A 57,671-nucleotide genomic window follows, 5' to 3' on the forward strand; every position below is an offset into this window, starting at 1 on the left:
GCATTCCGCGACAATCACGCCTCTATTAATGAGCGCTACTAGTTTTTCTTCAAAGCCGGAAGTTTTGAGGTAAGCATCTGCCCCTTTGGAAAAGGCGATTAGCTCCACCTGTATTTTTCCTTTCAGCCTGGGATCATCCAGTAGGTTATTGATATTACGAATAGCTTTCTCGATTCTTTCTGGCGCGTTGGTGTCTAGCTGATAGATTGCCTTGTAGGTGTTTGCAGTAGCAACAGCGCCATGGAAAGATTTGTTGAGAGATAGTTTATCCTGGGCTTGGGAGATGCCAGCTAGTAAACAGCAGACTGTTATTATGCTGAGGAGCTTTTTCATGGTGTATTATTTTGATGAGAAGTTATATGGTCCGAATTGATGTTGTTCTTGAGAGATATCGTCTGCATAGGGCGGATATGGGCTATCCTTGGGTTTCTTCGTTAAATCTGGGTAGTCCTTTTCCTTATTGCTTTTTGCAGGTCTTGGTTGGCTGTTGATGTATGCTGCCACGTCCAAGGCTTCTTCATCAGAAAGTTGTGGATTATTGGCGGTGGCGCCGTAGGGCATATTACCTTTGATGAAGGCCGCAGCGGTGAGGAGTCGCGCCATACCAGCGCCATCGTTGTAACTATCAGGGCCCCAAAGTGGTGGATACAGATATCCGCCAGGTTTATTGTCGGGGGTACCTGGTAATCCTTGGCCATCTTTGCCGTGACAGCTCGCGCATTTAGCGGTGTATATTGTTTGTCCTTTTTGTGGACTAGCGGCTCTGTGAAGTGTATTTATCCGGGTGAAGCCGCGGCCGGTAAGAGTATCTCCGGGCTGGGTTCCCCGACTGATATGCTTGATGTAAGTCGCGATGGCACGTATCTCCCGGGAATTCGTATCTATCGCATTGCCATTCATACTACGTTCCAGACAACCGTTAATTCTTTCTTCGAGGGTTTCTATTTTATTTTCACGGCCTATATAAGCAGGGAATTTTCCCGTTAGGCCGATATATGGCGCGGCAAAGGGTTTGGTGCCAGCCTGTAGATGGCAGTTGGTGCAGGCGAGTTTGTTGCCTGTGATTTTCTTTTCCGTTTCAGGACCAATTAATGCATAGGTGTTGGTGACCAGTTGTTCTCCATAGGAGGCTAATCTCCCTTCTTGGGTGGTATCATAGGGGGGCGCCTGAAAATGGTCGATCTTGGGGCTTTCGGTATCGGCAACGGGTATACGTTGTTTGGTATTATACATCCAATATATCCCTCCGCAAAGTATTACCACCATCAAGGAAAGAATAATACAATAGGTTACCAGTTTGTTTATGCGTGAAATTTGGTCTGGATCAATATGCTTACTATCGCGTTCAGTGTTCATGGTCTCAAAAGTACTATGGGCCTACGTGGAATGAAAATTACAATCTATTATAGGTCATAACATAAAGTTATAACTGTTATAAAAATGCTGCATGTACGAAACGTTGCTGGTATGTATTATCGTCAAAAAAAAAGAAGGTACATGATATGAATGATGAGTGGTTTGTAATATTCCTTAAAGCGGGCATATTCTTTATGAATAAATGTTTGTCAAGTAGGCCATGGTAGAAGGATGTATGGTTTTTTTGTGGAGTTGTAAAAGTGCATACCACAATAGTGCTATTTAAAGTTTTTTCTTTAAAGAATGGAATTGAATGGTTATTTTTGCTTATGTAGATATCCTATATCTGTCGAAGATATTTAACGTTAGCCCGAAATAGGAGTGTTATTCTTTTATTCTGTGAGACCATATAAATTAATACTACTATGCCTATTATTCGCTCTGGAAGCGATTTTCGAGAAACGCAGCATTCCATTCATATCAATGAATTTGATATAGTGGGGATTTATATCAATCATCAGTCTTGGATGGGTATCCACTAAATCAAAGTTATCTAGTTCATTGTAATGTTCTCATGAAGAAAATTATCGCTCTATTTATCCCGCTATTGATAGCGAAGATCTCCTATGCCCAGAAAGTTTACCAGATACGAGCAGACAGTGTTCGGATTTATAATGTCTGTGATACGGCTGAATTGATTCTGGAAAACAGGACGCAAGGTGTGAATGGTTACTTGTATAACAAAGGGGCCGGCCGTACTGAGTTTAGGAAGATTCAATTAAAGAAGATTGGTACCTCTCAGATTGCGATTGTGGGGCAGGATACGTTGGATTTGAATACGCTTCCTGGTATTGGCGGAATAGATACCGCTTACAGGGAAGGAGATTATATTAAGTATCTGAAGAGAAGCAATCTGTATGCTATTTATGCGCCCTTGCCGGATTTTAAGGTAGTACCCAATGGTGCGGAAACTCCATTTTCAGATTTTAAGGGTGATGCTATAACTGGTTTCTTTGCGTATAACTCACCAGACATGCCGCCGATTTCAGATCAGGCTCAAATAAATCCAGGCACAGGAAAGCAATTCTATGTAGGGCATGCTGTAAAGTCGGCCGCCATAGGTTATCAGATGGCTGTTAACTGGGATGGAGAAACACTTGGTCCTAAAGGCGCGTTCTTAAGAATAAAGGATGATACTAACACTGCTGGATGGGGAGCTTGGAGGGAACTGTTGTTTAAGGATTATGCAGACAGTAAGTACGCATTGACAAATAGTAGTCAAGATGACTTGCATGCTGTATTGAGCAGGGGAAATCAGAGTACCAATAGAATGTTGATAAATGCTATTCGTGATCCGGGCCCTCCTACCATCTCATTGGCTGTTGGTGATTATGACAGCGGTATCAATTCAGAAAGGGATGGTATACTGACGCTGCGTGCAGATGGGTTTGAAGCAGCGAGATGGATGAAATCAGTATTTGCAGTGAGTGATACGCTGAAAGTGGCTGGTAATATAGCTTGGCATCAGGGTAATGATCAGCTCTTATTAAGAAATCGTGGTGAGTTTGACAATTCGGAACTTGATAATCTTGGCGGTTTGAATGGAACTGCACGAATTGCGTATCCTGATCACTTTTCGAGTTTGTTAAGCTTCTCTAATCAGGGGAGCACGGGTACTTTCCAATTATTAGCGGGTTATACTGGTTCACTTCAATTCCGTAGTAAAATAGATGAAAGAATTTGGTCGCAATGGAAAACTATTTGGCATGATCAAAATGATGGCGCTGGTTCAGGTCTGGATGCGGATCTGCTGGATGGTTATGAACAAAAAACAGAACCGGTAAATAATACCATTGTAAGAAGAGATAATGCTGGTAATATCAGCGCGCAATATTTTAACACCACTGCTGTTACCCAGCCAGGGTTTGATATTACCAAAGTATTTGCAAGTAATGATAACTATGTCCGTGCAGTAGATGCAACCAGTATTAGGAAGTTTATAGGCTTGCCGGATGCGGGGGAAACCTTGCAGAGTGTAACGACTCGTGGGAATACTACAGACAAAACTTTGGTGGCTCCTGGATTACAGTTATCTCCAAGTGTAACGCTTGTAGCACCTCCTATTAGTGAATCATATCTGAGTGTGAATACACCAAGTGGTTCTTTGTCTATAGGTTGTGCTAATCAGGGATGGGCACATTTCTTTACTAGTAACCCTCGTTTCTATTTTGATAAGGAAATAGCTGTCAATGGTGGATTCCGTATTTATTCTTCCAATACGGTTTTAGATGACAAATATCTGAACTTCAATGAGGGACACGGTAATGGTATTCGTTTCTGGAATGGTTCTAATGACTATAAAATATTTATGTCTGCCACCAATGCATCTGGATTTCCGATTCCGAGCATTAGCGCACAAGAGAGCGATTATAATATGTACTTCCGCATGAATGGTCTTAACCGTGGATTTGTTTTTGTGACGGGAGATAATCAACCTAAAGTGCAGATTGATGCTTCTGGGCTGACTTCAGGTGCGTGGCTACGTGTTAGAGGGGATAATGGGCTCTTTTTTGAAGATCATCATGGAGGGTTTCATATGATAGATGATTCCTGGATACGTACATATAATCATGTTTCATTTTTTGTTCCGAATGGATCTATTCTTAGAACTGACGGGGAATTACAAGTGGGTACGGATGGTTCAAAATTGAGAGTTCCAATGGGAGGAATTCCAACCATTGATGGCAACACTATTTTTCACGCTGGAAACTTACTGTATTCTGTAGCTGCAAATCCTGATAGGTTAGCCCAACGCGATGCCAGCGGAAACCTCTTCGCCAGCGGATTTTACCAATCTTCCAAAGCAAGCCTGAAGAAAAATATTGCTGATTTCAATGAAGCCGCGTTGCCGTTACTGAACAAAGTGCAGATCAAGCAATTTGTCTATAAAGACGATACAGCGGAAAACCTGCATTTTGGTATCATCGCAGATAGTACTGATTGGCATTTCTCTACCCGTAATCAGGATAAATTCGATACGAACAGTTCCCTTGCTATCACGATGAAAGCCGTGCAAGAATTGAGTGTTCAGAATAAAACGCTGGCGGAAGAAAATGAACAGTTGAAGAATCAGGTGGCTGAATTGCTGAAACGAATGGAAAACCTGGAAAAAAAGATTAGCAAAGATTAATTATAAAACCTGTATTCTTCTCATGAAGATAATTATCGCCCTATTTATTCCATTACTATTAGGAATAGCTACCTACGCTCAGAAAGTATATCAAATACGTGCCGACAGTGTTCGTATTTATAATGTCTGTGATACTGCTGAATTGATCCTAGAAAACAAGACACAAGGTGTGAATGGTTACCTGTATAACAAAGGTTCCGGCCGTACTGAATTTAGCAAAATACAATTAAGGAAGATTGGTACCTCGCAGATTGCGATTGTGGGTCAGGATACCTTGGATTTGAATACCCTGCCTGGTATTGGTGGTATTGATACTGCTTACAGGGAGGGAGATTATATTAAGTATCAGAAGAAAAGTAACCTCTACACTATTTATGCACCATTACCCGATTTTAGAGTAGTGCCCGATGGCCAGAATAATCCTTTTACAGATTACAAGGATAACGCTATGACAGGCTTTAGTGCTTACAATTCTCCGGATATGCCGACTGTTTCAGATCAGGCTCAGGTGAATCCAGGCACTGGAAAACTATTTTATACCGGTCATGCAGTGAGGTATGGCGCTACCGGATATCAAATGGCGGTGAATTGGGATGGTGAAACCTTTGGACCTAAAGGCGCTTTTTTAAGAATCAAGGATGATACGAACCTTGCTGGATGGGGAGCCTGGAGAGAATTGTTATTTAAAGATTATGGGGATAAAAAATACGCAAAGACAGACAGTACCTACACAAAACTGAATCTTTCTACTCCTGGTCAGGCGCAGGTTTCCTGGAATAACCTGATCAATGTACCCACGCTAAGTGTCGTAGAACAGGATAATTTGACTACCGTACTAACGCGAGGAAATGTCAGCAAACTGAAAATGTATGTGCATGCCGGGACTGACATGGCAGCTCCCACTATTTCACTGGGTATAGGAGGTAATAATAGCGGTATCAATGCAGAAAGTGGATTAGGTATACTAACACTGCGTTCTTATGGTAAGGAAATCGCCAGATGGAGGTACGATTCATTCACTGTGAGTACGGTCTTAAAAGTAAATGGGGATGTATATGCACCGAAATTCAATACCGCTGTTTCTTTGGAGACAAGTATGGTCCCTTCCAGGGTGTATGCCGGTACAGAGGATGGCTTTATCCGCCCAATGGATCAATATAGTATTAAAAAATTTCTCGGTATACCTCGTGATGGAGAAACCTTGGCAAGTGTTTGCAATCGTAACAACCTTACTAACAGAATACTGATTGCACAGGGACTTCAGCTTGACTCAACAAATGAAAATATAAGTATCACTAAATCCAATGATCTAATTCTAGCGATAAATAGTCCGTATGGTACTGTGAACATTGGCTGTAATACGCAAGCCAATGCTAGTTTTACTACCACTGCTAACGGATATTATTTCGATAAGGATTTATATGTACCAACTGCAATACGTGTTGGCGATTATGGTTATAATACAGTCCTGGATGGAAAAAATTTAAGCCTCGCTTCTGGAGATGGTAATGGTATTCGATTCTTGAATGGTAGTGACGAATCGAAAATTTTCGTGTCGTCATCAGCTACTTCTGGATATCCGATGTTGGGACCCTTCTCCAGTGATGTTAATATGTACTTCCGTATGAACAGGGATAACCGCGGATTTGTGTTCGTAACTGGAGATAATAACCCAGCAGTTCAGATTGATGCCCAGGGGATGTATGTTGCACAAGCGCTCCGTTTGATGGGGACTGGTGGTTTAATCTTCCAGAAATATGGAGGTGGATTCGAAATGCCCGATAATTCATGGGTACGTGTATATGGCGGGAAAAATTTCACTACAGCTACAGGCATACTCCGCACTGAAAGTGAGTTGCAAGTAGGCGTGAATGGAACAAAATTGAAAGTACCGGCAACAGGTATTCCTACGATAGATGGTAAGACTATTTTCCATGCTGGAAACTTGCAGTATTCTTCAGATGTATACCCTAATTACCTCGCACAGCGCGATGCCAGCGGTAGCCTCTTTGCCAGCGGCTTTTACCAATCCTCCAAAGCAAGCCTGAAGAAAAATATCGCTGATTTCAATGAAGCCGCATTACCATTACTGAACAAAGTGCAGATCAAACAATTTGTCTATAAAGATGATAAAGATGAAAACCTGCATTTCGGTATCATCGCGGATAATACGGACTGGCACTTCTCTACACGTAATCAGGATAAATTCGATACCAACAGTTCCTTGGCTATTACTATGAAAGCCGTGCAGGAATTGAGTGAGGAAAATACAGTGCTTAAAAAACAGGTAGCTGCATTACAGCAAAACGAGGAAGTAGAACAGTTGAAAAATGAAGTGTCTGAACTGCTGAAACGGGTGGAGAGTGTAGAGAAAATGATAAAGAAGGATTAATTAATAAAACTGAATTCTTCCCATGAAGAAAATTATTGCGCTATTTATCCCACTGTTGATAGGAACTATCTCCTATGCCCAAAAGGTATATCCGATTCGTGCAGATAGTGTTCGTATTTATAATGTCTGTGATACGGCTGAATTGATCCTGGAAAACAGGACACAAGGTGTGAATGGTTACCTGTATAACAAAGGGGCCGGCCATACTGAATTTAGGAAAATACAATTAAAGAAAGTGGGTGCCTCACAGATTGCGATTGTGGGGCAGGATACCTTGGATTTGAATACGCTTCCTGGTATTGGCGGAATAGATACCGCTTACAGGGAAGGAGATTATATCAAGTATCTGAAGAGGAATAATCTGTATGCTATTTATGCACCGTTGCCGGATTTTAAGGTGGTGCCTAATGGCTCGGAAACGCCTTTTGCAGACTATAAAAGTAGTGCTGTGACTGGTTTTAGCGCCTATGATTCACCAGATATGCCAGTAGTTTCAGATCAAGCACCAGTTAATGTTGGTCCAGACAAGAAATATTATGTGGGGCATGTGGTAAAATATGGGGATGTAGGTTATCAAATGGCAGTGAACTGGGATGGCGAAACATTTGGTCCTAAAGGAGCATTCCTAAGAATAAAGGATGATACAAACCTTGCTGGATGGGGGGCTTGGAGAGAACTGTTGTTTAAAGATTATGGGGATAAAAAATATGCAAATACAGACAGTACTTACACGAAACGGAACCTTTCTACCCCCGGTCAGGCGCAGGTTTCCTGGAATAACTTGATCAATGTATCCCCGTTGCCTGCCCTAGAGACGGATAATTTGACTACCGTACTAACGAGAGGGAATGTCAGCAAACAAATAATGTATGTGGATGCCGGGGATGACCAGGCAGCCCCCACTGTTTCACTGGCCATAGGAGGTCATGATAGCGGTATCAATGCAGAAGATAATGGCATCCTGTCGATGCGCTCTCTGGGTAAGGAAATAGCCAGATGGAGCAACGATTCATTCACCGTGAATTCGATCTTCAAAGTAAATGGTTATGTATTAGCACCGAAATTCAATACCAGTGCTCCTTTAGAGACAAATATAAAACCTACCAGGGTGTATGCTGATTATGGGGAGGGCACTCTCCGCGCAATGGATACAATGAGTATTAGAAATTTTCTTGGCATCTCTATCAGAGGTGAAAACTTGTCTGATGTTATCTGGCGTGGAAGCGTCACTGACAAAATGCTGATTGCTCCTGGACTCCAGTTTTATGGCACAATGAATGGAATAACAAGTATCGATAAATCCAAGGAAGGTCCAGTACTGGCTATAAATAGTCAATATGGTACTATGAACATTGGTTGTAATACGCAAGACTCTGCTAAATTTACAACCACTGTCAACGGATATTATTTCGATAAGGGTTTAAATGTACCAGGTGCACTACATATTGGTGATAAGGCAGGCCTGGATGGGAAAAATTTAAACCTCACTGTTGGAGATAATAATGGTATTCATTTCTGGAATGGTAGTGACGAATGGAAACTTATCATGTCGTCATCAGCAGCTTCCGGATATCCCATGCTGAGTCCTTTCTCCAGTGATTATAATATGTACTTCCGTATGAACAGGAATAACCGAGGATTTGTGTTCGTAACTGGTGATAATAACCCAGCAGTTCAGATGGATGTCGTGGGGATGTATGTTGGGCAAACGCTCCGTTTGATGGGGACTGGTGGCTTAATCTTCCAGAAATATGGAGGTGGATTCGAAATGCTCGATAGTGCCTGGATACGTGTGTCTGGCGGGAAAAATTTCAATACAGTTGCGGGCATACTCCGAACTGAAAATGAGTTGCAAGTTGGCGTGAATGGGACGAAATTGAAAGTACCAGCAACAGGTATACCAACGATAGATGGTAAAGCTATTTTCCACGCTGGAAACTTCCTGTATTCATCAGATGTATCCCCTAATTATATCGCACGGCGCGATGCCAGCGGTAGCCTCTTCGCCAGCGGCTTTTACCAATCCTCCAAAGCAAGCCTGAAGAAAAATATCACTGATTTCAATGAAACAGCATTACCGTTGCTGAACAAAGTGCAGATCAAGCAATTTGTCTATAAAAATGATACAACAGAGAACTTGCATTTCGGTATCATCGCGGATAATACGGACTGGCACTTCTCTACACGTAATCAGGATAAATTCGATACGAACAGTTCCCTTGCTATTACTATGAAAGCCGTGCAGGAATTGAGTGAGGAAAATGCAGCGCTTAGAAAACAGATAGCTGAATTACAAAAAAAGCAGGAAGTAGAACAGTTGAGAAATAAAGTGTCTGAACTGCTGAAACGCTTGGAGAGTCTGAAGAAAATGATAAAAGAGGATTAATTAATAAAACTGAATTCTTCCCATGAAGAAACTTATTTCGCTATTTATCCCACTATTGATAGGAACAATTTCCTACGCCCAAAAAGTATATCAGATTCGTGCGGACAGTGTTCGGATTTACAATGTATGTGATACCGCTGAATTGATCCTGGAAAACAGGACGCAAGGTGTAAATGGTTACCTATATAATAAAGGTGCCGGACGTACTGAGTTTAGGAAAATACAATTAAAGAAGATTGGTACCTCGCAGATTGCAATTGTGGGGCAGGATACCTTGGATTTGAGTACCCTGCCAGGTATTGGTGGTATTGATTCACTTAGATATGAATCATCAACTGGTATATTTTACGCACATAAAAGCGCCGGCGGCGAAATTGCAATTCCCACAGGTTTGGTTGATGACATGGCAGCCCGTTATACCAAGAAACAGACAGATATGGGTTTTATTCAGGCCTCACCAAGTTCACCTCAATCTGCTGGGTTCTCCCTATCAGGTGTAGGAACGTTTTATAATTCTTCCTCCACATTTGATCCAGTAAATAATTCGAGCATAATGGTTCAGAATAATTCAAGTATATATACTGGTGGTGCATCCATTGCATTTCGGGCAGCTAATTATCGGGCCACATCTTGGATCGCAGCCCAGACAGGTGGAGTAGGTCCTGGGAGGATAAGTTCGCTTAACTTTGGTAATGATGGTTATACATTGATGTCACTATGGGGATTTACTAACGCTAATACTATGCTGACAGTTAATGGACAAATATTAGCAAATGGCCCATTAACGGTACGTGGCTCCATATCAGGCAATAGTCTTGACGTAGCGGACATTAGATCCAATGGATTACAAAGTGGTCTTACACTGGCTGATCGGTATTTTGCAGGAGTTGATCCTACGGGATCTAATACTAATAGGTGGAGTATTGTGGCAGACACTGAACGGTTATCATTTTTGAATAATAACATTCGCCGCAATGCAACTAATAAGGCGGCCCTCTCAATAGCACCCAGTAACTCAATAGCTTCAATATACAATGTTGGGATCAATGTTCTCGATCCACAATCCACATTGGATGTAAGAGGAGAAGATATGCGATTACGCGGAGCTGGTAGTAATTCTTCCCTATTAGTAAAAATGGATGCATTTAGTAATGGTGCTAGTATTCAGTCATTAGATAGTAATGGTGTTGAATCACGGAGTTTATACCTCAATCCTGCCGGAGGGGATGTAGTGGCTGGAGACCAAATTATTGCAAAAGGATTGTCTTTTAAAACTGCTACAGGATCTACCTCAAAGCTGAGCCTTACTGCAGCAACTAATGGAGATGCTGTGAGTGTAAATTCCGAATTTGGTTCCGTTACGATGGGCTGCCATAACAATGGATGGGCACATTTTGAAACAACCAATCCCAGATTCTATTTTGATAAAGAAGTAGCTATAAAAGGGATATTACGCATTTATGATAGTAATACTACCATCGAAAGGAATTATGTGAATATACATGCAGGTGAAGGCAATGGCCTCCGTTTCTGGGATGGAAGTGATGACTCTAAAATAGTTTTATCCTCGCCCGCAGCATCTGGTTATACTAGCCCTAGTCAGTATACCAGTGACCTCAATATGTATTTTATTATGAAAGGGCTGAACCGTGGTTTTATTTTTGTGACTGGTGATAACCAACCTAAAGTTCAGATTGATAAATTTGGACTGACTTCTAGCGACTGGTTGCGGGTAAGAGGTGACCATGGGCTCTATTTTGAAGACTTCGGAGGTGGTTTCTACATGACAGATAACGAATGGATTCGTACCTATAACGGAAAATCGTTCTTGGTGCAAGGTGGTACTCTCAGAGCTGATGGTGAATTTCATGTGGGCCAGAATGGTTATACAATGAGAGTTCCTAACAACGGCGATCCGACTATTAAAAACAATGTAATTTATCACGCTGGGAATTTACTATTTTCTACCTCTGCCACTCCCAATTATTTAGCCCAGCGCGATGCCAGCGGCAGCCTCTTCGCCAGCGGCTTTTACCAATCCTCCAAAGCAAGCATGAAGAAAAATATCGCTGATTTCAACGAAGCGGCGCTACCGTTGCTGAATAAAGTGCAGATCAAACAATTTGTCTATAAGGATGATAAAGCAGAAAACTTGCATTTCGGTATCATCGCGGATAGTACTGACTGGCATTTCGCTACGCGTAATCAAGATAAATTCGATACCAACAGTTCCTTGGCCATCACGATGAAAGCAGTACAAGAATTGAGTGAGCAGAATAAAACAATTGTAGCAGAAAATGCTGCGCTGAAAGATCAAAATGAAGTGCTGAAAAGCCAGATGGTGGAGTTGCTGAAACGCTTGGAGAATCTGGAGAAAAAAGTGAACAAGGATTAATGATTAGAACTGAATTTATTTATATGAAGAAGATATCCATACTTATAATTTGTCTTTTTACTAGTTGCCTATCATTTGCACAACTGCCAGGTGGTGCTGTCAGTCTTTTGAAGGATGTTTATATCTATTCAACTACCAATTCTCTACTGTATCGTTTAACAACGAACAACTATCTGGTGACGCATAACGAAATTCGACAGAAAATATCACAAGGGTATTTTACAGCATTGAATCTGAATGCTATCCCCGCTGATAACAACTGCATCACAGCAACAAATGCCAAGTTGTGGATAAGTATTGATGCGACGAAATTACCTACAAATGGAAGACTACCTGTATGGCAGGAATTAGTTCCTAAGGCTTCCTGTACAGGAGATTTACAAAAAATGATTAACGGCGTTTGTGAAACCGCAGTGTGGAGATGTTATGATCAGGAATTGGACCATGTTGACCCTCCATCACCTCCTAACAGACCTTTTTCGCTCTATTGGTATCGTGTTTACTCGGACTATGTATGGAGTGATGGAACACGCGCTTATCGATCAACAATGGAGGTTACTATGGATGCATGCTTTTAATGCATGTTAGTGTTCTCTTTCTGAATTATAAGTAGGAGACTTTAGCCAGAAAATGGCGGGAAAAATTGAATCAGCTATAATTCTGAAATTTCTTATTTTCAGATTAAAAATGAAATTTATCCCGCCATTGCTGTCTTTACTTCTGTTGGCCTGTAACAGTACAGAACATACGCCCATCCTTACAGATTCAGTTTCTGTTAGTCGTTCGAGGGATGCTATGATAGATGAGCAGGAAAATGAAAAAGCATATGGACTGGATGATTTTGATCATTACGTTTATGGCACATATGGATACGATTCTACCCGATTTACGTTAATCCCCACCAAATCCACCATCACCAATCAATCTGATGAGGACGATCGCCTCCAGAATACCGCTGAATTTATAAACAAAGATTATCAACTGAAGTATATTTGGACTGGTACAGAAAATGGTGACTCCTCCACTTCGCAACTATTTGTCAATAATAAACCCGTACAATTCTTTGATCCACAAACAAATAAGGAAGGAGACCTTCCCGGAGATCTGGATTTTGTAGAAGGAACGCAACTAGGGTTATATACCTGGCCCTCCAAAAAATATTTACTCATAGTAGGACAGGCACATGGGGCGCAAAGCTGGTACAGAGGAATCCTATATGGTATATTGGTGAACGTTTCAGTTGATCCTATGAGGGCTTATCTGCTCGGTACTTATGAAGATCCTGGGGACTTTTACCTGAAATTAAATACCAATCAACAATTGACTTATATTTCTTGTATGCCGGATTTCGGTGAAAGAGGTGCTGTTGATAGCTTGTATCCGCATCTGCATATCATTGAAAAATAATAGGGAGACAGAGCTGGCTGTCTCCCTATTAACTATTTTATAATTCGAGCCAAACCACTCGCATATTGCTTCTTCTCCCATTAGTGATTTTTAATGTCGCCATGGTATTGGTGGATGGATTATAATCATAAGTGTTAAACTGCATCAGCGCCTGAGAGCCAGAGTTTCCAGTAGATGGGATTACCGGATTTACTTGCAGGACACCCCCACTTTTATCTCCAATCTCTGCATAATAAGCGTTGAAATCGCTCACTTTTTTAGTGGAGTTTGGCAGTTTCCCCGCCTGTATCCGTTCTGGATTTTCTTTGAGATCATTGATGAACAGATAATTTTTTTTGTTGGCAGCTACGTATATCGGTAATGTATAAACGTATCCTTTTCCCAGCTCTTGTCCATATTCTCTGTTAATGCGGCCAGACATGGGTTTAGCCGCCTCAAAGAATAACCGGCGATACATAGGATAAATACTACTGGACGTTTCTTTTCCGTTTGCATCCATTTGGAGTACCACCAGGTGGCTAAGCTTGGCGCCAGGAAACAGAAGCTGGTCAACTGCACCGTTTGAAATTTCATATTCGCGGTCGGATAGCCATGCGGTCATCTGACCATCCGGATGAACCATGAAATCTTCTACTGTTCCGGAGAAATTATCTGCTGTTTTGAATCCATTTTTAAATGCCTCATTCGCTCTGTCAGTCGTCAATTCCATCTGTTTGCTATCATCCAGGTTTTCCGGATTGACTACCGCCATTCCATACTTGTACTGTTTTTTTGAGTTAAGTATAGTGGCCATGATGAACAGTTTTTTACTAACGGGATTATACTGCATCATGAAACCTGCCACATTCAAATCCTGAAAGAAGGGTAATTTTTTTGCCGTCAGCTTGCCATTAATGATACATCTCAGTACAAAGCTGCTTCCTTTGTCATCCATGAAACTGGCTATTCTCGAAAGTATAGCGAAGTTATTACCTCCCAGGTGACATAGTTGTCGGTTATCATCATCAAACAGGGGATGTTTGTTGCCAAAACCTTGTTGCATAGAAGGGTTGTCGTATTCCTGATTGGACACTAACTTATTGTCGCTGGAATAGGTACTAACCCAAACTTTTTCATCGGGCCAGTAGCTGCAAATCGCATATCCTTCTCTGTTATTAATACCTATGATATTTTGGTATTTGCTATAATACTTGATTCTATCTCTTTTGAAGCTTCCATCCTTGCCATTGAATGTGGTTCGGTCTTGTTCTTCTTTGGTGGCGGGAGTTATTAGTATCAGGTTATCCTTTACTCTCACTAACTTATTGCTATAGTAAGGTGGGGTTTTGTCTCCGAAATCGTCTCCATTTAAGGTTTTTTCCACTTTCAGATTATGCTGCGGATCATAATACTTGTAAAGAATTTTCTTTTTAAAGAAATGTAGATAAATGGTACTGCCATTATCCATAGTGTAAATGGTTGGAATACCTTCGGTTTCCTCATCAAAGGTGCTGCTGCTTTCTGCAATTTGTTTTACCTGGGAATGTACTCCTGTAGCTAAAAGTAGACTTGTTGACAGCAGTAATATTTTACTGGCTTTCATAGGCGTATACTGATTTAATGCAAAATTACTGCTGTTAAGAAAACATGCGATCGTGACTTTTATCTCGATAAGTTTATCTCCGCCCAAGCATAAAAAAGGACACCAGGACAAAGGCCCTGGTGTCTCCCTAAATAATACAAAATAGTTTATAACGCTTTGATAAAAGTCAGATATGTGGGGAAGTGATCGCTGAAACCACCTGCGTAATTATCAAAATCGTAGGTGCGTTTAGGATAGCCTTTATATTTTCCGGATGACTGGATCATATCATCTCTTTTGAAAATATTTGCTCTATAAAAGCGGAACTGATCGTCTTTCTTTGCCAGCAAGGCCTGTGAAATCATGATCTGATCAAAGAGTGCCCATGCATCTTGGTAGGCCAGGGTACCGATACCTTTGTTGTAGAAAGATACCCACGGGTTGAAGAGCTCACCCGCTTTCAGTTTATCCTGGTTACCTCCTGCTTTCAATACTTTGGTAATGCTCTCGTTTGTAGGGTTATCATTCAGATCGCCCATTACAACGATGCTGGCATCTGGTTCTGATTGGGAAATAGAATCAATCATTTGGCGACAAACCTGTGCCGCTGCAGCCCTATTAGGCGCACTTGCAGCTTCTCCTCCCAGACGGCTTGGCCAGTGGTTTACAAAAATATGGAAGGTCTGACCATCCAGCGATCCTTTTACCCAGAGAACATCGCGGGTTTTATGACGGTATCCATTGGCATCTGCTGGAAGATCTACCCGCAGCGGACGACTATCTATTACCGTGAAATGTGTAGGATTATATAATAAACCAACATCTACGCCACGAGCATCTGGAGAATCATAATGTACAATTTTATAATTTCTGGATTTCAGATTTGGGTGATTCGTAAGGTCTTCTAACACGCCACGGTTCTCGATTTCAGAAACACCCAGGATGGTGAGTCCTTCTGGAGAAATGGCGGTACCAATGTCTTTGATAACAGAAGATAGGTTATTCAGTTTGTCCAGATAAACTGCTCCTGTATATCTTTTTTTCCCTTCTGGAAGAAATTCGTAGTCGTTCACTCCTTGCTGGTGCACCGTATCGTAGAAGTTCTCCAGGTTATAGAACCCGATATTCACCACCTTGTACTGTTTGTTTTGGGCAAAGGCGCCGCAACAGAAGGCCAGCAGGAAACCTAAAAAGAAGAATTTTTTTCTTTGCATGTACTTAATATAGAATAAGGTATCGGTATAATGGTCGCATAGCTTTGTGTCAACAGGATAAGTTGATCTGCATTACGATCGCTGTATGTAAAAACGAGCGGCGAACTTCGTAAAAATACCTGGGATAAACAAAGCGGGTACTAAAATTAAATGTAAAGTTTCCTTGAATTAATGAATCGTTAATCTGGAATTATCATCTAGCCACCCTAAATTTGCACGTTCGTAAAAAAATGTACTGTCTAGCCTAAATGCACGAGATGCAGGTTTGTCAGCCATGATCACAACGATACCTATACGAAGTACGAGTGCCTATAAATGTCAGCATATCTACAAGATAGATGATTAGCTTATTTAACAAACGTGTATTGTACAAACTTTAATGCATGAATAGATCTGCCAGGTTTTTTTCAAAAAAACTTTTTGCCGGAATTGGCTTTGTACTGGCTGCTCCTGCTGTTTTCGCCCAGGTGAAAAAAGACAGCGTTGCCGTACAAGAGCTGAAGGATGATATTAAAAGTAATATCCCGGTTGTGGTACTGGATGAGAATGATGCGGATAACAACACCGGCTCATCAGGCCAGAGTATTTCTTCGATCCTCTATGGAGGCCGCGATCCTTATTATTCCGGTGTATTCAATTTCAATGTCGCGAGGTTCAGACTTCGTGGTTACGATGCATCTTACTTTGATACCTATATCAATGGTGCGCCGGTTAAAAACCTTACCAATGGTTATACCTCCTGGAGTCTCTGGGGTGGCCTAAATGATGTAATGCATAGCAGGGTTACCAGTAATGGTCTGCGTCCTATCGATTTCGGTTTTGGAGATATCGGTGGTGCAAACTACATCGATATACGCGCTTCAAAGCAGCGTAAAGAACTGAGCGTAAGCTATGCACAGTCTAATCGTAACTATAATAACCGTGTAATGGCAAGTTGGTCGTCAGGAATGCTTGCCAATGGCTGGGCCTTCTCGCTGGCTGGATCTTTCCGCTATGCCGGCGAAGGATTTGTACAAGGTACTTATTATAACGGCGCCTCTTACTATGCTTCTGTTGATAAGAAAATCAACAAAAATCACCTGTTGTCATTCACTACCTTCGGTACGCCCACAGCCACCGGCGGACAGTCCGCTGCTACGCAGGAAATGTACGATCTCGCTGGAAGTAACTTCTACAACCCTTCCTGGGGATATCAAGAAGGCAAGAAACGTAGCGCTAACTACACTACTACTTTCCAACCGTTCTTTATCCTGAGCCACGAATGGACGATCAATAATAAGAGCAGTCTGAAAACCGCTGTGAGCTACAACTTCGGTGAAAGAGCCCGCACTGTATTAGATTGGTACAATGCACCAGACCCAAGACCAGATTACTACCGCAATCTACCTAGCTATGCTACCGATCCGGCTGTAAAAGCAATGCTGACAGACCTCTACAGAAATAATATCAGCTACCGTCAGGTAAACTGGGATAACCTATATGATGTCAACCGTCATAATGCTGCCGGCATGAAAGGTGTAGCTGGTCATATGTCCCGCTATATCCTGGAAGATAAAGTGACTTATACCAAGAAAGCAAACTTCAATACGGTATATAACACCACTTATGGTAAAAATCATGAGTTCACTGCAGGCTTCACTTATAACAGACAAGAAGACCGCAATTTCGAAAGGGTAAATGATCTGCTGGGTGGCGATTACTTCGTAAACCTCAATCAGTTTGCTGAAAGAGACTTTCCAGGTAATACCAATATGAACCAGTTTGATGTGGATAACCCGAACCGTATCCTGAAAAAAGGAGATGAATTCGGCTACAACTACACCCTGACGCTGAATGAAGCGAAAGCTTTTGCACAGACGGTACTGAAATTTGATCACTTTGATGTGTTCCTCGCTGGAAACTATACTTATACCAGCATGTGGAGAACCGGTAACGTGAGAAATGGTCTGTATCCTGATAATTCAAAAGGTAAATCTGATGTATTTACTTTCAATAATGTATCTGCAAAAGGCGGCGTGACCTATAAAATAGATGGTCGTAACTATCTGTTCGCAAATGCTGCTTATACTTCAAGAGCTCCTTTCGTAGAGAATGTATTTATCTCTCCTCGTAATCGTAATACAGCTCAGGGAGATCTTCGTTCCGAGAAAATCCTGGATATAGAAGCTGGTTATGTATTGAACTGGGAGAAACTGAAATTCCGTCTGAATGGTTACTATACCAACTTCAAAGATGGTATGGATGTACTATCTTATTATGACGACAGCTACCAGAACCTCGTAAACTACGCCCTGACCAATATTGGTAAAGAGCATTATGGAGTGGAAATCGGCGTGGAAGCTCCGATTTATAAAGGCCTGAGCGTGAAAGCTGCTGCTAATATCGGTCGTTACTACTATAATAGTCGCCAGAATGCGATTGTAACGGTAGATAACAGTTCTGCAATCCTGGCCAACGAAACGGTATATTCCAAAAACTACCGCATCGGTCAAACTCCGCAAGAGGCATATACTGTAGGCCTGAACTATCAAGGTAAGAAATACTGGTTTGCTAACCTGAACTTCAACTACTTTGATCAGATGTGGGTAGATATGAACCCTATCAGGCGCACAGAGCGCGCTACTACTGGCGTGAAACCTGGTTCTGATCTCTGGAAGAGCATCCTCGCTCAGGAGCAATTGCCATCTCAATACACTGTTGATATCTATGGTGGTAAAACCTTCTCTGTAAAAACTGGTAAAGTAAGATCTACACTGGTGTTTACCGCAGGTATTAACAACCTCCTGAACAATACCAAGATGAGAACTGGCGGCTTTGAACAGCTCCGTTTCGACTATACCGATAAAAACGTAAACAAATTCCCGGCTAAATACTACTACGCCTACGGTCTGAATTACTTTGTCAGCCTGGGTCTGAGAATGTAATACCGGCACCTGAATACATCTAACTAAATAAATAACTTATTAAATAATACATCTGATGAACAAATTGTGTAAACAATTCGTAAGGTTTTCTGGAGGTTTAGCCCTGCTGGGAGCATTAGCAATCGTTTCATGTAAAAAAACTTTTGACGAGCCTCCTTATAACAGTGGAGAGCCTGCCATCGTGGTTAATAGCGGCATCGCTGACCTGCAGGCGCTGTATAAAGGCAGCCCTGTAACTATCACCGACAACATGGTATTTTCCGGTGTAGTAATCGGTGATGATAAATCCGGTAACTTATTTAAACAGATTGTTATCCAAGATAGCACTGGCGGTATCAACATTCAGTTGGATGCATCTAACCTGAATGCAAAATATCCTATTGGTCGTAAAGTGTTCGTAAAAGCGAAAGGTCTGACCCTGGGCGCTTATGGCGGACTGTTGGAACTGGGTCTGGGTGTAAATGACCAAAACCAGCCAGTACGTATTCCTTCTGCTGTAATCGACTCTTTCCTGGTGGGAGGTAGCTCTGGCAACGTAGTAGTTCCATTGGAACTGACTGTGGATAAACTGAGCCAGAAATACCAGAATATGCTGATTACGCTGAAAGACATGCAAGTAGCTACTGCTGATATGAATAAAACCTATGCAGATACTACTAAAGCCGCTGCTAACGTAAATATCAACCTGGTAAACTGTGCTAGCGGTGCTGTAGTAATGCGTACTTCCAGCTATGCCAACTTCGCTGGTATTAAAGTGCCTGGTGGTAAAGGTAATATCACTGGTATCTATACTTTCTTTAACACTACCAGCCAGTTCGTGATCCGTGATACTGCTGACGTGCGCCTGATGACTGGCACTCGTTGCGACGGTACTTCTGCTACTACCATTACTATCGGCGATCTGAGAAAAATGTATAAAGGTGCGGATGTAGTAATCCCTGCTAATACTTCTATCATCGGTACCGTAGTTTCTTCTTCAGCGAACGAATCTACTGGCAACGTAAGAATTGCGCAGGCAGACAACTCTGCAGGTGTGCTCTTGTATACTTTGAAAGGTTCTCCTGACTATGCACAAGGATCTATCCTGAATATCAATGTAGGTGGTGCTACCCTGACAGCCTTCCAAGGTGAACTGGAACTGAAAAACGTTCCTATTGCCAATGTAGTAGCGAATGGTACAGGTGGTGTAACGCCACGTCAGACAGATGTGAAAACAGCTATCGCTAATAAATCTATCTGGTCATCTACCCTGGTAACATTGAAAAATGTAAACGTATCTGCTGGTACTCCTGCTGGTAGCGGTGCAAACTATACCATTACAGATGCAACTACCGGTAACATCGTAGCATATGTGAAAGATCCTGCTATCGCAATCAATGCTCCATTGACGAATGCAACTGTAACTGGATATTTATCCGTATTCTTGTCTGCAACCGCTACCGATACTGTAACTCAACTGGGACTGCGTTCTTCTAGCGACATTGTAGGTGGTGCGGTAAACCCTGCTACCAACATCGTACTGGGTACTTCTCCATATCTGATTGATTTTAATAATCTCAGCAATGGTCTGCCTGCAGGGGTTACGTTGAAAATTCCTACTGCTACAACTTTGGGTGCTGATCCTGCTGCAGCGAATGCGCTGAAACCAGCTTTGAGACCTATGTGGAAAGAAACAACCGGTGCATTCAAAAACTTAGCTTCTGCTAATGATGCCTCTATCACTGCAGCCAGCGATAGCCTGACCCAGGCAGCTTCTACAAACAGGGCACTGGGTGTTCGTCAAACAGGTACATTTGAAGCGGTTGCCTACACATTTGAAGTGAACGATACCAAAGGTAAATCGAACCTGAAAATGTCTTTCTCCCTGCAATCACTGGATGCTACCTCTGGAAGAACAACCACTTGGTATGTAGATTATGGTTTCGGCGATAATCCAAGCACTTTTACGAAAGCTACTAACGTAACTGGCACCCTGACAACAGGGGGACTGGCGCAGTCTAACAATACGATTAATGTAGACTTTGGCTCTGCACTGGATAACCAGACAGGTAAAGTATACATTCGTATTATCACCACAGCCGCTACTACTGGTACTGGTAACCGTGCTACCAGTGCTATTGATGATGTGAAATTCTCATGGTAATAGGGGCAACCCTTTCCTGCATGTCGTTCCTGCCCGATGGGCAGGAACGACGAAAAGATAAAAAAAGGATTGACGTCGCAGACGTCAATCCTTTTTTTATTCAGCTCTATTTTACACAATAAACATTTAACTGTTATCCCCTTGTAACGCACGTTGTTTGCTCCCCCAGGTGCTTAGTAAATCCAATATAGGAATCAATTCAGTAGCGGCAGGAGTAAGCGTATATTCCACGCGAATAGGCACTTCTGCAAATACGTTCCTAATAATGAGTCCATCTTGTTCCATGGATTTTAGCTGTAAAGTGAGCATACGTTCACTGATATACGAAAATTCCTTTTTGAGGTCGCTGTACCTGGAGGTACCTTTCCTGATTTTGTCCAATAGTAGTAGCTTCCATCGCCCACCTATTACGTGTACTGCATAAGACATATTACAGTTGATAATGAGCTTTTCATTTCGGGTATACGTTGAGCTTTGTTTTCTGGTTCCCATAACTAACTAACATGTTTGTTCGTACCACACAATTGGTAGTACCTATTCTAAAATTAATATCAACCACCTACTTTTACAAAAGAATTTCTGGCCAGACATTCTGCTAAACATTACATAAAGCAGAAAGTATATGAACTTACATTTAAGCGGGAAAAAAGCGGTTGTAACCGGCGCAAGTCAAGGGCTCGGACGAGCTATCACGAAAGAATTAGCGCTGGAAGGGGTGGAAGTATTGGCTGTAGCAAGAGATGAGGTAGCACTCCAGGAAATGAGAGATGAAATTATCCAAGCAGGAGGAGTAGCACCACAGTTGTTGAGTCAGGATTTCACCGCCGCCGATGGACCGCAGAAAATAGCTGCAGCAGCATTTGACCGATTGAAACAGGTAGATATCCTGGTGAACAATGCTGGCCGTAGTCAGCCTTTGGACGTGATAGGATCGGATGAAGCCTGGGAAGCCTCTCTTACACTTGATTTTACGCAGCACAGAAGACTGACCCAATTAATATTGCCACATTTTATGGAGCGGAAAGAAGGCGTTATCCTGAATTTGGCCAGTACATACGAATTACGTTCCGTCAATGCATCTGCTGTAGCCAAAGCCAGTCTGATCGTATGGGCTAAACAGTTAGCCTCTCAGTTGGCGCCTTATGGCATTCGGGTGAATTCTATCCAACCAGGTATTATTGACAGTGCGCAGATCAGGCGCATATTCGCAGGAGAAGAGCGTAAAAAATTTGCAGAGCGGGAAATACCCATGGGAGATTTCGGAAAGCCGGAGGATATCGCTAATATGGCTGTATTCCTGGCATCGCCCAGAGCGAGTTATGTCACAGGAACCGTAGCGGTAGTAGATGGAGGAATGAGAAGATATGCTTTTTAGGGAGACAGCCAGTTCTCGGTATAATACCGTCAAAAGAAAAAGCCGAAGTAGGATGATGTCCTGCTCCGGCTTTTCGTTTTCGTAGGGGGAAATAGGCTTATTTGAATAATTTTGCCTTCAGTTGTGTTCTGATTCCTTCAGGAATATTTTTAAACAGGTTGAGCGTAAGGCCTTGGTCTTTAATAGACGCGTTTACTCTAGCTTCCAGTTCATTAACGGTCAGTACGTAATTTTTCCAGGCAGCTTTTCCGGTACCGCTGGTGGTATACAAGGTATTGTCATTAGGCATGTCAACCGCCACGATGGTAGCATTGGCATCAATACGAGCAAGGTCGTTATTGCCTTTAGGAATTACCAGTATTACTTTCCATACAGAAGCAGGAACGGTAATATTACCATTGTCAACAGTTGTTACACTAACCGCGCTGGAGTTTTTGCCTCCTTTGCCATAAGAACCCATGATGATCCAAGCTTCATAACCGGTACCTACAAGGGTATTACGGGCATAGTCTTCCAGACCTTCCCATGGGCCTTGGTTTTGCATAGGCGCCTGCGGGATCATGTTGGTCATGAGGAAGGTGGTGTTATTGGCAATGTCAGTATTGGTACGGTCGCCGGAAGGACAATTATGTCCGCGGTCAAAACCACTGTTTTTATAACTATTTTCATTTACCGCATACCAGGATAAAGGTAGACTCGGGTCTGCGTGAAAATTATTGCTTCTACCGCTGCTGCCGATATCATCGGAAGAGAGGTGCCAGCTTACCCATACAGGCGTACCACGATTTTTACTATATGCTTCAACAAAATATTTCTGATCCATCAGATAGTTCTCAATCTGTGTCAGGTTTCTAGTAGCATCAGTAGGGTTGCCCAGCAACAGATGGGTATCATCGCTCAGAGAAGTGCCGTTATCAATAGGGCCATTGTCTACAGGTGGTTTATAGACGATGGTATCAGGTTTGTTTTGGTTTACTGGTGGTGCTGCTTTACGAATATCATCTTTGGTACAGGCGGCGATCACTAACATGGCGGCATAAATACCCCATAATCTGAAATTCAGTCTCATATAAGTTCGACGTTGTGAATTTAAACGTTAATGTTAAAGTACAATTAGGAATATAGTTACTATCGACGATTTTAGAGGACGCAATTTAGCGATTATTTCGTGGAATAGACCGTCAGGATAAATTCTTAATGAGTTGTTTATATTGCAATATTATCTTGATGATGAAAACTGGGATGGCAGCTATGTTTTTGATAAATTTGCTCCCCGAGTCAACAGTACGTAGCAAATTTGTTGTTTAAATTTTAATCCTTTACTATGAAGAAAAGTTTATTGTTGTTTGGTTTAATCCTTATTGGAGGTGGTGCATTTGCACAAGAAGTTAAATGGGGCGAAGCAGGTTCCCGTACAGATTACAGAAATAATGCTGACGATACGAGTAATCTTTCTGGCTTCTACCAAGCCTTTGACCCCATTAATTATCCTGCCGGAGCTGCTGATTGGTGGCATTTGTTGGATGTAAAGCACTCCAATCCTCAGAACCATTTTGCCATGCAGTTTGCGGGGAGTTTCTTTGATCAAAAACTGTATTTCCGGAAAACCCAGAATCTTCCTAATACGCCTTGGTCTCAGGTGGTATTGATCAGAGATGGTAAAACCGGATTGATGACCGATAATCCAAGAGCGCAATTCGATGTGGGATTGGCTTCCACAAATAATACAGAGGTAATTACCAGTATACTCGCACGCCTACCAGAATGGAATGATAATGCTATTGGTAACTGTCTGGCTGTAAAGGCAGGTAATACGCAACCCATAAACGCCCGATCTTATTCCCTGGAGCATTATTTTGGACCTTACCTCAATTCATCGATTAACTTTCATCGGGGAGCTAATGCCGGAGATGGATTTCTTACTTTTGCCACCTCTGCGGGTTCAGAAAGAATGCGTATCACCTATTGGGGAGATGTTGGTATCGGAACAACCGCACCTCAGTCAAAACTGGCGGTGGCAGGTACTATCACCGCACAAAAAGTAAAAGTAACCGCGACCGGCTGGCCTGATTATGTGTTTGCAGATGATTACCCATTACCATCCTTATCAGCAGTGGAAGAATATATCCGTACCCATCGTCATTTGCCTGAAATTCCTGCCGCTAATGATGTTGAAAAGAATGGCCAGGACCTCGGAGAAATGAATAAAAAACTCTTGCAAAAAGTAGAAGAACTTACCCTATACGTAATTGAACTTCAAAAACAGGTCAATGCCCTACAGGAAAAAGTGAATAAATAATAAGTGTGAAGCCTGGCGAATGCCAGGCTGTTGTTTTATAGATAGGCTAGTATCATCACTCATAGTTGTCTTGTTCCCAAAATATCCAAGTATTGCTATGATATGGCAACAAAATTGCATAGGAATGTTGTATCTTTTATACCTAGATATTTCCCTGTATGCCAGGTTACTATGAACTAACAATAGAGCAAAATCGGTTAATCCTCATTAAAAACAGACAAAGAGTAATTATCCTCACGATCCTGTTTTCTGTGCTCACAATATCTGCTGTTACTTATTTTTCCCTCGCGGAATATATGGCGGGCGTAACGCAGTTACAAGATAATTATATCTCACTCATCATCTTTGTTGCACTAATGTTGGGAGTAGCAGTGTACACCATTGTTCGCACATTGAAGGATAAGGATATTGAGATTATCCGCGAAGGGAAAACGCATTTTTATGTCAATGGAGAATTCCTTCCAATCAATACGCAAACGGATTACCTGGAAGCCCGAAAGCAAAACAACTCGAAGGGAATCCCCTACTACACTTTATTCATTGTAACAGAAACCCGTCAAATCCAGATCTGTAGAAGAATGAGGAAGAATGATTATGAACGAAACAGTACACTAATCGCCGACTTTTTAGGCGTTCCTATTAAATTAGGAAAACCCTGGATAGTACGACAGGTACGGAAATGGATGGGGCGTTCAGATAAAGTGTCATAAGTCTTCCTATATAAAACTGTGTTGCGTGGCTTACTATCAACTTACAATTGAGAACGATAAACTATCGCTGACCAAAAATCGGAAGGGTGCTATTATAAACACGATTATAATAGGTGCTCTCATGATAGCGGTTCCCATAATAGTATTCATCAGTAAACGTTTAGAAGAACCCCATCCGAAGATAGAGAGAGAAGGTGTTTTCACGATGGTAATATTTTCTATCCTGTTTTTAGATCAGCAGCTTTTTATGTGATTAAATCTTCCTATACACTCATTTCTAAACCTATACCTTTTAATTCAATGCACTATGTTTAAGTTCAACCAATTTACAATCGAGAATAACAGAATTTTAATTACAAAGAACCGAATAATGAGACTCGGCTTCCTATTCTTAATGGCTGCACTGAGTGTCGGTTTTATCATCTTCTTTATGCAATCGGTGGAGCTCTTTAAAGGTAATAACTGGGTATTTAAAGGTTATTTCGTTTTAATAATTTTCTCGTTCTGCTATCATCTTATCATCACTTTACGAGATAAAGACATTGAAATTATCCGCCATAGTGAACAAACTTTTGATCTTAATGGGGAACGTTTATTACTGGATAAAAATACGGATTCCCTGGAGGTCCTCGAATCCAGTGGTAGAGGAGGCTCTTTCTATAGTATCAAATTGCACTATGGAGATCGGAAAGTAGAACTCTGTTACGGGCTAAGAGAGAAAGATTATGACGCGTATATGCCACAAATAACTAGTTTCCTAGGATTGCCTGTCACCAAAGGACGTCCTTGGTATGCTAAAATATTCGGATAACCTTAAAGGTTAAATCCCCTTGCATTATTACCAATTATAAACTGGTGTAATGCTGCAACCGCATTAATAAATGATTATGATTTTTATCGTAGAGAGGCCGTTGCTTTTACTTCGTAATTGAATACTGTATCTTCGTTTAATCACAATCATGAACATTCCTGCATGAAAATTTTATCTATTGTACTGGGAGCCGGATTACTGACTACCCAGGCATTTGCACAAACTAAGCTAGATGTACAAGCGCATCGTGGCGGTATGGGACTGAAGCCGGAAAATACGATTCCTGCCATGATCAATGCCATCAAACTGGGAGCCCGCACATTGGAGATGGACTGCATCATTTCCGCAGATAGTAAAGTAGTGGTATCGCATGATGCGTATATGTCGGCAGCCTTTATGCGTAAGCCAGACGGATCTGATATTTCCAAGGAAGAACAAAAGTCATTGATTCTCTTCTCTATGCCTTACGATAGTATCCGTAAATATGATGCGGGTACCAAACCTTATGATCGTTTTCCACAACAGGATAAATTCAAAACTTATCGCCCACTGCTCTCCGAGCTGATTGATAGCGTGGAGGCATATGTGAAAAAGAATCACCTCAAACCTGTTTATTACAATATCGAAACCAAGTCGGAGTTAAACGGCGATGGTCGCTTGAATCCTACGCCAGATGTGTTTACAGCCCTGGTAATGGAAGTAATCAACAAGAAAAAAATCGCCAACAGGGTTACCATCCAGTCTTTCGACCCGCGTACCCTACAAGTATTGCACAAAACATTCCCGAAACAAAAAACAGCATGGCTCGTTGCAAATAAAGAAAGCTTCGCAGACAACATTAAAACATTAGGATTTACGCCATCTATTTACAGTCCTGCGTTTCAGATGGTGACCGCAGACCTGATTAAAGAAGCACACGCACAGAAAGTGGAAGTATTACCCTGGACGGTAGATGAAGTAGCAGATATGAAGCGAATGATGGAATTAGGGGTAGATGGGATTATCACCAATTATCCGGATAGACTAATTAACATCACTGGTAGTTATCAGAAAAAATAAATTTGGCGATACGCTCCTGCCTATCGTCCCTGCTGGGTATGGACAACGAAAAGACGCTCCTGTCTTTCGTCGCTGCCAGGCATGGACAACGAAAAAACACTCCTGTCTGTTTTCCCTGCCCGCAGGGCAGGGAAAACTAAAAAAACAGCCTCTTTAATGGGGCTTACTCGTAAGTAAATTTAGTTCAGAATAGAACCATTCAGTCTACGTAGTTCCGTTTCTGCCAACTTAGTATTATAGCGGGCTAATATCAGCCTGGTATAAGAATCCTCCAAACTCTGCTGCGCTTGTTTCACTTCAATGGTAGTAGAAACACCCTGTTTGAATCTTTCCAACGCTACCATCATGTTTTCTTTCGCCAGCTCTAAGTTCTCTTCTTCCAGTGCCAAGGCCTGTTTGTAATATTCATAATCTTTAAATGCATTGCTCAGCGACAGCGATATCTGCGATTTAATGTTGTCTAAAGAAATATGTTGATACTCCAAATCCAACTGTGCATTGCGTACTTGTCGTTTCACATTAAAGCCATTGAAAATAGGTACTGTAGCAGTTAAACCATAGTTCAAGACCCCGTTCCTATTGAATTTCGGGCTAAAGTTATTCGATGCCGCGTTAGACGTATTCCTGTTGAAGTTGTACGCAGAGTTGAAAGAAACAATTGGGAAATAGTCCGCTCTCTTTTCTTTAACGGTTAATGAAGAAACGGCCACATTCTGTTCTTGCACTTTAATGCTGGCGTTATTCTGTGCAATATTCTCCTGCAATTCGCCCAGTGATAATGCGGAGTTCAGTGGAATAGAGTCTACCACATCATAAAAAGTAGAGGTCTCTGGTACGGCCATCAGTTGATTCAATAAGGCTTTGCTTTGCTCTATTACTGTTTGCTGACGCAGATACAACGCTTTCTGCGCATTCAGGTCCACTTTAGATTGGAGCCAATCTGTTTTAGGTCCCAGTCCGGTTTGAAATTTCGCATCGGAGAGTTTCACTCTTTCCTCGGAAATAGACATTTGTTCTGCCAGGGCTTTCAACTGTTGCTTTTCCTGCACGATGTTGTAATAGCCGCCAATAACAGTAGCAATGCTATTTTGCACCTGGCTCTTGATGGCCAGTTCCCCAAGGTTTTTGATGGCTTCCAGTTTATTACGGGTAGCGAACATCTTCATACCATCGAATAATGTCCAGTTGAGATTGACGCTAGCATTGACGTTCTGCCCTTTGATACCGCTGGTATCTCTTTTAGTACCGTTGGCGAATTCCTGTTTGGTGGCAGTACGACTCCAAGTGGTACCGGCAGTGGCATTGAGTCGGGGGGCAAATGCGAAATTCGCATAGGCGTAATCGTTAGCAGACATCTCTGCCGTATTTTTTGCCAGACGTATATCGAAGTTATTTTTCAGCGCTACATCTATCGCCTGTTCCAGTGTAAGCACCTGCTGCTGTGCCATCGCTACTGAACCAGCAGCGATGATGCACAAAACAGACAAACAAAATTTAGCTATATAATTTTTCATATTTCTCTAAAGTAAATTTAAGCGTGCGCCATTTCCGTCTCTGCCTCAGCTTCTTCCTCTTCTTCTGATTGACCAGTTTTCCTGCGACTCAAATAGGTATACATGGCAGGAATTACGTAGAGTGTCAGTACCAGGGAGAAGATAATTCCTCCCACAATCACAATACCCAAAGGAATACGGCTAGTGGCCGCAGCTCCCAAGGACATCGCGATTGGCAGTGCACCCAGCGCCATGGCCAAGCTCGTCATCAGGATCGGACGCAAACGCAAAGAGGACGCAGTAATTACCGCAGCAGATTTGTCGATACCCTCGTCCCGCTTCTGGTTCGCAAATTCCACGATCAGGATACCATTCTTGGTAACAAGACCAATCAACATAATTACCCCAATCTGTGAGAAGATGTTCCACGTCTGGTTAAAGAGCCAGAGCGATAACAATGCACCGGCAAATGCCAACGGTACAGTAATCATGATAATCAGCGGATCGATCCAGCTTTCGAACTGTGCTGCCAAGACCAGGTAAATCAGTATTAGAGCCAGACTCAGCGCAAACATAGTATTGGAGCCACTCTCTGCATAGTCGCGGGATGAGCCGGATAATGCCGTGCTATAGTTATCATTCAATACATGGTCTTTCTTCAGCTTTTCGTATATGCGATACATTTCCTTGATACCGTCCCCAATGGTTTTGCCAGGGGCCAGACCTGCGGAAATCGTAGCGGATTTGAATCGGTTGAAGTGATAAATGATAGGAGGACTCGTTTCTTCTTCTATCGTTACCAGGTTGTCTAGCTGAATGGCTTCTCCGCGAGCGTTACGCACATACAGGTTCTGAAGATCGTTTGGATCATCTCTGTCTTTACGGAAAACTTGCCCCATTACCTGGTATTGTTTTCCGTTTCGGATGAAGTAACCATAGCGCAAGTTACTCAGGGCCAACTGCAGGGTCTGGGAAATATCCTGTACAGATACTCCCAACTGCGTAGCCTTATTACGATCAATATGTATACGTAGTTCTGGTTTGTTGAATTTTAGGTCGACATCAGTCCCTTGGAATACAGGGCTATTCCCCACTTCGTCCATGAATTTAGGTAACACGGAGCTGAGTGAGTCAAAGTTGATATGTTCCAGTACGAAAGCAATCGGCAGACCGCCACGACGTCCTACCTGGATGGTCTGTTGCTCAATCGCAAACACCTTACCGGTAGGGAATTTGGCCATATTCCTATTGACCATATTCACAATCTCCTTCTGGGATCTTTGCCGTTCATTTGGCTCCGACAGCATGACGTTCACAAATGCACTGTTTACCGCACCGGCGCCACTAAAGCCCGGGGAAGTCACACTCAGCACGATTTTACGTTCAGGTACGGAGTCGGCCATGAACTGTGTCAGTCTGTCTACATAATTATCCATATAGTCAAACGACGTCCCTTCCGGTGCGGTCACCGACAAACGGAAGGAGCTTCTGTCTTCCAGGGGCGCCAATTCCGACTGCAATACCTTAAACAGACCATAAATCATCCCCAAGCAGGCCAATACAATCAGTACGGCTGTCCAACGGAAACGCATAAACGATTCCAGGGAGTTTTTATAACCATCTTCCATCCAGCGGAAGAAAGGTTCGGTTTTCAGGTAGAACCAGGAATGGGTATGTGTTTTACGACCAAGTTTAACGTTGAGTACAGGCGTCAGGGTTAGGGAGACGAAAGCCGAAATCAATACAGCCCCTGCCACCACAATACCAAACTCACGGAACAACTGTCCTACGAAGCCTTGCAAGAAGATAATTGGGAGGAATACGAACGCCAGTGTGATGGACGTAGCGATGACCGCAAAGAAGATTTCTTCAGAACCTTCGCGGGCTGCACGCATACGTGGCATACCGGCTTCGATCTTTTTATAGATATTTTCCGTTACCACGATTCCATCATCCACCACCAGACCGGTAGCGAGTACGATCGCCAGGAGGGTCAGGATATTAATGGTGAATCCGCAAGCATACATGATAAAGAATGCCCCGATAAGAGATACCGGGATATCTATCAGTGGACGGAAGGCCATGAGCCAATCGCGGAAGAAGAGGTATACAATGATGATCACCAGTGTTAACGCGATGATGAGGGTTTCCTCCACTTCTTCAATAGATTTCTTAATGAAGCGGGTGTTATCCATCGCGATATTGATGTTGATATCATCAGGTATTTCCTTTTGCAGTTGTGCATATCGTTTATAGAACTCATCTGCAATGGCCACATAGTTGGAGCCTGGTTGCGGGATCAGTGCGAGGGAAATCATCGGGATACCGGATTCCTTCAGTACAGTTTCCTCATTTTCCGGGCCTAGAACGGCCTGTCCGACGTCGCGAATCCGTATCTCGCTACCATTGACATTCTGGATAATCAAGTTATTAAAATCATCTTCGCTGACCAATCGGCCGAAAGTACGCACGGTGAAGTCGGTGGCATTACCGGCAATTTTACCGGAAGGCAGTTCCACGTTCTCTCGTTTGAGGGCTGCTTGCACATCCGACGGCGTAAGGCTATACGAAGAAAGTTTTGCAGGGTCCATCCAGATACGCATCGCATATCGTTTCTCTCCCCAAATTTGGATTTGGGAAACCCCTGGGATGGTCTGGAGTTTTTCCAGGAGTACGTTGGTACCGTATTCTGTTACTTCCAATTGGTTGCGCGTATTACTCTGCACCGTCATGGAGATGATCGCGTCAGAGTTGGCGTCCTGCTTGGAAACTACCGGGGGCGCATCGATATCTGGCGGAAGACTGCGCAGTGCCTGGGAAACTTTATCGCGCACGTCGTTGGTGGCGCCTTCTAGGTCCTGACCCAGTTCAAATTCCACGGTAATATTGCTGCTACCTTGGCTACTGCTGGAGGAAATATTTTTAATACCAGCGATACCATTGATTTGTTTTTCCAATGGCTCGGTGATCTGTGTTTCAATAATATCGGAGTTGGCGCCCGCATAGGAGGTGCGCACGTTTACGATAGGTGGGTCGATGGCAGGGAAGTCCCTGACGCCCAAGAAAGTAAAGCCCACAAGACCGAATATCACGATAATGATATTCATCACAATTGCCAGTACGGGCCGTTTAAGGGAAAGCGACGGCAGACTCATAATTCATTATTCAGGTTACTTGATCTTGTTGTATTTCAGTGGTGCGCCCGGTTTCAGTTGGAGGATACCGGAAGTGATCACTGTATCGCCTGGTTTCAGGCCGCTGGTAATTTGCACGCTGTTTTCATCGCGGATACCGGTTTCCACTATTACAAATTTGGCTCTGCCACTGTCGGCCACAATTACTTTTTTATCGCGGGTACCAGGAATAACAGCTTGAGAAGGAATCATCATCGCATCTGGCAGATCTTTCAGATTGATCCGGATTTTGGCAAAAGAGCCAGGGAAGAGGATACCGCCATTGTTCGGAACGATGGCACGGAGTTTAACCGTACGCGTAGCCAGGTCAATTTTTGGATCGATCGCATAGATGCTACCGTTGTAGGTATGTTGATCGCCAGCCACCGTGAAGCCGAGTTTATCCCCATTTTTCACCACATTTCTATATTTCTCAGGAACGGTGAAGTCAATTTTGAGGGGATCTATCTGTTGGAGGGTGGTAATCACCACCGCATTGGATACGATCGCTCCCTCGCTGACATTGCGGAGACCCAGGCGACCACTGAAGGGCGCGCGGAGTTCTGTTTTTTGCAGTTGCGTTTGCGTATAGTCCATATCAGCAGCATATGCACTTACTTGGTTGCGGGTAACGTCCACATCTTGGCGACTGATACCATTTATTTTAAGGAGGTTTTCTTGCCTCTCAAGGGTCGTTTTTGCCAGTTGTTGCTGTAATTTCAGTTTTTGCAGTTGGGCTTTCAGGTCCTCATCATAAATTTTTACGAGGAGCTCTCCTTTTTTCACATTGGTACCTTCTTTAAAGAAAAGGCGGGTAATACGGCCATTAATTTCCGGTTTCACTTCCACTTCTTCATTGCTCTGGAGCGTTCCGCTAGCGTCGATAAATTGGTCGATAGGGGATGTTTTTACAATAAAAGCATCAATCACCACCTGAGATTTGCCGGGGCCACCTTTAGCAGGAGCGGCAGTTTCAGCAGATTTGGTGCCGGCTACCTTTTTATATATAAAGAAAGCAGCGATGCCGGCAATCCCCACAATAGCAATTGAGCGGAACGTACGTTTGGCGTTGGACATTAAATACTAGCGTTTAGAATTCGATGATAGCATTAAGGGAAGAGCCACAGTTAAACAACACAGCATCCTCATAAGCCCGACAAATTTAATAAAATGGATGAGCTGGAAGGATATGATTACTGTTAATTACCGTTAATGCTTTAGATAAGTGGCGAAAATTACGGTTGAGTGGGAATTATGGTACAGATATTATATGAGTGGTATCCGAAATATGGGTTTTTCGGATGATTATCTTATTAAATCTTAAAATCGGGAAATCCGTAAAGTATTCACTGTATTGGTTTTGCGAGGATTTTCGGATATAGATGAGGGTTAAAATTTGGCCTTCCTGTTGGCAATTCAATAAAAATTATATTTTTGCAGTCAAGTTTTAAACCAAAAACACTTAAAATTATGTCAGACATTGCATCAAGAGTTAAAAAGATCATCATTGACAAATTGGGCGTTGACGAAGCCGAGGTAACTCCTGAAGCCAGCTTCACCAATGACTTAGGCGCTGACTCTTTGGATACGGTAGAACTGATTATGGAATTCGAAAAAGAATTCAACATCTCCATTCCTGACGAACAAGCTGAAACTATTACTACTGTTGGCCAGGCAGTTGCTTACCTGGAAGAACACGTAAAATAATCCTACTAATCAGAATTGTTTTAATGCAACCAAGACGAGTTGTCGTTACAGGTTTAGGCGCTCTTACACCGCTCGGCAATACTGTAGCCGATTATTGGCACGGATTGACGAACGGTGTATCCGGCGCGGATTATATCAAGCAATTTGACGCTTCCAAGTTCAAAACCCGTTTTGCTTGCGAACTGAAAAATTTCGATCCTACTAACTACCTGGACAAGAAGGAAGCCCGTAAAATGGACCCCTTCACCCAAACAGCGGTTATATCCGCAGATCAGGCTATACTTGACGCCAAGATAGATGCTACTAAAATTAATGCCGACCGTGTTGGCGTTATTTGGGGCACCGGCGTGGGCGGTATGATCAATTACAGTAACGAGCTGAAAGAATTCTATACTGGCGACGGGACTCCCCGTTTCAGTCCTTTCCTTATTACCAGGCTAATCACTGACATCGCTGCTGGCTCTATTTCTATCCGTCACGGTTTCAGAGGGCCTAATTTTTCTGTGGCTTCTGCCTGTGCATCTGCTACCAATGCGATCATTGAAGCAATGTACAATATCCGCTATGGTAAGGCGGATATGGTGATTACCGGTGGCTCAGAAAACGTCATCAATGAGCCTTGCGTAGGTGGCTTCAATGCCATGAAGGCTTTATCCGAAAGAAATGATGATCCTAAAACTGCCTCCCGTCCCTTCGACCTCGATAGAGATGGTTTCGTAATGGGCGAAGGCGCCGGTGCACTGGTACTGGAATCCCTGGATCACGCGTTGGAAAGAGGAGCTAAAATATATGCGGAACTGGCTGGTGGCGCTGCTACCGCAGACGCATATCACATTACTGCTCCACATCCGGAAGGTTTAGGTGCACGCAATGTAATGAGTCAGGCACTGTTAGATGCCGGCCTTACTGCCAGCGACATTGACTATATCAATGTACACGGTACTTCTACCCCACTGGGTGATATCGCCGAAATCAAAGCTGTTCAGCACGTATTTGGTGAAAATGCATATAAGATGAATATCTCATCCACCAAATCCATGACCGGACACCTCCTCGGCGCCGCCGGTGCTGTGGAATCCATCGCAGTTATTATGTCCATCATCGATGGCATAGTACCTCCTACTATCAACCACTTTACCGACGATCCCGCATTGGATCCTAGATTAAACTTTACCTTTAACACCGCACAACATAGAGAAGTAAGAGCCGGATTATCCAATACCTTCGGGTTTGGTGGTCATAACGCCTCTGTTATATTCAAAAAATTTGTTCCTTGATCTTTTGATTGTGTGAATTTACTGCCAGGATTTTTATATCGACTGATATCCAGAAAACGGCACTTGTACAAAGAGCTGCATAACTTACTGGGCTTCCCGCCCGGTAATTTTGCGCTGTACGAGGTCGCACTGAGCCACCGTTCCAGCAAAGAGAAGTTTCTCGAAAGCAATGAACGGCTGGAATACCTCGGCGATGCCATTCTGGGAGCAATCGTAGGTGACTACCTATTTAAAAAGTATCCATATAAAACGGAGGGATACCTCACCGAGATGCGCTCTAAAATCGTGAACCGCCAGCAACTGAATGATATCGCTATCAAAATGGGGCTGCGCAAACTCACGATATACGATAAATACAATAGCTTCTTGAAAATTTCCCAGATCTTCGGGAATACCCTCGAAGCGCTTGTTGGCGCCGTATACCTGGATAAAGGCTATAATAAAACACAACAATTCGTTCATCGCCGCATTATCATGCCGTATATCGATCTCGAACAACTGGAAACAGTGGAGATGAACCATAAAAACAAACTCTATGGATGGGCCAACAAAAATGGCAAATCCCTGGAATTCGAACTCCTCGAGGAACAAATGGATAACGGCCGACGTATATTCACCGTTGGCGCCGTAGTAGATGGACAACTCATCTGCAGCGGAAAAGCATTTAATAAAAAAGATGCCAGCCAGATCGCAGCCTCTCAGGCTATCCAGATCCTTGGCCTCGGCGATGATTCCAAAGACTAATAGACGGCCCGCTGACCCGCGTCTGCCCGACATCTTCTCTTCATGCTGCTATGCTACCGCATGACGCAATATCGTTTTCAGCTTTTCTGGAGCCGTTTTCCTGAAATCTGATAGATAAATCTCATGATGCCGTCCTTTAAACTGTAGATGATGGGATTGTATATACGTTTCCATCTTTTTCAAGCTGGCCGGTTCCTCACTGAAAGGCCCCACATGCAATATTTGAATGGCCCTGCCCCCTTCCATGTGCTTGATATCCACTGCTCTAAGTCGGTGGTTGTTCTTTTTCTTCTCCGCTGTGGTTACCGCTTGCGCAAACTGCTGATGGGTAACGGTATCGGGTATACGAATGACCAGTTCGTAATGCCATTGACTCCGAGGAACCGTTAAAGGGTCTACCGTGGTATCTTCTACCCACCAGTATCCTTCCAGTTTACTGACTACAAAGTCCTGTCCTATCTGCTTGTTCAAGAATTTTATCCCATAACCTATTGTATACAAGGCTTCTACGTCTTCTGAGAACGCAGGGCCGTCAGGGTCGCCTTGCCCGGTAATGCTCAGAAACTGGGCATCTTCAATATTGACCAGTTCCACCGCTAATCCGGCCGTATAATAACTTTTGTAGGCTTTGGTTAAATCCAGTTTATCCATTTCCGTTAGTTTAAGTGTTGAAAAGGGTTATTTAACACTACAAAGCAACGAGGGGGAAATGACAGCCCTATGTCAGGAGGATTATTTTAAATAATGGTCCCTTAATTCGATGGCATGTTGCATCATCGATTCCTTTAAACTTTCTGGCCCCAGGATTTCAATGGAGTTCCCGAAAGTGAGGAGCCAGCGGGTAAAATATCCTTTTGGAGGCTGTAGGAATAGCATTTCTGTTTTATCGCCCATATTCTTTTCAGAAACGAGGCCATAGTAATATTTCTGGGCGTTTATATATTTAACTACCCTGGTTTCCATTAAGATCTTGCATTCCTCCAACAGTCCCTCTTCATGTTTGAACTGTTGCGTCAGGTAATCTTTCAGGGATACGTGTTTGGCTTTCTCGTAACGCTCGGATAAAACATGCACCTTGCGGATACGATCCACCCTGAAATTCCGGTAACCCTGCCGGAGGCGGCACCAGGCAATCAAATGCCAATTGTGGCTCATATGGAATATACCAACTGGCTCTATCTCTCTCCTGGTAGCCACTTCATCCTTAAAAGAGAAATATTCCATGCTCATTACTTGTTGATTACCAATTGATTGTTGAATGTCAGACAAGAATTTATTGGGGAATTCTTCATTTTGGAGATGATGGGGCTGATAGGAAAGCACCGCAATATTATCATCCAGGCTTTCCAGGTAATCTTTATCGCTACCCCTGAGTACGGAGCGGATTTTCTCCATTGCGAAGCCGAATTGCTTCTCATTGGAGTGATCGCTGTACTTTTCCATGAGTTTTTCTGCGGTCAGTAGGGCGGCAGCCTCTTCCTTGGAGAACATCACCGGGGGAAGGTGATAGCCATCTACTATATAATAGCCCGTTCCAGCTTCGGCTCCAATGGGAACGCCTGCTTCTTGGAGGGCTTTCACATCGCGATAAACCGTTCTCAAGCTGATATTGAAACGCTCGGAAATCTCGGAGGCCTTTACGATCTTTTTGCCCTGAAGTTGGATAAGAATGGCTGTGAGTCTGTCAATTCGGTTCATGGGACTAGAAAATTACCGCTAAGGTCGGATGTCAAAAAAATATTTTTAAATTTTTTTTACCCTGAATTAAACTTTGTTGAAAATACGGGGTCTTACTTATATAACAACACTTTCAGAGAACGCAAGAAATTGAGAAAGAGAAATGTAGAATTCTGAAAGTCATTAATTCGATGCTACAGTACAGAATATAGGTTAAATGGTAAGCCCCTGCAAATCATTGCGGGGGCCTGTTTTTTATAGCACTTTTACCTTTTTTTAGGATTACTAACCTCCATTTCTCCCTAATAACTCATTTCGTTTAATTTCACTTTACCCCGGAAAGTCCAAAATACAAAGATGGTGTAGGACAATACCAATGGAGTACCTATCGCCGCAATAATCAGCATTACTTTTAAGGATTTGGCAGAGGACGCTGCCGCGTAGATACTGATACTATTGGCAGGGTCTGTACTACTGATAATGATATTCGGATATAATCCAATGGCGAATAATATCAACAGGCAGGCGATAATGATGGAGGAATACACAAATGCCGTGTAATATTTCCTGCTATCAATATTGCGCTTAATATTCAGGAGTATCAGTACGGCTATCAATGGTAATATGAATAGCTCCGGGTGATGCTTGAAGGACGCCGTCATATGGGGTACATATATCAGTGTAGCCATCGACGTTAGGATGAAACAGAGAATGAAAAACTTACTACAGTTATTCACCATGATGGTCAATTTCGCATAGAGCCTGTTTTCTGTTTTCATCACCAGGTAAATAGCGCCATGGAGCATGAATAGGGCCAGCGTCGTAAATGCGATAAGGACAGCATACGGATTAAAAAAAGTTAGCAGATTGCCGGTGAATTCATGTTCTTTATTGAAAGGCATCCCGTGAATAAGATTGCCCAATACCAACCCTAGCAAGAACGTGATTAAAATACTAGACACACAATAGCTGATATCCCACATTTTACGCCACCATTTCCAAGGTTCTTTGCTTCTGAATTCGATGGAGATGGCTCTAAAAATGAGGGCCACCAGGAAGAGCATAAACGGAATATAAAAGGTAGAGAACAATACGCCATAGACTAATGGAAACCCTGCAAAGAGAGCGCCACCGGCAATTACCAGCCATACTTCATTTCCATCCCAAACAGGTCCAATGGCGTTTAATACCAGTCGTCTGCTTTCTTCTTTGTTAAAAAACAAATGAAGGGCGCCTGCGCCCAGATCGAAGCCATCCAATACGCCATAACCGGTAATCAGGCCCCCAATGACCAGGAACCACCATGTAGGAAGATCTAATCCAAGAATTGTTTCCATACGCTAGTATTTTAAGCAGGAATGTTTTCAATATTTCTTTTGGAGAAATGTTCACTATCGTCTTCATCCTCATCTGTAATATTCGGACCATGGCTGATCTTCCGGTTGAGCAGGAAAATGAACAACACAAATAACAGGATATATACCAATGTGAATAGTATCAAAGAGAACATTACCTGATCAGAAGTAACTTTTTTGGAAAGGGCGTCAGAGGTGCGGAGCAGGCCGTATACCACCCATGGTTGCCTACCTACTTCTGCGGCATACCATCCCAATTGATTGGCAATCTGGGGTAACAGTACCGCCAGTACGAAAATCCACATCAACCAGCGATGATTGAATAACTGCTTCTTCCATAATAATACCGCGGCTGTCAAGGTGAGTAGAATCAGCGTGATACCGATGGCGACCATGAAATGATATGTTTGGAAGACGAAATTCACTGCGGTGGGTCTGTCTTCTTGTGGGATCGATCTAAGGCCTTGTACCGGGGCGCTGAAACTGCCATGGGTGAGGAAGGAAAGTCCGCCAGGAATTTTTATACCGGTTGTTTTTTCTTCTTTATTATTAACCCATCCCATGATGTACATATCGGCCACAGCTAGACTATCATAGTGCCCCTCCATAGCGGCGAGTTTGGCAGGTTGGTATTTGCTCACATATTCCGCAGAGCGATGGCCGGTGAACAATTGCAGCAAAGCCGCTACAGCGGCCACCCGCAAGCCCACTTTAAACATGGCCTGCGCATGCTTGATGTATTTCCCTTTTAATATATACCAAGCGCCTACGCTCATCACTAGAAATGATCCTGCGAGGAAAGCACCAATAATAACATGTGAAAATCTATCTGCAGAGGAAGGGTTGTTGACCATTACCCAGAAATCGGTGATGACAGCGCGTGCTCCCAGATCATGGCCTTCAATCCTGTATCCGGCAGGGGTTTGCTGCCAGGAGTTGGCGATCACGATCCATAGTGCGGAGAAAATAGACCCGAGGGCCACCATAATGGTGGAAAAGAAATGCACCCCTTTACTCACCCTATTCCATCCAAATAGTAATACGCCTAGAAAGCCCGATTCCAGCGCAAAAGCGAAGATCCCTTCCGCAGCGAGGGCGCTCCCAAAAATATCCCCCACGTAATGAGAGTAAGTGGCCCAGTTAGTACCAAACTCAAACTCCATCACAATGCCCGTGGCCACGCCAAGACCAAATATGAGGGCAAAGATTTTAATCCAGAAACGAGTGATATCGCGGTAGACAGGTAGTCCTGTTTTCAGGTACAAACCTTCCATAATTACTAGGCATACTCCCAGGCCAATACTAAGAGGTGGATAGATGTAGTGAAATGCTATCGTAAAGGCAAATTGTATGCGGGAAAGTATCTCAACTGACGGCATAATTCAACGGATATAGTACAAAGTTATTGACATCAATCATCCACGAACCTGACGTTTATCATGTTTTCTAAATTTAATCTTTTTCTCCCCAAAATAAAAAAGTTCAAAAAATATTTCTCCTGTAATTGCCTGCTGTAGCGAGTTCTAAAGGTGGTGTTAAAATAGTATCATTGCGTTAACAACGGATAAAGGAAATGGGACTAGCACTATAGTACCTTTGAATTACACAAAATTACATCATTGGCGAGAGTCAATGAAACTTCAATCTTATAAATGGTAATAATGTAGGAGCCTGATGTCTATCAGGCTCAATTAATTTGGCTTTTTATTTTCCTCTGAATACACATTGGTAGTTATTATGGGTTGTTTTGGTGATAACCTGTAGAGAGAGTCCTGACGAAAGTCAGGACTCTTTACCAAGTTATTTTATTTCCACTACTATCTTCCCAAATTGTTTACCACTCTCCAAATGATAAAACGCTTCCTGTACCGTGGATAAGTCATACACACTATCAATCACCGGTTTAATACCATTGTATTCAAAAGTATTTGCCACCTGCTGTAAACTAGCCTTGCTACCCACAGAATACGCTTGTATCCTCGCTAAACTCTGCCATAAACTCATGAAGTCCATCGGTAGCGACATGCCCGTCATGAAGCCTACCAGTCCTACAAAGCCATGATGGGCAACAGATTTTATACTATTATCAATCGTACTGGTTCCTGCAATATCCAATGTAGCGTGTACCCCCTCGCCGTTAGTAAGGCGTTTTACTTCTTTATACCATTCAGGATGCTCTTTGTAGTTGATTACCTCACTGGCTCCAAGGGCTTTCAGCCTTTCTACTTTCCCTGCATCACCAGTGGTGGCAATTACCCTTGCTCCAGCGGCACGGGCAATCTGCAAAGCAAATAGGGATACACCGCCGCTACCTTGCGTCAGTACTGTTTGCCCTGGCTGAATATTGGCATATTCCATGAGTCCTGTCCACGCAGTGACTGCGGCTACAGGCAAGGTGGCGGATTCCACACTGGTCAGATTCGCAGGTGTACGCACCAGCGCGTAATCCGGCATGACATAATATTCCGCCAATACGCCTGGGGTGTTATTCCCGGTACTGCGCGTTTGCGTATGCGGCGCTGCTTTTCCGCTTTGCCATAACTGGTTATAATGAGTGGTTACTCTATCGCCGGGCTTCCAAGCGGTTACTGCTTCGCCCACTGCTTCCACGACACCAGCTCCTTCTGAAGAAGGGGTAAAAGGGAAAGCGATAGCGCCATATAGCCCTTTTACCAACGCTGTTTCCAAAAAGTTGAGGGATGCTGCTTCCATTTTGATCAGCACTTCATGCGCGCCAGGAACAGGTTTTGCAACGTCTACTAATGTCAATTGATCTATACCGAACTTATTTATCTGAATTGCTTTCATAAAATTGTATTTTTATGAAGGCAAAGTTGGATAGTACTAGCTAATAAGTCAAGTATGCACCATTTGGAAAGGTACTTTCTGATTTGGTAGTATTATTGAATATCAATGAAATAAAAATGAAGACAAAAGAAAAAATTATTCATAGAGACACGGTTTGTGCTGTAGATTATGCTTTCCAACGCATCGGTGGGAAGCACAAAGGAAGGTTGATATATCACCTTTCCAAAGGCACTTTACGCTACGGAGAATTAGGTAGAAGACTTACCGGCATCACACCTAAAATGCTGACGCAAGTACTCCGGGAACTGGAAGAAGACGGCCTCGTAAACCGACATGTTTACCTGGAAGTGCCGCCAAGAGTGGAATACTCCCTAACAGAAACTGGTATGGAACTGGTGCCGTTTATTGTGCTGTTGGCCGACTGGGGAAGAACGAAAATGGAGCAGGAAGGGGTATTCTGCGAAACAGGAAATGAGCCAATAGCCTAATCGCTATCGGCTCATTTTTATAGCTTTTAGGCAGTAGCCATCGATTCGAACTCTTTCTTACGTTCCCTATATTCTTCCATCGTGAAGTTATACACCACAGAGTCACGCTTGTTCTTATTCGCAACGAAATGACAAGCATGTATATACGGTTCTGCAATATTCAGTTTATCCAACGGCGTTACTACCAATAATTGCAGATTCAACTGACCACAATATTCCATTAAGTAGTGACTCTTCTCCGGATCCAGTTTGCTGAAAGCCTCATCCACCGTGATGAAACGGAGACTGCGGTGCTGTCTATTGGATTCGTTTATACCAAACTGATAGGCAATAGCCGCTCCAAGAATGGTATAAGTAAACTGCGCTTTCTCCCCACCGGAAAGACTTGCCGTATCCTCATAATATTTGAAGGCCTTATTATCTGAGATATAGAATTCTTTCGCACCAAAGTCGAGCCAGTTGCGCACGTCCGTTACTTTTTTACGCCATGCTTCATTTTGCTGCAACTCTGTAATCAGTGCTTTGATATTCTGGAACAACTGTTCGCCATAAGCAGCATCTCTTTCTGTCTGATATTGCAGGGTATCCGGCACAGCCAGACTCAGTTTCTCTTTGAAGTTCCGGATTTCTACATCGCGCACATGACGGCATTCCAGTTGTAGATAGGTATCCGGGTTCTTGTTGAAGGTAATATTGCGCAGCGGTTCGTTCAGGTCTTCCATTACTTCACGGATAGCATCTTCTTGCCCGTATATCCATGCACGGTAGTTGGTGATGGCGTTGAGCATACTGGTGTCCATGTATTTGCGGAAACGCTCTTTATGCTCTATCAGGCGCTGATACTTGATTTGCTCGAAGAGGGCGGTAAACTCATCCAGGTACTCTACATTCGGTTTCAGATCTGTGGTATCGCCCATCCAGTCAGGGAATGTATCGTGCACGGATTTAGGCGGATTCACGAAAGCTGCTAGTAGTCGCGTGATGTCCGTTTGTTTCTCGGAGCTGTTGCGCTGTGCTTCTTTCAAAGAGGTATTCAGGCTATCTTCTGCACGTTTACGATAATTGTATAATTGTGCGGCAGAAGTAGCAGGCGCTGTGATGGCTAATTCGGCGAGGAAGTCAATTGCTTTCTGGAGGGCAATCTCATCTGTATTACTCACTTTCAATTGTGCGAAATACTGTTGCTTTTCGTCCAGTTTTTTGTTTAGATGACCTTTTTGTTGGAGGGCATCGGATTTATCGTCTTCTAGCTCGCGAAGGGCGGCTGTAGTGCTATCCAACTGTTCACAGATGACTTTATATTTATCACTGGCTTGTAACAGCGAATCCTTCTCTCTGTGATGCGTTTCAATCACAGCCGCATGTGGCTGCCAGTTGATATCATCGTAGGTGCGAAGGGTTAAGAAAGTACTGAGCACCGTTTGCATAGCGCCGAGTTCTTTCCGCGTGGTTTCCAGTTCCGTCAAACCTGATTGCAGCTCTGTGATAGCGGCTTCACACTCATCCAGGTCTTCTTTTAACAGGCGTAGTTTGTTTTTATTATTCCAGCCGAGCACATAATTGTTTTGCTGAGAGCGGCCTGGGCGGTCATCTTTTTCATGTCGTGTAGCCACGCGCGTTAGTCCCTTAGAGGTAACGGCTTTGCGAGCGCGATTGAAGAGATTCAAATCGTCCGTGCAGATGTAGTCAAACTGATCCAGGAGTTGGTTTTGCAGCCACTCCTTGAAATGTGTGCCTGGCTTGATTTCTATCTTCTGTAAAAGACTGTCTTCTTCTTTCGGCATGCGCAGCATGGTGTAAGACTCGTCTTCTATTTTGTGATATACCAGTCGTGTTTGCAGGTTATTTTCGTTGATATATCTGTTGATACGAGCCACATATCCTTCAGGAACCAACAAGCGTAATGCGAAGTTGTGCAATACTTTCTCGATGGCATATTCCCAGTGGGATTCCTCGTCTTTTATCCGAAGAAGCTCGCCGGCAAAGGGTAATTCGTCTTCCGGAACATCCAACATATCCGATAATTGCTGACGGATCCGTATTAGTTCATGGGGAATATTATTTTTCCTGTTCAACAGCGAGGAAATCTCTTCATTCAATGTGACTGCATGATTCTTTTCCGCTGTCAGATTGCTTTTATGCAAGAAAATTTCTTCCTGGATGCCATCCAACTGTTTGTCGATGGTTTTTAGCTGTTTTTCGGCGCCCCTGATGTTATCATGGAATTGTTGTTCATCTGGTGACGTCGTGAGTCCGAGTCTCTCTGATAACCTGTTATAATCATCCATTTTACTACGTTTCGTATCGAGCGATTTCTGCTCGTAATGGATGGTTTTATCGATAGAGCGTAGTTGCTCATCCACGCTGTTATTGGCTTTCTGCGCGATGAGTTCATCTTTTTTCAGCGTCAGTTTTTCTTGTTTGGCGGTGATGCCAGACAGTGTACTGGCGGTCACTTCCAACTCCTGTTTCAACTGTGTGATCTCCTGTTGTACCAGTTCTCTTTCCTGACGATTGAAATATCCGGGCAGCGTATCTTGTAACGAAAGCAGCTCCCGGCCTTTATCCTGGAGGGTTTCCCATTCTGTACGCTGTAAGATGATCGGCTCCAGCATTTGGAGTTGCATCTCATCTTTTTGGATGGCGCGGTGACTGGAAAGCAGACTGTCGTAGTTTTCGCGGAGTTTCAGGAACTCGGCCTCACTGTCCGTTTCTTCGAGCATGTGCTGACGGATAAAGGTGTTCAAGTCTCCCAACACCTTAATACCCACGGTTTGGTTAAACAATGCTAACGCTTTTTCACTGCGCAAACCGAAGATATTACTGAACATGGAAGCGTATTCCTTGAAGCTGTCGGTGACTTCTGTTTTAGGATATTCCATTTTCAGTTTCTTCTTCCAGTCGCCTTTCGCATCAAATTTACCATTGCCGAAATGGTCGTTGATATTGAGTTTATGGGGAGACACGATGAACTGACGCTTCATTTCTCCCGCATACCAACGCACTTGGGCCAGGGTAATGGTGTGCATCGTAGCGGCATTGTAGAAATAGGCCAGCAGTACGGAATAAGGATTTTGCTCCTTATGGCGCAACTGCTCTGTTTTCGAGGAAAGCGACTCCTCCGAAAACGTTTTACCATAGTATCCCCAGAAATAGGATTCTTCCCCGCGGTCGCGGCGTTGTTCCGTTCCGGAAGACTGGTTATAGAAACGTTTGCCGGAAGGTACCAGCAACGTGAGCAAAGCATCGATGAGCGTGGTTTTACCACTACCATTGGCGCCTGTCAGCAGAGAGGTATTGCCATTGGTGTTGACGCGATATATTTTATTGTGAAAGGTCCCCCAGTTGTATACTTCGAAATACTGTAGTCGGAAGCCACTTTCTTTTGAATCACTATTGAACAGGGTTGACATGCAAGTTTAATTTTGTTTTGATTTCTTCCAGTTTCTCATTGTTTACCAAAGCCTTGATGACGCGTTTTACTTCATATTGCTGTAGCTCTTTGTTCGCAACATCTTCACGGGTCAGGCGCAGGATACCTACGCTGAGCAGGCTGTTGATAGGCTTGTTGAGATCTTTCAGCAGTTTGGATTTGTTATGTCGTTCCTTGAAGAAGAGTGTCAGGCGTTCTTTCATCTCTTTTTGGGTGAGGTACAATTTCGTACCTGTTCCTTTGAGATCAAATTCTTCCAGTGCTTCCCGCAGTACGATGCAGAGCAGCGTGGCCTCGTATGTGAGTCTGGCTTTACGCATTAGTCGCGGTAACGGGCGATCGCTGTTCTCGTCATTCTCCGGTTGCACGATGCGTGCAAAGCCGTCTGCTTCATTAATGACCAGTTGCAGACCTGTTTGTTGCAAGTATTTATGCAGTTCTGTCTGCCAGCTCAGGATATCTTTCCAATAACTGCGTTCTTCTTCATAAACAGGCCCCTGCATTAATTTCAGGAACACATGTGCAAAGGGTGCTATATTTCGTTCAGACATAAAGGTTAGTTTTTAGAGTTGTTGGTAAACAATACCATCGGAAGATTGATGATACGGTTGCCCAACATGACAGGATCAGGTGTTTCGAGAATGATATGGGAAGACGACTGACTAGCGATGGCGAAATAGGTAATCAGTTCTGTGAGCCCTTTCTCGGTGCCGTAGGTTTCCACCAGTTCTTTCAGGCTGACCTGTTTTTTGTGTTGCAGTTGTATTTGAATACGTTCTTCCAACTGTGCACGATCTATATGGAAATGATTGAATAATGCTTGGAAATCTTCTATAGAATAATCGTCTCCGCCCACTCCTTCTGGGAGCTGGAAGGCGGGAGCAATGGCTTTCTCCTCGGCCATTTCCCATCTGTCTGGCAAGTCGATTTCTGGTTCACATTCGAGTTCTATAAAGCATTCTTCGTCTGGATGATTGCCCAGCGCTTGAAATGCGAGCAAACGAATATCATTGATCAACTCGATGGTTTTTCGTCTGTCCGTCATATTCTTTTCATTCAGGACGCGACTCAGTTTATCACTGAGCTTTTTATTGGCATCGATTACTTTTTTACCAGAGGCATGGAGGAACTGCTTTAATTTCCGGAGGAAGCGGTCGTTCTTATATTCGATGTCTCTATCCTCCATTAAGATATAGAGTTTGTCTATAAGATCCCGCATTTCCATTTGCTTGGTTTCATCCATGAGGAATTGCCAGAAGGAGTAGAAGCTTTTACCTTGGTCTTTTTGGCGTAAGGCTTCGAAGGAATCGAGGGTATAAGCCAGGAGGGTACCTTTGGCTACATCGCGTTCACTTTGCTTGCGATATATTTCCTGGGTGATTTGTTCAAAGTTGCCTTCTACTTCCTTGAAATCGCCGAGGAGTTCGCGGGCCATACGGTTTACATCGTAAACTCTTTCTTTGATTTGGGTATCATCGAAAACCTGAACTTTTCCAGTGATGGTGATGGCTTGGATTTCCTGTTCTATTTCGAATTTCTTTCTTTCCAGCTCTTGGATACGTTGTTCTGGGTCTTTATTGCTTTGGTCCACCAGTTCGCGGAGCTTGGAGAAAATATCTTTAAAACGGCTCTCGGTGCCAACAAATTCGCGTTTTTGGAGCGTGGAAACCCAGTGCAGGACCTTTTCTGTATCGCTACTCAGTTCATGGATATCCACACCTTCGTCGTCGGGGTATTTACGCAGGAAGCCCTGGTTACTCCATTGATCGATATATTTCCTGGCTTTGATATCATTATCTTCCAGGAGACTACTCGCATCGATTTCGTCGTCAGCGGCCAGATAGCCGGTATGACTGAGGTAATCAGATAGTCGGGTAACTAATTCCGCATTGGTAATGATAGTCTGGTTTTTCTCTTTGAATACCGTGTGAAAAAATGACAACATCATTGGAGCACTGCGAGCCCGTAGTATTTTGAGCGTTACTGACTGGGCGAACAGTAAACATAATTGTTCATACGTCATTCGGTAAAAATAAGGAAAAAAGGTATTCCTTTACATGATGTAAAGTCCGTTTGCACGCGGTTCTACGGGAGCAGGAATCTCTTTTTCCCCCAATCCTTCCAACAGATTGATTTCTATGGTTCGGGTGATACTGTCTAGCGGCGTTGCCAGCGGGCTATAAGAGAAAGGGTTCATGAGGCTAACGCCATTCAGGTGGGTAGTGTGGAAAACAAAACCGAAGGCCCAGCCAAAGATAATAGACCAGGGCCCTATGGACTCAGTCATCATTAGGGTATTCATCAGTACATAAAACCAGATAAACAGGTTCGTAAAATACACGTAACTGGTAGGAAAGACGGTAGTCTTGATCCGTTCAGATTTCCCCATATTATCCGTGTGTTTTACCAGGAGATTATTGATTTCAAGGAACTGGAAACCGTCTATGGTGCCGGTTTGTTTCAGCCTTTGGAGCTCCTGGGCCTGAATATTTAGAATAGCGTTTGGTTTATTGGTTTGTCGACTAATTATCTCCTTTTCTTCTGGGGAGAGGTATCTTTCAAAATAATTATCGGGGCGGTTGCGGAGGGCTGATTTCAGGGTGTAGAGGAAAGCCAGGTGGCGGTAAATCATATTTCGGGCAGTGGTTTGCCTTTGTTCTGTATTATCAGAGGCATAATAAGAGAGGAGGCTGCGGGCCCAGGAGCGGGAATCGTTGACCAGCGCCCCCCAGATGGTTCTGGCCTCCCACCAGCGGTCGTAGGCCTGGTTGTTCAGGAACCCGATAAAAAATGCGATGGCCGTACCTAAAACCGCGGATATCGTAACAGGAATATTAATATGTGTTTGCAGCCAATAGCGATCCAGGAAGTAAGTGGCGGTACATAAGGCGAGCAGCATCAGATCCACCTTCCAGGTGTAGGAAAAGATCTGCATCAGGGAGAACCTGGATTTTATCAGCATAAGCGGCTTTTATTTTTTTAACAACCTGTTCTGGAGGATTTTTTCCATCGCTGTATCTTTCATGCCCCTGGAAAACGGCACAGTGGCTTTTCCCAGCTCCACCACATTGCCATCAATACCGGTGATTTTTTTACTGTTAACAACAAAGGATTTATGGGTCTGTACGAAATCGTTGCTGTTAATATTGTCTATCACGGATTTCAGGGTAGCGTGGATAATGTGCCTGGTGTTTTCCGTATATATATTCACGTAATTCTCCATAGCTTCCAGGTACACGATGTCCTCACAGAAAATTTTCACCAATTTTTCATTGGCTTTCACAAATATATACGCTGAATCCTGCGGGATTGTTTTACGAAAATGTTCAAAAGCCCTGTTGGCGGCCCTTAAAAAGCGATCAAAAGAAACAGGTTTCAGGAGATAATCCAGCACCTGTAGCTCATATCCTTTGATGGCGTATTGTTCGTAGGCGGTGATAAAAATTATCTGGGGTGGCTGTGGCAAACTTTGTAATAGTTCCAGTCCGCTGATATAGGGCATTTCTATATCGAGGAACAGGAGGTCTACTGGTTGTTGGCGTAGGAGATTGCTGAGGGAAACGGCATCTTCACAAACGCCCACCAGGTCTAGGAAATCCACTTTTTCCACATAGCTGACAATTCCTTTTCTGGCTACCGGTTCATCGTCCGTGATTACGCAACGGATTTTCATAATATCAATTTTAAAGTGGCCGTGTAATGGTCCCCGTTATGAATGGTTTCCAGTTCATGTTTATTTGGGTAGAGCAATGCTAGGCGGCGCCGGAGGTTTTCCAGTCCGATGCCTCCGCTCCTGGAAACCCGCTGTACCGTTGGAACGGCATTGCTCACATGAAACAGGAGCGCTTGGTCTTGTAAAGTGGCAGCTATGTTAATCCAGTAGCTGCCACCGGTGTATTTAAATGCGTTTTCCACAAGTGGGAGTAACAGTAACGGATATACGGGCTGTTGTTGGAGGCCCGGATCGAAGGACACCTGTAATTGCAGGTGATCATTCATTCGTTGCTGTTGTAGGTCTATAAACGATTGTAAGTATTGCAATTCATTGCCTACTGGCACTTGGTGCTGATGATCGTATAGTTGGTAGCGGAGTAGCTCTGATAATTTTTCCACGGTTTGCTTGGCGTCTTGCACGCTTTCATCCATTTGGAAATAGATCAGGTTCAGCGCATTGAAGAGGAAATGCGGGTGAAACTGCGCTTTCAGGAATTGCATTTCCGTTTGTAGCTTATCGTTGGTGATTTTCTCCAGTAATAACTTTTGTTCGTAGTTCTTCCGGAGAGATGCCGTGGCTCGCAGTATGGCATAGTATAACAGGCCAAAGAGAAGGGGAATCAGTGTGATATTCACTACATCATACCATTGTAGGCCGTCATCCGTCAGGGCGGCCATGGGGATAACCGTTACATAAGATATAAGGGTTATCAACAATGTTGCCCTGCCGTATTCTTTCCAAACAGGTTCCTGGATCTGTAGACGCTGTTGTCTTTCAGCTTCTCGCTTTAAAAAATAGATATAGAAGTTACTTGCCACGATGGTCACCACAATCTCTATCGCATTAGTGGTCCATGGGCGTAGCCAGAATTTCATCCCGCTAAGCACATCATTCACCAGGCGAAGACAGATATACACTACCATACCACCAGCAGCGCGAACGAGATATTTTGTCCAGGAACGTATCATTAGCTTCAAGTTAAGTAAAAAAATCAGTAATTGGCTTCAGTGGCTAAAACGGGCGGAGCCGCGATGGTATTATCTTTTAGTGGCTTGACTTTTTCTATTGGTTTCATCCCGAAGAGCCAGCGCATCACCGGAAACGGTCTTATAAACAGGTGATAAATCAACATGGAAGCCCCTAAGGAAGTGATCACAATAAAAGTATATTTCAATCCAATGGTATCCGAAGTTTTCACCACGTAATAGGCCACTATCACAATCACTGTCTGATGGAGGATATAGAACGGGTATACGGCTTGGTTCAGGTAATCCTGTACTGGCAGCTTTTTATTCAGGTATTTTTTGCCATAGCCCACCAATGCAAACACCCAAAACCAGGAATGTAGCGAATGACAGGCGAGATAGAGATAAGAAACCAGGTTGCCATGTGCCCAGTTTGGTTCTGTCTTATTCCAGCGGAAGTAATTAATGAGCACTAGTAAAAGGAAGGCCATGGTGAGGGAAAGTCGGCGGTTTCTTTCAAGACTCTCCATGAGGGCAGGTTGCAGCATGCAGATGAATCCTGCCAGAACAAAGGTAAGCCAGTAAAAGAAGAAGCACCCGTCGTGGACAAGATCATTGGTTTCCCGGTAATGCAGAACAGTAGCCGTAAACCAGATAGTAGAGGGAATAATCAGTAGGTAGACACGTGTCCCCCGGGCCAATCCTGCCAATCTATTCCTAAATCCCAGTCCTTTAGGTCCCGTGGCCCAGGCAAATGCGGGTGCGAGGACAATATCATATATAATCAGGTAGCAGATAAACCAGAGGTGATGCCAACTGGTATTGCCTTTGGGGTATGCCTTCAGCTCAAAGATGGAAGGATAGAATTGCCAGTAATTCCCTTTAAAGCCTTGGGTGAGTCGCTCCATATATACTTGTGGCGGTACGATGATCAGCATACCAAAGAGTAAAGGAATGAAGAGCCGGCGGAGCCGCAGCAGGGTAAACTGACCCGCGTCTCTCTTCTGTAACATAAACCAGGTAACCGTTCCGGAAACAAAGAATAATAAGTGCATCCGGAACCTGCTAAGCCAGTAACTGAACTCTGAGAGCACGGAGCTGTAGGTAGCATTATTGATATGCCAGGGATCATTCTCGGCAAATGGTCTGGCAGCGTGGAAGAGCAAAACGCCGAGGATGGCGAGGATGCGGAGCCAATCGAGGTATGCTTGTCGGGATGTTTGAGGTTGCATGTTTTTTTTATACAAACTTACACTGCCACTCCTGCTACCGGCCCTTCTGTTTGACCACTTGCATTTCTCCGTTGACCAAATGCAAAAATTATTTTTGCGCTGGATCTATAGGAAAATCAAGCTATTACAAAATAATTATCCTAATAGTCTATAGGAATAGTAGGAAATTAAAATTATGTCTGTATATTTGTTATGTGAAAGGGATGAAGCACTGAGTAGCGCGTTTTACCAACCATAAAAATTTTTCAGGAATGTCTACACTTTACCGTTACGCCGATTATCTGCAGCAGCCTGTTCCAGAGAACTTCCCTAAAACGGGCTATCACAAGGAGTGCATTTCTCCGGTAATGTCAGGGATCTTTCCTGAATTTTTCTTAGAGCCTGGCCAGGCCATCCACGATGCTGGCCTGTTAACGCAGGGGGCGAGTATTCACACATTGACGGCGCAGCCGCTGGTAGTAATTTTTTATTCCATCCATTGGAATGGATATGCAGATGATCTACTGGAGCAGGTCGCGGCGCTTCATCCCGTGATAGAAGCTGCCGGGGCCAAACTGCTCCTGGTTTCCAGTGAGAACAGAAAACAATTTGAGGCGGTTAATCAGCAACCATTATCATTTGATGTCGTGTATGATGAAGGGTTTCAACTCGCGAAGAAAGCAGGTATTTATAGAAAATCAGATCCGATCTGGGGTTTTGTAGCCGGCGTCAACGAGGATGTACCCGTGCCTGCGGTCTATGTTATTACGCCTGACTTGTCTATCAAATATGCATTTATTGATAAATACCTGGAACATCCATTGCAGCCAGCGGATTTACTGGCTGCAATAGAAAGTCGCATTGCCATCAGTGCTTAGGCATTGATGGCCTGGTTTTCCAGGTTTTATGCATCTCATTCATTTTCCCTGTAAGTTGCTGGTCTCATTCATTCTCATCATTCTCACCGTATTTCGGCTGAGAATTCTTACTCCATTATAAGTCTCTCCATTTAAGTAGCATTTGCAAGAAGTACCCATCATCATAGGCGGTAGATGATAATCCTGCCCTTTATTTTCCACGCCTAACCCTGCCGTAACGCCGACTTTCGCATACATAATAGTTTCCTGTGGGCTACCAATTTGGGTATATCCTCTTCCGGATATGAAAAAACAGCCGATTGTGAATGAGCAAATACAAGGAAAGTATAGCGGGAGCCATGGAAGTAGCCGTTTCGCAAAAATACCTACATGTAGGTATTTGATGCTTCCTACCATTGGGCTACTTTTGCAGGGAGCATAAAAAAGATATTTTCAAATCATTATATAAAGTCATTTCCTAAATAGTCAAAGTTGATCGAATAAAGTCGGTCAGTTACCCCCAAAATTTGGGTCTCTTCATGAAGGATGGGACCCAAACCTGTTTTTGTAAAATTCCATTACATTTGCAGGCAGTATAAAGAATCAACCACCTGCAAAAAGCCTGATCCCATCAGGTATGAGAATGTGAGAATGCATGAGATGGGCTTCATTATTGTTTTTTTCCCGCTTTGTCTTATTTGTAAATGAACGTATAGAACACGAGTCAAACATGTCTGGAGTACCGCTGGCGGAAAAGATAAAAGCATTACAAGCAATAGAAGACGAACTGCCTGCAGTTTTGATTATTCATAGATTTCCGGAAGGAGGTGTCGAGTATATGTCGCCACGAGGCTGTAAGGAACTGGGATACACACTGGAGGAAATCCAGGAAATGGGTCAGGAGTATTACAATCGCTGCTTTAATCCGCAGGATGTGGAGGATTATGTACCAAAAATTATGGCGTTAGTGCAAACTTCACCAGAGGAAGACAGCATCGTTTCTTTTTTTCAACAAGTAAGACTTGCAGGAAACGACGAATGGGAGTGGCATTTGAGCACCACGCGCGTTTTTTTCCGGGATGAAACAGGCACTCCTACTCATTTGATAACTTGCGCTATTCCCATTGATCCGTTGCATCATGTAACCAGTAAGCTGAAACGCTTGCTGAAGGAGAATCTGTTTCTACGTCAACATCAGCATATTTTTGCAGAACTAACGAAGCGTGAGAAAGAAATTCTCAGATTGACAGCATTAGGTTATAGTGCTGGTGAGATGGCTAAAAAATTGCACATCTCAGAAAAAACAGCCGTAACACATCGTCGGAATGTCAAATCAAAAATCAATGCAGAGTCACTGTACGATCTCACCAAATTCGCGCAGGCATTCGATTTGATCTGATGATAAAATATTTTTTGCGGAGATGATTTTTGTTCCAAACAAAAAATGTAAATTCATATTGGTTTGATATCCTGTAAATCAAATTAAAATTTTGTTGACCCGATTCATGTTTGTTAAAACCGAATTACCATGTCTTTTAAAGCCCGTTGTAGTATTGATGGCTATGACTTTAATGTGTTAGAATGCCATTATACCTTTTCCCAGCAAACAGATAATTATGGCAAGCCAGTGGCCCGACCTACGGGAGGGGTGATTGAATTACTGGTGGAATCCGCTGCAGATACCAGTTTGTTCGACTGGATGATTGCAGATGCCGTTGCGCATAATGGCAGTATTATTTTCTATCGTAGGGATGCCATTTCCCGACTAAAGGAATTACGATTTGCAGATGCTTACTGTATTCGTTATACAGAGTATTTCAATGCGGAGAATGAAAAGCCCATGCAGATTCGCTTTCGCATGTCGGCACGCAAGCTAACGCTCAATGGAAGTACTTTTGAACATCCCTGGACTTTAAAATAATATATCATGTCAGCAATGATGAAAATTACCATTTCCATAGATGGTAAAAAGTATCCTTATTGGCATCAGTTAAGGCTGGAGCAGTCGGTTGATGCCTTGCATCTGTTTGAATTGCAGGTCGTGTATGATCCGGGAGACACGCAGTTATCGCGTATGAAAGCCTTCTTGGGGAAGCGATTGGAGGTAAAAGTACAATCGGCGGTAAAGGATCAGCAGTTGTTTTTTAAAGGGACCGTGACGACAGTTACAACCGGCAGAAAAACCGCGAACGGGCATGATTACTGTCTCCTCATCGGCCATAGTGCGGATGTATGCCTGCATACGATGCAGCGTACGCGTGCATTTGAACAACAGCCCCTGGAAGCGATAGTCCGGGAATTGATAAAATCCGTGACAGATGTAGTCATACAACCCCAGCAAAACCCTCTGTGCGCCTACCATGTACAGTATGATGAATCCGATTATCAGTTGTTGCGCCGATTGGCGGCGCAGTATGGGGAGTTTTTCTTTTACAACGGACAGCAACTGGTGTTTGGAGGGTACGTGCCGGCGCGTATTCCCTTGCGTTGTGAAGAACAACTATCATCTTTTCAGATCACGGGATCTATTGTGCCTGCTATGGCCACTTTCAGCCGCTATGATTATTTGTCGGATAGTGTACAGTCTGCCGCTCCGGCAACATCGAAGAAGGATGCTGTGTTGGATTATCTTCTTTCCATGCGTAATCCGGAACGAAGCTTTCGAGGGAGCGTGGCGGATCCGCAATCATCAGCAGATGCAGCGGAACATATGTCCATCGCCACAGCACTGCGTTTCAACGGAAGGAGCAGTTGCCCTGGAATACGTCCGGGCGATATTATTCTTCCGGAAGATAAATCTGGTAAAAAGTATGGCGGTTTCCTCGTGCAAAAAATAGTGCATCAATGTAAGGTGGATGGTCATTATTACAATGATATTACTGCGGTGTCGGAAAGTCTTGCCCATAAAGCGGCGGAGGTACAGGTCATACCGGCATGTTATCCACAATCGGCCATAGTGGTGGATAACAATGATCCTGAGCGCCTCGGCAGAATAAAAGTTCGCTTCCGTTGGCAGCAGGAGGGCGCATCGCCATGGATTCAAGTGCTACTACCCTACACCGGAAAGGGTAAAGGAATTTTCTTTTTGCCGGAAATAAATGAAGCGGTTTGGGTGAGTTTTCAGGATCAACATCCGGAATATCCGATTGTCACGGGTAGTTACTATCATGGCAAGGCACCCGCCAATGCTGGAGATGCGCAGAATACCTTGAAAATAATCCGTACTAGGTCTGGGCACACCATCCTGCTCGATGATGCACCAGGTAGCGAACAGATTACTATCAGTGATAAATCCGGCAATTCATTGCTCATGGATACTGCTAATAAGCTTATGCAGCTCGAATCCCCCGGACTACTTACCATCAAAGCAGATAATATTCACTTACAGGCAACAGCAACTGTTTCCGTTCAAGCAGGGAATAGTATTGCTTTATCAGCGGCGGAAAACATTTCCCATCATGCTACTGCATCCTACCTGGTAGCCGCCCGCAAAGTGGAAATGGTAGCCGATAAGCAGTACACATTGCAGTCGGGTGAATGGACCGTACACGCAGATACTGTAGCGTTGAAAAGCCTGAAAGGGAATTGCGAAATACACGCTGCCAAAAACTTGGATATTCAGAGCGAAGAGAAAATTAGAATGTGTTGATATAACCCGTAAAACTTACATATATGACCATTGTTAACCAACCAATGCACCTAGTGTGCGAGGGTGCGTTGTGCACCTGTGATAAAGCTGTTAGCCCTGCACCTGTAAAAATAAAGGTGGTCAGTCAGAACAAGTTTCATGTGAAAGACCAATCGGGCGCGCCCGCTGCCACGACCGGCGATAGGTTTGCGGCATCGCTGCATTTTAAACTATGTAAAATTCCAGATCCGCAGAAACCTACACCCTGCGTGCCTATGCTTAACTGGAGCAAATATTATGAAGATATTGTATTGCCAGGTGGGGTCCATCCATTGAGTGAGAAGAGCGAGGCTACGTGTAGCCGTGGTGGTAAGATAAAAATTCTTCAACATGGCCAATCCGCACAGCCGGGAATAACTGATAAACCACTTGAAACGACTACCTCCTCAACACCAGTAAGTACTACAACCATAGCGGCCATAGAAGATCCTGAAGATAGTGCTCCATCCTTATGTGTGGCCTCCTGGCAGGACGATCAAGGACAACCGAAGATTATAACCGGATGGCATGAGAAATCCAGGCTGTATCTGTCTTTCAGCAATGCGGAAGGGATGGTAGTAACCATCGATATAGTTTGTACAGATAGTACACGCCAACAATTAGCCATCCTCAAAGAAGCGGAGCATTATACCGTCACAGAGGGTGTTATTGTGATGGATTTTTTCCCTGGAAAGCAGCAATACCGGCACTTATTGCATGATGGCGATTTCCTCTATGCCCGAATAAAAAGCGTCGGAATGCCTATTGCCAAATTGGGAAATCTTCGTCCACGCCGCCCGTTGTTATTTCGGGAACATCCCAAAATCAGAGAAGTGAAATTTTTCAGAAATGGTGCGCCTGTCATCACTGCGCACTATGGGGATACCATTACCTGTAAAATTGTAGCGTTGAATATGTGCCGCGAAAAACTGGACGTAAAAGTAAAGCGGCTGGAAAAGCTCAATGGGAAAGATTTTGGGAGAATTGATAAAACGGTATTCAATAATACATTGGAAGTAAATGAATATGGTTATGTACAATTTGATTTTGAATTAAGGAAAGAGTGGGAATCGGAATATGAAGAAAAGGTGCAGCGGTTCTATGTTTCATTGAAAACATCGCAGTGGGATAGTTGGTGGCAAAACATCAGCGCCTTTCCTGTTGTCACTACTGTTACAAAACAGCAACATAGCCCTGTAGTGATACAGACCATCAAGCCTGCTGGTAAAGAGCCACCATGTCCCAGATGCGCCGCGCCTGTGAGTTTGGAACAAATAAAACAGATGGCCGTGGATGACAAAGGGAATAGATTTTTGAAAGAGGATCAACTCATTCGGGAAGCACTAGGATTCTTTAATCAAAATTTGCAGACGTTTGAATTAGACACATGTTGTCGCAAGGCACATTTCTTTGCGCAAATAGCTACAGAAACGAGATTTCAACGCCTGGAAGAGAATTTTAACTATGCGGCCAGTGTGTTACAGCAGAAGTTCAAACAATTTCGAAAGGGCGAAGGGCCTGACCATGCTGTGAAATGGGGAAGGAATATAAATGATGACACACCAGTAAACGCCACAGACCAGGAACACATTGCCAACTGGGCGTATGCTGGTATTAATGGAAATGGTAGTTACGCCAGTGGCGATGGTTATCGATTTAAAGGCAGAGGATTCATACAATTGACTGGCAGAGGGAATTACAAGGAAGCAGCCCGATTATATAACAAGTGGATTTCGGGAGGCAATGCCGATTGGGAGAATCATCCAGAACGACTATCAACGGTGGCTACAGATGCGATGGCTGCCGCCATGATATTTTGGCGGTCACATTTACTAGGGGCCAGAGCGGATTATGCAGATGATTATGCGGTGGAAAGCGT

General features: G+C 43.5%; 43 protein-coding genes (2 of these 43 running past the window's edge). 22 read left to right on the forward strand and 21 right to left on the reverse strand.

Annotation, left to right across the window (positions count from 1 at the left end):
• Together JO154_RS20980 and JO154_RS20985 are read right to left on the reverse strand one after the other, a co-directional pair.
• On the reverse strand, positions 1 to 333 hold the 5' portion of the coding sequence (locus JO154_RS20980) for a DsrE family protein (RefSeq protein WP_291949168.1). Its footprint begins 126 nt before the window's first position; 333 of the gene's 459 nt are visible here — the first part of the coding sequence; it begins with the start codon at positions 331 to 333; its stop codon lies beyond the left edge, outside the window.
• 6 nt (positions 334 to 339) lie between these two features.
• Complete coding sequence (locus tag JO154_RS20985; RefSeq protein ID WP_291949170.1) at positions 340 to 1,356, reverse strand: c-type cytochrome; 1,017 nt, start codon at positions 1,354 to 1,356, stop codon at positions 340 to 342.
• Positions 1,357 to 1,930: 574 nt separating this feature from the next.
• On the opposite strand from JO154_RS20985, the gene JO154_RS20990 reads away from it, so the two are divergent.
• From JO154_RS20990 to JO154_RS21015, 6 genes are all read left to right on the forward strand, one after another.
• Positions 1,931 to 4,546, forward strand: a complete 2,616-nt coding sequence (locus JO154_RS20990) for a tail fiber domain-containing protein (protein ID WP_291949172.1) — start codon at positions 1,931 to 1,933, stop codon at positions 4,544 to 4,546.
• A 22-nt stretch (positions 4,547 to 4,568) separates the two neighbouring features.
• On the forward strand, positions 4,569 to 6,938 hold the full coding sequence (locus JO154_RS20995; RefSeq protein ID WP_291949175.1) for a tail fiber domain-containing protein: 2,370 nt from the start codon (positions 4,569 to 4,571) through the stop codon (positions 6,936 to 6,938).
• Positions 6,939 to 6,960: 22 nt separating this feature from the next.
• Positions 6,961 to 9,324, forward strand: coding sequence for a tail fiber domain-containing protein (locus JO154_RS21000; protein WP_291949177.1), 2,364 nt, complete (start codon positions 6,961 to 6,963; stop codon positions 9,322 to 9,324).
• A gap of 22 nt (positions 9,325 to 9,346) precedes the next feature.
• Positions 9,347 to 11,719, forward strand: a complete 2,373-nt coding sequence (pilV, locus tag JO154_RS21005) for a shufflon system plasmid conjugative transfer pilus tip adhesin PilV (protein ID WP_291949179.1) — start codon at positions 9,347 to 9,349, stop codon at positions 11,717 to 11,719.
• Positions 11,720 to 11,742: 23 nt separating this feature from the next.
• Entirely contained in the window at positions 11,743 to 12,297 is a 555-nt protein-coding gene (locus JO154_RS21010) for a hypothetical protein (RefSeq protein WP_291949181.1), read from the forward strand.
• Positions 12,298 to 12,406: 109 nt separating this feature from the next.
• Positions 12,407 to 13,126 carry a hypothetical protein gene (locus JO154_RS21015; RefSeq protein WP_291949183.1) on the forward strand — a complete coding sequence of 240 codons (720 nt, stop codon included), beginning with the start codon at positions 12,407 to 12,409 and terminating at the stop codon, positions 13,124 to 13,126.
• 37 nt (positions 13,127 to 13,163) lie between these two features.
• On the opposite strand, the gene JO154_RS21020 is transcribed toward JO154_RS21015, so the two are convergent.
• The gene (locus tag JO154_RS21020) at positions 13,164 to 14,708 is read right to left on the reverse strand and encodes a hypothetical protein (protein ID WP_291949185.1); all 1,545 of its coding nucleotides are present in this window, start codon (positions 14,706 to 14,708) and stop codon (positions 13,164 to 13,166) included.
• 146 nt (positions 14,709 to 14,854) lie between these two features.
• Positions 14,855 to 15,901, reverse strand: coding sequence for an endonuclease/exonuclease/phosphatase (locus JO154_RS21025; RefSeq protein WP_291949188.1), 1,047 nt, complete (start codon positions 15,899 to 15,901; stop codon positions 14,855 to 14,857).
• A 383-nt stretch (positions 15,902 to 16,284) separates the two neighbouring features.
• Here JO154_RS21025 and JO154_RS21030 point away from each other — a divergent pair, with 383 nt between their 5' ends.
• Positions 16,285 to 18,825, forward strand: coding sequence for a TonB-dependent receptor (locus tag JO154_RS21030; protein WP_291949190.1), 2,541 nt, complete (start codon positions 16,285 to 16,287; stop codon positions 18,823 to 18,825).
• Positions 18,826 to 18,880: 55 nt separating this feature from the next.
• Positions 18,881 to 20,968, forward strand: a complete 2,088-nt coding sequence (locus tag JO154_RS21035; protein WP_291949192.1) for a DUF5689 domain-containing protein — start codon at positions 18,881 to 18,883, stop codon at positions 20,966 to 20,968.
• Between the two features lie 126 nt (positions 20,969 to 21,094).
• Here the strand turns inward: JO154_RS21035 and JO154_RS21040 are convergent, their stop codons facing one another.
• Positions 21,095 to 21,460 (reverse strand): helix-turn-helix domain-containing protein, encoded by a 366-nt coding sequence (locus tag JO154_RS21040; protein WP_291949194.1) that lies wholly within the window; start codon positions 21,458 to 21,460, stop codon positions 21,095 to 21,097.
• A 130-nt stretch (positions 21,461 to 21,590) separates the two neighbouring features.
• On the opposite strand from JO154_RS21040, the gene JO154_RS21045 reads away from it, so the two are divergent.
• Positions 21,591 to 22,343, forward strand: a complete 753-nt coding sequence (locus tag JO154_RS21045) for an SDR family oxidoreductase (protein WP_291949196.1) — start codon at positions 21,591 to 21,593, stop codon at positions 22,341 to 22,343.
• A gap of 97 nt (positions 22,344 to 22,440) precedes the next feature.
• Here the strand turns inward: JO154_RS21045 and JO154_RS21050 are convergent, their stop codons facing one another.
• Positions 22,441 to 23,412: a DNA/RNA non-specific endonuclease gene (locus tag JO154_RS21050; RefSeq protein ID WP_291949198.1), complete on the reverse strand. Its 972-nt coding sequence runs from the start codon at positions 23,410 to 23,412 to the stop codon at positions 22,441 to 22,443.
• 255 nt (positions 23,413 to 23,667) lie between these two features.
• Between JO154_RS21050 and JO154_RS21055 the strand changes: the two genes are divergently transcribed.
• From JO154_RS21055 to JO154_RS21070, 4 genes are all read left to right on the forward strand, one after another.
• Positions 23,668 to 24,642: a hypothetical protein gene (locus JO154_RS21055; RefSeq protein ID WP_291949200.1), complete on the forward strand. Its 975-nt coding sequence runs from the start codon at positions 23,668 to 23,670 to the stop codon at positions 24,640 to 24,642.
• Positions 24,643 to 24,800: 158 nt separating this feature from the next.
• Positions 24,801 to 25,352: a hypothetical protein gene (locus JO154_RS21060; RefSeq protein ID WP_291949202.1), complete on the forward strand. Its 552-nt coding sequence runs from the start codon at positions 24,801 to 24,803 to the stop codon at positions 25,350 to 25,352.
• Positions 25,353 to 25,722: 370 nt separating this feature from the next.
• Entirely contained in the window at positions 25,723 to 26,163 is a 441-nt protein-coding gene (locus JO154_RS21065) for a hypothetical protein (protein WP_291949204.1), read from the forward strand.
• 162 nt (positions 26,164 to 26,325) lie between these two features.
• Positions 26,326 to 27,222 (forward strand): glycerophosphodiester phosphodiesterase family protein, encoded by an 897-nt coding sequence (locus tag JO154_RS21070; protein ID WP_291949205.1) that lies wholly within the window; start codon positions 26,326 to 26,328, stop codon positions 27,220 to 27,222.
• A 179-nt stretch (positions 27,223 to 27,401) separates the two neighbouring features.
• Here JO154_RS21070 and JO154_RS21075 read toward each other — a convergent pair whose 3' ends face one another.
• The 3 genes from JO154_RS21075 to JO154_RS21085 are packed head-to-tail and all read right to left on the reverse strand — an operon-like array spanning position 27,402 to position 32,965.
• Positions 27,402 to 28,736: a TolC family protein gene (locus JO154_RS21075; protein WP_291949207.1), complete on the reverse strand. Its 1,335-nt coding sequence runs from the start codon at positions 28,734 to 28,736 to the stop codon at positions 27,402 to 27,404.
• Positions 28,737 to 28,753: 17 nt separating this feature from the next.
• On the reverse strand, positions 28,754 to 31,870 hold the full coding sequence (locus JO154_RS21080) for an efflux RND transporter permease subunit (protein ID WP_291949209.1): 3,117 nt from the start codon (positions 31,868 to 31,870) through the stop codon (positions 28,754 to 28,756).
• A 15-nt stretch (positions 31,871 to 31,885) separates the two neighbouring features.
• The gene (locus JO154_RS21085) at positions 31,886 to 32,965 is read right to left on the reverse strand and encodes an efflux RND transporter periplasmic adaptor subunit (protein WP_291949211.1); all 1,080 of its coding nucleotides are present in this window, start codon (positions 32,963 to 32,965) and stop codon (positions 31,886 to 31,888) included.
• Positions 32,966 to 33,358: 393 nt separating this feature from the next.
• Between JO154_RS21085 and JO154_RS21090 the strand changes: the two genes are divergently transcribed.
• From JO154_RS21090 to rnc, 3 genes are all read left to right on the forward strand, one after another.
• Positions 33,359 to 33,595 carry an acyl carrier protein gene (locus JO154_RS21090; protein WP_012788038.1) on the forward strand — a complete coding sequence of 79 codons (237 nt, stop codon included), beginning with the start codon at positions 33,359 to 33,361 and terminating at the stop codon, positions 33,593 to 33,595.
• Between the two features lie 23 nt (positions 33,596 to 33,618).
• Positions 33,619 to 34,872, forward strand: coding sequence for a beta-ketoacyl-ACP synthase II (fabF, locus tag JO154_RS21095; RefSeq protein WP_291949213.1), 1,254 nt, complete (start codon positions 33,619 to 33,621; stop codon positions 34,870 to 34,872).
• A 63-nt stretch (positions 34,873 to 34,935) separates the two neighbouring features.
• Complete coding sequence (rnc, locus tag JO154_RS21100; protein ID WP_291949215.1) at positions 34,936 to 35,616, forward strand: ribonuclease III; 681 nt, start codon at positions 34,936 to 34,938, stop codon at positions 35,614 to 35,616.
• Between the two features lie 48 nt (positions 35,617 to 35,664).
• Here the strand turns inward: rnc and JO154_RS21105 are convergent, their stop codons facing one another.
• From JO154_RS21105 to JO154_RS21125, 5 genes are all read right to left on the reverse strand, one after another.
• The gene (locus JO154_RS21105) at positions 35,665 to 36,267 is read right to left on the reverse strand and encodes a GyrI-like domain-containing protein (protein ID WP_291949217.1); all 603 of its coding nucleotides are present in this window, start codon (positions 36,265 to 36,267) and stop codon (positions 35,665 to 35,667) included.
• Positions 36,268 to 36,348: 81 nt separating this feature from the next.
• Complete coding sequence (locus JO154_RS21110) at positions 36,349 to 37,314, reverse strand: YafY family protein (RefSeq protein ID WP_291949218.1); 966 nt, start codon at positions 37,312 to 37,314, stop codon at positions 36,349 to 36,351.
• A gap of 281 nt (positions 37,315 to 37,595) precedes the next feature.
• The gene (gene cydB / locus JO154_RS21115; RefSeq protein ID WP_291949220.1) at positions 37,596 to 38,630 is read right to left on the reverse strand and encodes a cytochrome d ubiquinol oxidase subunit II; all 1,035 of its coding nucleotides are present in this window, start codon (positions 38,628 to 38,630) and stop codon (positions 37,596 to 37,598) included.
• Between the two features lie 11 nt (positions 38,631 to 38,641).
• A complete protein-coding gene (locus JO154_RS21120; protein ID WP_291949222.1) occupies positions 38,642 to 40,027 on the reverse strand; it encodes a cytochrome ubiquinol oxidase subunit I in 1,386 nt (461 codons plus the stop codon).
• Positions 40,028 to 40,448: 421 nt separating this feature from the next.
• Positions 40,449 to 41,456: an NAD(P)-dependent alcohol dehydrogenase gene (locus tag JO154_RS21125; RefSeq protein WP_291949224.1), complete on the reverse strand. Its 1,008-nt coding sequence runs from the start codon at positions 41,454 to 41,456 to the stop codon at positions 40,449 to 40,451.
• A 116-nt stretch (positions 41,457 to 41,572) separates the two neighbouring features.
• Between JO154_RS21125 and JO154_RS21130 the strand changes: the two genes are divergently transcribed.
• Positions 41,573 to 41,944, forward strand: a complete 372-nt coding sequence (locus tag JO154_RS21130) for a helix-turn-helix domain-containing protein (protein ID WP_291949226.1) — start codon at positions 41,573 to 41,575, stop codon at positions 41,942 to 41,944.
• 26 nt (positions 41,945 to 41,970) lie between these two features.
• On the opposite strand, the gene JO154_RS21135 is transcribed toward JO154_RS21130, so the two are convergent.
• The 7 genes from JO154_RS21135 to JO154_RS21165 are packed head-to-tail and all read right to left on the reverse strand — an operon-like array spanning position 41,971 to position 51,289.
• On the reverse strand, positions 41,971 to 45,357 hold the full coding sequence (locus JO154_RS21135; RefSeq protein ID WP_291949227.1) for an ATP-binding protein: 3,387 nt from the start codon (positions 45,355 to 45,357) through the stop codon (positions 41,971 to 41,973).
• On the reverse strand, positions 45,338 to 45,928 hold the full coding sequence (locus tag JO154_RS21140) for a DUF4194 domain-containing protein (RefSeq protein ID WP_291949229.1): 591 nt from the start codon (positions 45,926 to 45,928) through the stop codon (positions 45,338 to 45,340). Before JO154_RS21140 ends, JO154_RS21135 begins: the two co-directional genes overlap by 20 nt.
• A gap of 5 nt (positions 45,929 to 45,933) precedes the next feature.
• Complete coding sequence (locus tag JO154_RS21145) at positions 45,934 to 47,400, reverse strand: DUF3375 domain-containing protein (protein ID WP_291949231.1); 1,467 nt, start codon at positions 47,398 to 47,400, stop codon at positions 45,934 to 45,936.
• 30 nt (positions 47,401 to 47,430) lie between these two features.
• Complete coding sequence (locus JO154_RS21150; RefSeq protein ID WP_291949233.1) at positions 47,431 to 48,339, reverse strand: bestrophin family protein; 909 nt, start codon at positions 48,337 to 48,339, stop codon at positions 47,431 to 47,433.
• A 9-nt stretch (positions 48,340 to 48,348) separates the two neighbouring features.
• Complete coding sequence (locus tag JO154_RS21155) at positions 48,349 to 49,050, reverse strand: LytTR family DNA-binding domain-containing protein (RefSeq protein WP_291949235.1); 702 nt, start codon at positions 49,048 to 49,050, stop codon at positions 48,349 to 48,351.
• The gene (locus JO154_RS21160; protein WP_291949237.1) at positions 49,047 to 50,060 is read right to left on the reverse strand and encodes a sensor histidine kinase; all 1,014 of its coding nucleotides are present in this window, start codon (positions 50,058 to 50,060) and stop codon (positions 49,047 to 49,049) included. The genes JO154_RS21155 and JO154_RS21160 overlap by 4 nt, the downstream gene beginning before the upstream one ends.
• A 23-nt stretch (positions 50,061 to 50,083) precedes the next feature.
• The gene (locus JO154_RS21165) at positions 50,084 to 51,289 is read right to left on the reverse strand and encodes an acyltransferase family protein (protein WP_291949238.1); all 1,206 of its coding nucleotides are present in this window, start codon (positions 51,287 to 51,289) and stop codon (positions 50,084 to 50,086) included.
• Positions 51,290 to 51,540: 251 nt separating this feature from the next.
• Here JO154_RS21165 and JO154_RS21170 point away from each other — a divergent pair, with 251 nt between their 5' ends.
• From JO154_RS21170 to JO154_RS21190, 5 genes are all read left to right on the forward strand, one after another.
• On the forward strand, positions 51,541 to 52,146 hold the full coding sequence (locus tag JO154_RS21170) for a redoxin domain-containing protein (protein WP_291949239.1): 606 nt from the start codon (positions 51,541 to 51,543) through the stop codon (positions 52,144 to 52,146).
• Positions 52,147 to 52,855: 709 nt separating this feature from the next.
• A complete protein-coding gene (locus JO154_RS21175) occupies positions 52,856 to 53,524 on the forward strand; it encodes a LuxR C-terminal-related transcriptional regulator (protein ID WP_291949240.1) in 669 nt (222 codons plus the stop codon).
• A 129-nt stretch (positions 53,525 to 53,653) separates the two neighbouring features.
• Positions 53,654 to 54,046 carry a type VI secretion system tube protein TssD gene (tssD, locus tag JO154_RS21180; RefSeq protein WP_291949241.1) on the forward strand — a complete coding sequence of 131 codons (393 nt, stop codon included), beginning with the start codon at positions 53,654 to 53,656 and terminating at the stop codon, positions 54,044 to 54,046.
• A gap of 6 nt (positions 54,047 to 54,052) precedes the next feature.
• Positions 54,053 to 55,774: a phage baseplate assembly protein V gene (locus JO154_RS21185; RefSeq protein WP_291949242.1), complete on the forward strand. Its 1,722-nt coding sequence runs from the start codon at positions 54,053 to 54,055 to the stop codon at positions 55,772 to 55,774.
• A gap of 23 nt (positions 55,775 to 55,797) precedes the next feature.
• Positions 55,798 to 57,671, forward strand: the 5' portion of a protein-coding gene (locus JO154_RS21190; RefSeq protein WP_291949244.1) for a PAAR-like protein. Its footprint extends 757 nt past the window's final position; the window shows 1,874 of its 2,631 coding nt (coding positions 1–1,874); the start codon lies at positions 55,798 to 55,800; its stop codon lies beyond the right edge, outside the window.

Origin of the sequence: Chitinophaga sp., from assembly GCF_019236475.1 — a bacterium.
In the GTDB taxonomy this organism is placed as follows: Bacteria; Bacteroidota; Bacteroidia; order Chitinophagales; family Chitinophagaceae; genus Chitinophaga.

Excerpts from the sequence above, each read along its gene's own strand:
- JO154_RS21020 (WP_291949185.1), bottom strand. The coding sequence starts at position 14,708 with ATGAAAGCCAGTAAAATATTACTGCTGTCAACAAGTCTACTTTTAGCT.
- JO154_RS21160 (WP_291949237.1), bottom strand. The coding sequence starts at position 50,060 with ATGATACGTTCCTGGACAAAATATCTCGTTCGCGCTGCTGGTGGTATG.
- JO154_RS21135 (WP_291949227.1), bottom strand. The coding sequence starts at position 45,357 with ATGTCAACCCTGTTCAATAGTGATTCAAAAGAAAGTGGCTTCCGACTA.
- tssD (WP_291949241.1), top strand. The coding sequence starts at position 53,654 with ATGTCTTTTAAAGCCCGTTGTAGTATTGATGGCTATGACTTTAATGTG.
- JO154_RS21150 (WP_291949233.1), bottom strand. The coding sequence starts at position 48,339 with ATGCTGATAAAATCCAGGTTCTCCCTGATGCAGATCTTTTCCTACACC.
- JO154_RS20995 (WP_291949175.1), top strand. The coding sequence starts at position 4,569 with ATGAAGATAATTATCGCCCTATTTATTCCATTACTATTAGGAATAGCT.
- JO154_RS21105 (WP_291949217.1), bottom strand. The coding sequence starts at position 36,267 with ATGGATAAACTGGATTTAACCAAAGCCTACAAAAGTTATTATACGGCC.
- JO154_RS21000 (WP_291949177.1), top strand. The coding sequence starts at position 6,961 with ATGAAGAAAATTATTGCGCTATTTATCCCACTGTTGATAGGAACTATC.
- JO154_RS21165 (WP_291949238.1), bottom strand. The coding sequence starts at position 51,289 with ATGCAACCTCAAACATCCCGACAAGCATACCTCGATTGGCTCCGCATC.
- JO154_RS21090 (WP_012788038.1), top strand. The coding sequence starts at position 33,359 with ATGTCAGACATTGCATCAAGAGTTAAAAAGATCATCATTGACAAATTG.
- JO154_RS21045 (WP_291949196.1), top strand. The coding sequence starts at position 21,591 with ATGAACTTACATTTAAGCGGGAAAAAAGCGGTTGTAACCGGCGCAAGT.
- JO154_RS21130 (WP_291949226.1), top strand. The coding sequence starts at position 41,573 with ATGAAGACAAAAGAAAAAATTATTCATAGAGACACGGTTTGTGCTGTA.
- JO154_RS21185 (WP_291949242.1), top strand. The coding sequence starts at position 54,053 with ATGTCAGCAATGATGAAAATTACCATTTCCATAGATGGTAAAAAGTAT.
- JO154_RS21040 (WP_291949194.1), bottom strand. The coding sequence starts at position 21,460 with ATGGGAACCAGAAAACAAAGCTCAACGTATACCCGAAATGAAAAGCTC.
- JO154_RS21075 (WP_291949207.1), bottom strand. The coding sequence starts at position 28,736 with ATGAAAAATTATATAGCTAAATTTTGTTTGTCTGTTTTGTGCATCATC.
- JO154_RS21120 (WP_291949222.1), bottom strand. The coding sequence starts at position 40,027 with ATGCCGTCAGTTGAGATACTTTCCCGCATACAATTTGCCTTTACGATA.
- JO154_RS21110 (WP_291949218.1), bottom strand. The coding sequence starts at position 37,314 with ATGAACCGAATTGACAGACTCACAGCCATTCTTATCCAACTTCAGGGC.
- JO154_RS21155 (WP_291949235.1), bottom strand. The coding sequence starts at position 49,050 with ATGAAAATCCGTTGCGTAATCACGGACGATGAACCGGTAGCCAGAAAA.
- JO154_RS20990 (WP_291949172.1), top strand. The coding sequence starts at position 1,931 with ATGAAGAAAATTATCGCTCTATTTATCCCGCTATTGATAGCGAAGATC.
- JO154_RS21065 (WP_291949204.1), top strand. The coding sequence starts at position 25,723 with ATGAGACTCGGCTTCCTATTCTTAATGGCTGCACTGAGTGTCGGTTTT.
- JO154_RS21080 (WP_291949209.1), bottom strand. The coding sequence starts at position 31,870 with ATGAGTCTGCCGTCGCTTTCCCTTAAACGGCCCGTACTGGCAATTGTG.
- JO154_RS21015 (WP_291949183.1), top strand. The coding sequence starts at position 12,407 with ATGAAATTTATCCCGCCATTGCTGTCTTTACTTCTGTTGGCCTGTAAC.
- JO154_RS21140 (WP_291949229.1), bottom strand. The coding sequence starts at position 45,928 with ATGTCTGAACGAAATATAGCACCCTTTGCACATGTGTTCCTGAAATTA.
- JO154_RS21050 (WP_291949198.1), bottom strand. The coding sequence starts at position 23,412 with ATGAGACTGAATTTCAGATTATGGGGTATTTATGCCGCCATGTTAGTG.
- JO154_RS21170 (WP_291949239.1), top strand. The coding sequence starts at position 51,541 with ATGTCTACACTTTACCGTTACGCCGATTATCTGCAGCAGCCTGTTCCA.
- JO154_RS21125 (WP_291949224.1), bottom strand. The coding sequence starts at position 41,456 with ATGAAAGCAATTCAGATAAATAAGTTCGGTATAGATCAATTGACATTA.
- JO154_RS21010 (WP_291949181.1), top strand. The coding sequence starts at position 11,743 with ATGAAGAAGATATCCATACTTATAATTTGTCTTTTTACTAGTTGCCTA.
- JO154_RS21060 (WP_291949202.1), top strand. The coding sequence starts at position 24,801 with ATGCCAGGTTACTATGAACTAACAATAGAGCAAAATCGGTTAATCCTC.
- JO154_RS21070 (WP_291949205.1), top strand. The coding sequence starts at position 26,326 with ATGAAAATTTTATCTATTGTACTGGGAGCCGGATTACTGACTACCCAG.
- JO154_RS21175 (WP_291949240.1), top strand. The coding sequence starts at position 52,856 with ATGTCTGGAGTACCGCTGGCGGAAAAGATAAAAGCATTACAAGCAATA.
- JO154_RS21030 (WP_291949190.1), top strand. The coding sequence starts at position 16,285 with ATGAATAGATCTGCCAGGTTTTTTTCAAAAAAACTTTTTGCCGGAATT.
- JO154_RS21025 (WP_291949188.1), bottom strand. The coding sequence starts at position 15,901 with ATGCAAAGAAAAAAATTCTTCTTTTTAGGTTTCCTGCTGGCCTTCTGT.
- pilV (WP_291949179.1), top strand. The coding sequence starts at position 9,347 with ATGAAGAAACTTATTTCGCTATTTATCCCACTATTGATAGGAACAATT.
- JO154_RS20985 (WP_291949170.1), bottom strand. The coding sequence starts at position 1,356 with ATGAACACTGAACGCGATAGTAAGCATATTGATCCAGACCAAATTTCA.
- fabF (WP_291949213.1), top strand. The coding sequence starts at position 33,619 with ATGCAACCAAGACGAGTTGTCGTTACAGGTTTAGGCGCTCTTACACCG.
- JO154_RS21055 (WP_291949200.1), top strand. The coding sequence starts at position 23,668 with ATGAAGAAAAGTTTATTGTTGTTTGGTTTAATCCTTATTGGAGGTGGT.
- JO154_RS21145 (WP_291949231.1), bottom strand. The coding sequence starts at position 47,400 with ATGACGTATGAACAATTATGTTTACTGTTCGCCCAGTCAGTAACGCTC.
- cydB (WP_291949220.1), bottom strand. The coding sequence starts at position 38,630 with ATGGAAACAATTCTTGGATTAGATCTTCCTACATGGTGGTTCCTGGTC.
- JO154_RS21035 (WP_291949192.1), top strand. The coding sequence starts at position 18,881 with ATGAACAAATTGTGTAAACAATTCGTAAGGTTTTCTGGAGGTTTAGCC.
- JO154_RS21085 (WP_291949211.1), bottom strand. The coding sequence starts at position 32,965 with ATGTCCAACGCCAAACGTACGTTCCGCTCAATTGCTATTGTGGGGATT.